Source organism: Pseudomonas putida (genome assembly GCF_028682475.1).
GTDB classification, from domain to species: domain Bacteria; phylum Pseudomonadota; class Gammaproteobacteria; order Pseudomonadales; family Pseudomonadaceae; genus Aquipseudomonas; species Aquipseudomonas putida_AG.
The window spans coordinates 1-57,671 of sequence record NZ_JANHLE010000031.1; the positions used below are offsets into that span (position 1 = coordinate 1).

At 61.8% G+C, this 57,671-nt stretch carries 48 protein-coding genes and 2 pseudogenes (1 of these 50 running past the window's edge); 28 read left to right on the forward strand and 22 right to left on the reverse strand.

Features of this window, described 5'->3' with window-relative positions; genetic code table 11:
- The first annotated feature begins 188 nt into the window (after positions 1-188).
- Positions 189-1,865, forward strand: a complete 1,677-nt coding sequence (locus NPS47_RS21120) for an MFS transporter (protein WP_274296715.1) — start codon at positions 189-191, stop codon at positions 1,863-1,865.
- A 69-nt stretch (positions 1,866-1,934) separates the two neighbouring features.
- Positions 1,935-2,366, forward strand: a complete 432-nt coding sequence (locus tag NPS47_RS21125; RefSeq protein ID WP_274296716.1) for an MAPEG family protein — start codon at positions 1,935-1,937, stop codon at positions 2,364-2,366.
- 863 nt (positions 2,367-3,229) lie between these two features.
- Here the strand turns inward: NPS47_RS21125 and NPS47_RS21130 are convergent.
- The 6 genes from NPS47_RS21130 to NPS47_RS21155 form a co-directional block, all read right to left on the reverse strand.
- Positions 3,230-4,465: a saccharopine dehydrogenase family protein gene (locus NPS47_RS21130; RefSeq protein ID WP_274296717.1), complete on the reverse strand. Its 1,236-nt coding sequence runs from the start codon at positions 4,463-4,465 to the stop codon at positions 3,230-3,232.
- A gap of 27 nt (positions 4,466-4,492) precedes the next feature.
- A complete protein-coding gene (gene nspC / locus NPS47_RS21135) occupies positions 4,493-5,590 on the reverse strand; it encodes a carboxynorspermidine decarboxylase (RefSeq protein ID WP_274296762.1) in 1,098 nt (365 codons plus the stop codon).
- A 162-nt stretch (positions 5,591-5,752) separates the two neighbouring features.
- Complete coding sequence (gene gltS / locus NPS47_RS21140; RefSeq protein ID WP_274296718.1) at positions 5,753-6,961, reverse strand: sodium/glutamate symporter; 1,209 nt, start codon at positions 6,959-6,961, stop codon at positions 5,753-5,755.
- 46 nt (positions 6,962-7,007) lie between these two features.
- The gene (gene hutG / locus NPS47_RS21145; protein ID WP_274296719.1) at positions 7,008-7,946 is read right to left on the reverse strand and encodes a formimidoylglutamase; all 939 of its coding nucleotides are present in this window, start codon (positions 7,944-7,946) and stop codon (positions 7,008-7,010) included.
- Positions 7,947-7,966: 20 nt separating this feature from the next.
- Positions 7,967-8,692 carry an IclR family transcriptional regulator gene (locus tag NPS47_RS21150; protein ID WP_274296720.1) on the reverse strand — a complete coding sequence of 242 codons (726 nt, stop codon included), beginning with the start codon at positions 8,690-8,692 and terminating at the stop codon, positions 7,967-7,969.
- A gap of 116 nt (positions 8,693-8,808) precedes the next feature.
- On the reverse strand, positions 8,809-9,372 hold the full coding sequence (locus NPS47_RS21155; protein ID WP_274296721.1) for a hypothetical protein: 564 nt from the start codon (positions 9,370-9,372) through the stop codon (positions 8,809-8,811).
- Positions 9,373-9,571: 199 nt separating this feature from the next.
- On the opposite strand from NPS47_RS21155, the gene NPS47_RS21160 reads away from it, so the two are divergent.
- Positions 9,572-10,579, forward strand: coding sequence for a GlxA family transcriptional regulator (locus tag NPS47_RS21160; protein ID WP_274296722.1), 1,008 nt, complete (start codon positions 9,572-9,574; stop codon positions 10,577-10,579).
- On the opposite strand, the gene rarD is transcribed toward NPS47_RS21160, so the two are convergent.
- Positions 10,543-11,481 carry an EamA family transporter RarD gene (gene rarD, locus NPS47_RS21165; RefSeq protein ID WP_274296723.1) on the reverse strand — a complete coding sequence of 313 codons (939 nt, stop codon included), beginning with the start codon at positions 11,479-11,481 and terminating at the stop codon, positions 10,543-10,545. The genes NPS47_RS21160 and rarD overlap by 37 nt on opposite strands.
- Before the next feature lie 99 nt (positions 11,482-11,580).
- Here rarD and NPS47_RS21170 point away from each other — a divergent pair, with 99 nt between their 5' ends.
- Positions 11,581-12,051: an Lrp/AsnC family transcriptional regulator gene (locus NPS47_RS21170; RefSeq protein ID WP_274296724.1), complete on the forward strand. Its 471-nt coding sequence runs from the start codon at positions 11,581-11,583 to the stop codon at positions 12,049-12,051.
- A 2-nt stretch (positions 12,052-12,053) separates the two neighbouring features.
- On the opposite strand, the gene NPS47_RS21175 is transcribed toward NPS47_RS21170, so the two are convergent.
- Positions 12,054-12,515 (reverse strand): FAD/FMN-containing dehydrogenase, encoded by a 462-nt coding sequence (locus NPS47_RS21175; RefSeq protein ID WP_274296725.1) that lies wholly within the window; start codon positions 12,513-12,515, stop codon positions 12,054-12,056.
- A 213-nt stretch (positions 12,516-12,728) separates the two neighbouring features.
- On the opposite strand from NPS47_RS21175, the gene NPS47_RS21180 reads away from it, so the two are divergent.
- The 3 genes from NPS47_RS21180 to NPS47_RS21190 all read left to right on the forward strand — a co-directional run bounded on the left by NPS47_RS21180 (position 12,729) and on the right by NPS47_RS21190 (position 15,480).
- A complete protein-coding gene (locus NPS47_RS21180; protein WP_274296726.1) occupies positions 12,729-13,709 on the forward strand; it encodes an aliphatic sulfonate ABC transporter substrate-binding protein in 981 nt (326 codons plus the stop codon).
- 183 nt (positions 13,710-13,892) lie between these two features.
- On the forward strand, positions 13,893-14,729 hold the full coding sequence (locus tag NPS47_RS21185) for a bifunctional allantoicase/(S)-ureidoglycine aminohydrolase (protein WP_028944847.1): 837 nt from the start codon (positions 13,893-13,895) through the stop codon (positions 14,727-14,729).
- Between the two features lie 112 nt (positions 14,730-14,841).
- Entirely contained in the window at positions 14,842-15,480 is a 639-nt protein-coding gene (locus NPS47_RS21190; protein ID WP_274296727.1) for an START domain-containing protein, read from the forward strand.
- On the opposite strand, the gene NPS47_RS21195 is transcribed toward NPS47_RS21190, so the two are convergent.
- Positions 15,481-16,362: a LysR substrate-binding domain-containing protein gene (locus NPS47_RS21195; protein WP_157192091.1), complete on the reverse strand. Its 882-nt coding sequence runs from the start codon at positions 16,360-16,362 to the stop codon at positions 15,481-15,483.
- Positions 16,363-16,440: 78 nt separating this feature from the next.
- On the opposite strand from NPS47_RS21195, the gene NPS47_RS21200 reads away from it, so the two are divergent.
- The gene (locus NPS47_RS21200; protein ID WP_425313538.1) at positions 16,441-17,115 is read left to right on the forward strand and encodes an ankyrin repeat domain-containing protein; all 675 of its coding nucleotides are present in this window, start codon (positions 16,441-16,443) and stop codon (positions 17,113-17,115) included.
- Between the two features lie 59 nt (positions 17,116-17,174).
- On the opposite strand, the gene tatA is transcribed toward NPS47_RS21200, so the two are convergent.
- Together tatA and pobA are read right to left on the reverse strand one after the other, a co-directional pair.
- On the reverse strand, positions 17,175-17,351 hold the full coding sequence (gene tatA / locus NPS47_RS21205; protein WP_425313539.1) for a twin-arginine translocase TatA/TatE family subunit: 177 nt from the start codon (positions 17,349-17,351) through the stop codon (positions 17,175-17,177).
- Positions 17,352-17,368: 17 nt separating this feature from the next.
- Complete coding sequence (gene pobA / locus NPS47_RS21210) at positions 17,369-18,556, reverse strand: 4-hydroxybenzoate 3-monooxygenase (RefSeq protein ID WP_274296728.1); 1,188 nt, start codon at positions 18,554-18,556, stop codon at positions 17,369-17,371.
- A 166-nt stretch (positions 18,557-18,722) separates the two neighbouring features.
- On the opposite strand from pobA, the gene NPS47_RS21215 reads away from it, so the two are divergent.
- On the forward strand, positions 18,723-19,601 hold the full coding sequence (locus NPS47_RS21215; RefSeq protein ID WP_274296729.1) for a helix-turn-helix domain-containing protein: 879 nt from the start codon (positions 18,723-18,725) through the stop codon (positions 19,599-19,601).
- Positions 19,602-19,785: 184 nt separating this feature from the next.
- Entirely contained in the window at positions 19,786-20,709 is a 924-nt protein-coding gene (locus NPS47_RS21220; RefSeq protein ID WP_274296730.1) for a SphA family protein, read from the forward strand.
- Between the two features lie 18 nt (positions 20,710-20,727).
- Here NPS47_RS21220 and NPS47_RS21225 read toward each other — a convergent pair whose 3' ends face one another.
- Both NPS47_RS21225 and NPS47_RS21230 read right to left on the reverse strand, forming a co-directional pair.
- Positions 20,728-22,566, reverse strand: a complete 1,839-nt coding sequence (locus tag NPS47_RS21225) for a sigma-54-dependent Fis family transcriptional regulator (protein WP_274296731.1) — start codon at positions 22,564-22,566, stop codon at positions 20,728-20,730.
- Entirely contained in the window at positions 22,526-22,864 is a 339-nt protein-coding gene (locus NPS47_RS21230) for a hypothetical protein (protein ID WP_274296732.1), read from the reverse strand. The genes NPS47_RS21225 and NPS47_RS21230 overlap by 41 nt, the downstream gene beginning before the upstream one ends.
- Before the next feature lie 33 nt (positions 22,865-22,897).
- Between NPS47_RS21230 and NPS47_RS21235 the strand changes: the two genes are divergently transcribed.
- The 5 genes from NPS47_RS21235 (at position 22,898) to NPS47_RS21255 (ending at position 28,830) form a co-directional block, all read left to right on the forward strand.
- A complete protein-coding gene (locus NPS47_RS21235) occupies positions 22,898-24,373 on the forward strand; it encodes an aldehyde dehydrogenase family protein (RefSeq protein ID WP_274296733.1) in 1,476 nt (491 codons plus the stop codon).
- Between the two features lie 36 nt (positions 24,374-24,409).
- Entirely contained in the window at positions 24,410-24,745 is a 336-nt protein-coding gene (locus NPS47_RS21240; protein ID WP_274296734.1) for a c-type cytochrome, read from the forward strand.
- A gap of 13 nt (positions 24,746-24,758) precedes the next feature.
- Positions 24,759-25,448 carry a hypothetical protein gene (locus NPS47_RS21245; protein ID WP_274296735.1) on the forward strand — a complete coding sequence of 230 codons (690 nt, stop codon included), beginning with the start codon at positions 24,759-24,761 and terminating at the stop codon, positions 25,446-25,448.
- 11 nt (positions 25,449-25,459) lie between these two features.
- On the forward strand, positions 25,460-27,028 hold the full coding sequence (locus NPS47_RS21250) for an FAD-binding oxidoreductase (protein ID WP_274296736.1): 1,569 nt from the start codon (positions 25,460-25,462) through the stop codon (positions 27,026-27,028).
- Between the two features lie 110 nt (positions 27,029-27,138).
- Positions 27,139-28,830: a diguanylate cyclase gene (locus tag NPS47_RS21255; protein ID WP_274296737.1), complete on the forward strand. Its 1,692-nt coding sequence runs from the start codon at positions 27,139-27,141 to the stop codon at positions 28,828-28,830.
- 87 nt (positions 28,831-28,917) lie between these two features.
- Here the strand turns inward: NPS47_RS21255 and NPS47_RS21260 are convergent, their stop codons facing one another.
- From NPS47_RS21260 to NPS47_RS21270, 3 genes are read right to left on the reverse strand one after another with little or no spacing between them, the layout of a single operon-like run.
- Positions 28,918-29,943: a histone deacetylase family protein gene (locus tag NPS47_RS21260; protein ID WP_274296738.1), complete on the reverse strand. Its 1,026-nt coding sequence runs from the start codon at positions 29,941-29,943 to the stop codon at positions 28,918-28,920.
- A 10-nt stretch (positions 29,944-29,953) separates the two neighbouring features.
- Positions 29,954-31,183 carry a Zn-dependent hydrolase gene (locus NPS47_RS21265; RefSeq protein WP_274296739.1) on the reverse strand — a complete coding sequence of 410 codons (1,230 nt, stop codon included), beginning with the start codon at positions 31,181-31,183 and terminating at the stop codon, positions 29,954-29,956.
- 28 nt (positions 31,184-31,211) lie between these two features.
- Positions 31,212-32,516, reverse strand: a complete 1,305-nt coding sequence (locus tag NPS47_RS21270) for an MFS transporter (RefSeq protein ID WP_274296740.1) — start codon at positions 32,514-32,516, stop codon at positions 31,212-31,214.
- 169 nt (positions 32,517-32,685) lie between these two features.
- Between NPS47_RS21270 and NPS47_RS21275 the strand changes: the two genes are divergently transcribed.
- The 4 genes and pseudogenes from NPS47_RS21275 (at position 32,686) to NPS47_RS25830 (ending at position 37,576) form a co-directional block, all read left to right on the forward strand.
- Positions 32,686-33,600, forward strand: coding sequence for a LysR family transcriptional regulator (locus tag NPS47_RS21275; protein WP_274296741.1), 915 nt, complete (start codon positions 32,686-32,688; stop codon positions 33,598-33,600).
- A gap of 420 nt (positions 33,601-34,020) precedes the next feature.
- Positions 34,021-35,373 carry an APC family permease gene (locus tag NPS47_RS21280; RefSeq protein ID WP_274296742.1) on the forward strand — a complete coding sequence of 451 codons (1,353 nt, stop codon included), beginning with the start codon at positions 34,021-34,023 and terminating at the stop codon, positions 35,371-35,373.
- Positions 35,374-35,710: 337 nt separating this feature from the next.
- A pseudogene (locus NPS47_RS25825) lies at positions 35,711-36,718 on the forward strand (HAMP domain-containing protein); the annotation flags it as partial.
- A gap of 102 nt (positions 36,719-36,820) precedes the next feature.
- Entirely contained in the window at positions 36,821-37,576 is a 756-nt protein-coding gene (locus tag NPS47_RS25830; protein WP_425313540.1) for a methyl-accepting chemotaxis protein, read from the forward strand.
- 19 nt (positions 37,577-37,595) lie between these two features.
- Here the strand turns inward: NPS47_RS25830 and NPS47_RS21290 are convergent, their stop codons facing one another.
- The 3 genes from NPS47_RS21290 to NPS47_RS21300 all read right to left on the reverse strand — a co-directional run bounded on the left by NPS47_RS21290 (position 37,596) and on the right by NPS47_RS21300 (position 45,785).
- Positions 37,596-43,412, reverse strand: a complete 5,817-nt coding sequence (locus NPS47_RS21290; RefSeq protein ID WP_274296744.1) for a CHAT domain-containing protein — start codon at positions 43,410-43,412, stop codon at positions 37,596-37,598.
- A gap of 207 nt (positions 43,413-43,619) precedes the next feature.
- A complete protein-coding gene (locus NPS47_RS21295) occupies positions 43,620-44,558 on the reverse strand; it encodes a p-hydroxyphenylacetate 3-hydroxylase reductase component (protein WP_274296745.1) in 939 nt (312 codons plus the stop codon).
- 57 nt (positions 44,559-44,615) lie between these two features.
- A complete protein-coding gene (locus NPS47_RS21300; RefSeq protein WP_274296746.1) occupies positions 44,616-45,785 on the reverse strand; it encodes a p-hydroxyphenylacetate 3-hydroxylase oxygenase component in 1,170 nt (389 codons plus the stop codon).
- Between the two features lie 244 nt (positions 45,786-46,029).
- Between NPS47_RS21300 and NPS47_RS21305 the strand changes: the two genes are divergently transcribed.
- On the forward strand, positions 46,030-47,238 hold the full coding sequence (locus tag NPS47_RS21305) for an MFS transporter (RefSeq protein ID WP_274296747.1): 1,209 nt from the start codon (positions 46,030-46,032) through the stop codon (positions 47,236-47,238).
- Positions 47,239-47,757: 519 nt separating this feature from the next.
- The gene (locus NPS47_RS21310) at positions 47,758-48,015 is read left to right on the forward strand and encodes a DUF3077 domain-containing protein (RefSeq protein ID WP_274296748.1); all 258 of its coding nucleotides are present in this window, start codon (positions 47,758-47,760) and stop codon (positions 48,013-48,015) included.
- A gap of 44 nt (positions 48,016-48,059) precedes the next feature.
- Here NPS47_RS21310 and NPS47_RS21315 read toward each other — a convergent pair whose 3' ends face one another.
- Positions 48,060-48,941: a LysR family transcriptional regulator gene (locus NPS47_RS21315; protein WP_274296749.1), complete on the reverse strand. Its 882-nt coding sequence runs from the start codon at positions 48,939-48,941 to the stop codon at positions 48,060-48,062.
- Positions 48,942-49,045: 104 nt separating this feature from the next.
- Between NPS47_RS21315 and NPS47_RS21320 the strand changes: the two genes are divergently transcribed.
- From NPS47_RS21320 to NPS47_RS21330, 3 genes are all read left to right on the forward strand, one after another.
- Positions 49,046-50,017 (forward strand): DMT family transporter, encoded by a 972-nt coding sequence (locus tag NPS47_RS21320; RefSeq protein WP_274296750.1) that lies wholly within the window; start codon positions 49,046-49,048, stop codon positions 50,015-50,017.
- Between the two features lie 106 nt (positions 50,018-50,123).
- Positions 50,124-50,876, forward strand: coding sequence for a carbonic anhydrase (locus tag NPS47_RS21325; protein ID WP_274296751.1), 753 nt, complete (start codon positions 50,124-50,126; stop codon positions 50,874-50,876).
- 78 nt (positions 50,877-50,954) lie between these two features.
- Positions 50,955-51,434, forward strand: a complete 480-nt coding sequence (locus NPS47_RS21330) for a VOC family protein (protein WP_274296752.1) — start codon at positions 50,955-50,957, stop codon at positions 51,432-51,434.
- 74 nt (positions 51,435-51,508) lie between these two features.
- Here the strand turns inward: NPS47_RS21330 and NPS47_RS21335 are convergent, their stop codons facing one another.
- Entirely contained in the window at positions 51,509-53,449 is a 1,941-nt protein-coding gene (locus NPS47_RS21335) for an amidohydrolase (RefSeq protein ID WP_274296753.1), read from the reverse strand.
- 140 nt (positions 53,450-53,589) lie between these two features.
- Between NPS47_RS21335 and NPS47_RS21340 the strand changes: the two genes are divergently transcribed.
- Together NPS47_RS21340 and NPS47_RS21345 are read left to right on the forward strand one after the other, a co-directional pair.
- A complete protein-coding gene (locus NPS47_RS21340) occupies positions 53,590-54,237 on the forward strand; it encodes a TetR/AcrR family transcriptional regulator (RefSeq protein ID WP_274296754.1) in 648 nt (215 codons plus the stop codon).
- Positions 54,238-54,267: 30 nt separating this feature from the next.
- Positions 54,268-54,629: pseudogene (locus NPS47_RS21345) on the forward strand (nucleotidyltransferase family protein).
- Between the two features lie 162 nt (positions 54,630-54,791).
- Here the strand turns inward: NPS47_RS21345 and NPS47_RS21350 are convergent.
- On the reverse strand, positions 54,792-55,709 hold the full coding sequence (locus tag NPS47_RS21350; protein WP_274296755.1) for a LysR substrate-binding domain-containing protein: 918 nt from the start codon (positions 55,707-55,709) through the stop codon (positions 54,792-54,794).
- Positions 55,710-55,809: 100 nt separating this feature from the next.
- On the opposite strand from NPS47_RS21350, the gene NPS47_RS21355 reads away from it, so the two are divergent.
- Positions 55,810-56,901: a tartrate dehydrogenase gene (locus NPS47_RS21355; RefSeq protein WP_274296756.1), complete on the forward strand. Its 1,092-nt coding sequence runs from the start codon at positions 55,810-55,812 to the stop codon at positions 56,899-56,901.
- Between the two features lie 196 nt (positions 56,902-57,097).
- Positions 57,098-57,671, forward strand: partial view of a BCCT family transporter gene (locus NPS47_RS21360; protein ID WP_274296757.1) — the 5' portion only. The gene runs 1,025 nt beyond the window's last position; only the first 574 of its 1,599 coding nucleotides appear in the window; its start codon is at positions 57,098-57,100; the stop codon falls past the right edge of the window.

Consider the following 57,671-nt stretch of genomic DNA (forward strand, 5'->3'; position numbering starts at 1 on the left):
TGCGGTTGTTCAGTCACATTGCATCGCGGGGCAAGCCCGCTCCCACCGAAACCCGCCAAGTGGATATCCGGAAAAACAGGATTATGCTTCAAGAAGCCTTGCAGCAGTGCCAGACCGCCACCCCCAGGGCCAGGGTGCGGTAGCGCGCGTGGGTACTCCGGCCTACAAGAACAACTCGGAGAACACTCATGGCGGCAATCGACACGACCTCCACTGGTAGCCAGCCCAATCGCGGGATCACCAAGGAGGAGCGCAAGGTTATCTTCGCCTCGTCCCTGGGCACCGTTTTCGAATGGTACGACTTCTACCTCTACGGCTCACTCGCGGCGATCATCGCCAAACACTTCTTCGCCGGTGTCAACGAAACCACCTCGTTCATCTTCGCCCTCCTCGCCTTTGCCGCAGGCTTTGCCGTACGCCCCTTCGGCGCCATTGTGTTCGGACGCCTGGGCGACATGATCGGGCGCAAGTACACCTTCCTGATCACCATTGTGATCATGGGCGTGTCCACCGCTATCGTCGGTTTGCTCCCCAGTTACAGCACCATTGGTGTGGCCGCGCCGATCATCCTGATCAGCCTGCGTCTGTTACAGGGCCTGGCCCTGGGCGGTGAGTACGGCGGCGCCGCGACCTACGTGGCCGAGCATGCGCCGAAAGGCAAACGCGGCTATTTCACCTCATGGATCCAGACCACCGCGACCCTGGGCCTGTTCCTGTCGTTACTGGTGATCCTCGCCTGCCGCACGGTTCTCGGCACCGAAGCCTTCGAGGCCTGGGGCTGGCGGATTCCGTTCCTGCTGTCGATCCTGCTGCTGATCATATCGGTGTACATCCGTCTGCAGCTCAGCGAGTCGCCGGTATTCTTGAAGATGAAGGCCGAAGGCAAAGCCTCCAAGGCGCCACTGACCGAATCCTTCGCCCGCTGGGACAACCTCAAGATCGTGATCATGGCCCTGCTCGGCGGCACCGCCGGCCAGGCCGTGGTTTGGTACACCGGACAGTTCTACGCGCTGTTCTTCCTGCTGCAGACCCTCAAGATCGACCCACAAACCGCCAACCTGCTGATTGCCGGCTCGCTGCTGATCGGCACGCCGTTCTTCGTCCTGTTCGGCAGCCTGTCCGACCGCATCGGACGTAAAGGCATCATCATGGCCGGCTGCATCATCGCAGCGCTGACCTACTTCCCGATCTTCAAGGCGTTGACCGAATACGGCAACCCCGACGTGTTCCTCGCCCAGGAGAAAAACCCGGTGACGGTGATCGCCGATCCCGACCAGTGCTCGTTCCAGTTCGACCCGGTGGGCAAGGCCAAATTCACCAGCTCCTGCGACCTGGCCAAGAGCGTGCTGGCCAAACGGGCGATTCCCTATGAAAACGTGAAGACCGAGCCTGGTGCTGTGGCGCAGATTCGCATCGGTGACAAAGTACTGCAGAGCTTCGAGGGCACCGGCATGCCGGCTGCCGACTTCAAGGTCCAGAACGATGTCTTCGTCGCCACCCTGACGGGCGCACTGAAGGACGCGGGATACCCCGAAAAAGCCGACCCGGCCAAGACCAACTACCCGATGGTATTGCTCCTGCTGACCATCCTGGTGATCTACGTGACCATGGTCTACGGGCCGATTGCCGCCTGGCTGGTGGAACTGTTCCCGGCGCGCATCCGCTACACCTCGATGTCGCTGCCCTACCACATCGGCAACGGCTGGTTCGGCGGATTTCTACCGACGGTGGCATTCGCTATGGTCGCCGCTACCGGGGATATCTACTACGGGCTGTGGTACCCAATCGTGATCGCAGTGATGACCGCCATCCTCGGTATATGCTTCCTGCCGGAAACCAAGGACCGGGAAATTCATCACACCTGAAGCCGACGCTGTACGCAGCCCTGCGGGTTGGGCGATGATCGCGCCCCACCCGCTTTCAATGGAATGAACATGCACGATGTTTTGAGCGTCTTTGCTTTGTGTGTCGTCGTACTCTTCGTGAAGATGCTGGCGATTTCCTGCTACCAGGGTTTCTATCGCATCAGCCGTATGACCTTCAAGAATGCCGAGGACGCCGGCTTTGTCGGGCGCCAGGCCAGCCCGGAGGAATTGCCGCAAGTCAGCCGCGCGGCGCAGGCCTGGGCCAATGACCTTGAGAACATACCGTTGTTCTTTGTCCTCGGCGCCCTGTGCCTGGTGTTCAATCCTCCTGCGGCGCTGACTGTCGGGCTGATGGTCGTATTCACCGCCGCACGGGTGGTGCATACGGTGACCTACCTGGCACGCTGGCAACCGTGGCGCACGATTGCCTACGCGGTGGCGGTTGTCTGTCTGTTGGGGCTGGCGGCTATGGTGGCGATAGGTGCCGTGCGCCACCTTTGAGCGTCCCGCCAAAAGGGTTCTTCACGGAATCCCGGGGGAGCATGATCTTGGGGCTGGGCTGGGCTTCGAATGCGAGCTTATCCATTCAATGCGGCGCCGCTGCCGGCCCCTTCCGCCTTTACGGCGGCCTACTTTCCTCTTGGGGAAAGTAGGCAAAGCCGCCTGCTCCTGCATACGGCCCTACGCTGCGCTCCGGGTCCCCTCGCTTCGGTGCCCTCCAGGGGCATCGCGGCCTACGACTTGCTTCGCCAAGTCTACGGCTCGCGAACTTCGGCTTTGGCCGAAGGGTGCTGCGCACCAGCCCCCTCCAGACACCTACACTCAGCCTCCTGAAGTCGCAAAGTTACGGGCGGCGTCTGCACTGGCGTATCTTCGAAATCAAACTTTGGCGGAGCCAGGCTGATGCCATCGCGGGGCAAGCCCGCTTCAAGGTGTTGCTCTTGACCTTCATGCACACAAGTTCAGGCGCCGCGGAGTGCGACTTCAGGAGGCTGAGCGGAGGTGCCTGTAGGGGCCAGTGCGTAGCACCTTCGGCGTAGCCGAAGAGCGCGAGCCGTAGACTTGGCGAAGCAAGTCGTAGGCCGCGTGGCCCCGGAAGGTGCCGTAGCGAAGGGACCCGGAGCGCAGCGTAGGGCCGGATGCAGGAGCGAGCGGTTTTGGTTCCTTTTGCCAAGACAAAAGGGACCCGCCGTAAGGGCGGAAGGGGCCGGCAGCGGCGCCACACAAAATGGATAAGCTCACAACCACAGCAACCCAGCCCAACTCAAGAATCATAGGCCCCGGGGCGCCATGAAGACCCCAAAAAAAACGGGATTGGCACTGTGCCAATCCCGCTCGGTTGCAACCTGAGAGCTAAAACTCAATCAGCTCCAGGGACGATCACCGTTCTCGTCCTTGATACGCGTCGGCAGACCCATCACGTCCAGCGCCTTGAGGAACGGCTCAGCCGGCAGCTCCTCGACGTTGGCCATGCGCTGCACATCCCACTCGCCACGGGCGACCAGCAGGGCTGCTGCCACCGGCGGCACACCTGCGGTGTAGGAGATACCCTGGCTGTCGGTCTCGGCATAGGCCTCTTCATGGTCGGCCACGTTGTAGATGAAGATCTCACGTGGCTGGCCATCCTTGCTGCCCTTGACCAGATCGCCGATGCAGGTCTTGCCGGTGTAGCCCGGCGCCAGCGACGACGGATCAGGCAGTACTGCCTTGACCACTTTGAGCGGCACCACTTCCAGGCCTTCAGCGGTCTTGACCGGCTGCTCGGAGAGCAGGCCAAGGTTCCTCAACACGGTGAAGACGTTGATGTAGTGCTCGCCAAAGCTCATCCAGAAACGCACGTTGGGCACGTCGAGGTTCTTCGACAGCGAGTGCACTTCATCGTGACCGGTCAGGTACAGGTTCTGCGAACCTACCACCGGCAGGTCGTCGGTACGCTTGACTTCGAACATGGTGTTGCTGGTCCACTGGCTGTTCTGCCAGCTCCACACCTGCCCGGTAAATTCGCGGAAGTTGATTTCCGGGTCGAAGTTGGTGGCGAAGTACTTGCCATGTGAGCCGGCATTGACGTCGAGAATGTCGATCGAATCAATGCGGTCGAAATACTGTTGTTGCGCCAGCGCTGCATAAGCGTTGACCACACCCGGGTCGAAGCCTACGCCGAGAATGGCGGTAATGTTCTTCTGCTGGCACTCTTCAAGGTGTTTCCACTCGTAGTTGCCATACCAGGGCGGGGTTTCGCAGATTTTGCCCGGTTCTTCGTGGATCGCGGTGTCCAGGTAAGCCACGCCGGTATCGATGCAGGCACGCAGCACCGACATGTTGAGGAAGGCGGAGCCGACGTTGATGACGATCTGTGATTCGGTTTCGCGAATCAGTGCTTTGGTCGCTTCGACGTCCAGAGCGTTCAGCGCGAATGCCTTGATTTCAGCAGGCTGCTTGAGGCTGCCCTTGGCAATGACGCTGTCGATGATGGCCTGGCATTTGGAGATGTTGCGCGACGCGATGGCAATACGACCGAGTTCGTCGTTGTGCTGCGCGCACTTGTGGGCCACCACCTTGGCGACACCTCCTGCACCAATGATAAGAACGTTCTTCTTCAATTTATCTATCTCTCCTTTACTGCCAGCTTACGACAGGCTGGACAAGTAGTCTTCGAAACCAAACTCGCGAACCACCTCGACTGTACCGTCGAGTTGTTTCACTACGATGGACGGCATTTTCAGGCCGTTGAACCAGTTTTTCTTGACCATGGTGTAACCCGCTGCGTCAACAAACGACAGCCGATCGCCGATGGCCAGCGGACGATCAAATTGGTATTCGCCGAAGATGTCGCCGGCCAGGCAGGACTTGCCGCACACCATGTAGGTGTGATCGCCGCTGCTGGGCGCAAGTTTGGCGTTGAGGCGGTAGATCAGCAGGTCGAGCATGTGCGCTTCGATCGAGCTGTCGACCACGGCCAGGTGCTTGCCGTTGTACAGGGTGTCGAGCACGGTCACTTCCAGCGAGGCGCTCTGGGTGATCGCCGCTTCGCCCGGTTCCAGGTAGACCTGTACGCCGTACTTCTCGGAGAAGGCCTTCAGGCGCGCGCAGAAGGCGTCCAGCGCGTAGTCTTCACCCGTGAAGTGGATACCGCCACCGAGGCTGACCCACTCGACCTTGTGCAGCAGGTGGCCGAAGCGTTCTTCAATGGTGCTGAGCATCTGGTCGAACAGGCCGAAGTCGTCGTTCTCGCAGTTGTTGTGGAACATGAAGCCGGAGATCTGCTCGATGACCGCTTCGACTTTTACCGGGTCCCATTCGCCCAGGCGGCTGAACGGACGCGCCGGGTCGGCCAGCAGGTAGTCGGAGCTGCTCACCTGCGGGTTGACGCGCAGGCCACGCACGGTGCCTTCGGTCTGCTCGGCGAAGCGTTGCAGCTGGCCGATGGAGTTGAAGATGATCTTGTCGCAGTTCTCGACCATCTCGCCGATCTCGTCGTCGGCCCAGGCCACGCTGTAGGCGTGCGCTTCGCCGGCGAACTTCTGACGGCCCAGCTTGAGCTCGTAGAGCGACGACGAGGTGGTGCCGTCCATGTACTGTTCCATCAGGTCGAACACCGACCAGGTGGCGAAGCACTTGAGTGCCAGCAGCGCCTTGGCGCCGGAGTTTTCACGCACGTAGGCGATCTTCTCCAGGTTGCGCAGCAGCTTGGTTTTGTCGATGAGGTAATACGGCGTTTTGATCATTTCGAGGCCCCCGGCAAGGCCGGCCAAAAAAAGGACACGCATTGTGCCCTCCCTTGACGGAACTCGAAAGGGAGAAAAGCGATTTTCGCCAAGTCAGTGGTCGTGCGGGCCGTGTTTCGGGCCTGTTGCAGGTGGCATTTCAGCCACCTGTGGGGCTTTCGATCAGGCGAAGGCGTTGATGAACCAGGTAATCAACGGCAAGGCCACGATGTCGATCAGCACCGCGCCACACAGCGGCACGATGATGAAGGCTTTGTACGAGAACACCTTGTAGTGGTCACAGATAGCGCCCATGTTGGCCACCGCATTCGGTGTAGCGCCCAGACCATGGCCCATGTAACCGGCACACAGCACTGCAGCATCATAGTTGCCGCCAAACAGGCGGAACAGCACGAAAACGCACAGCAACACCATGATCAGCACCTGTACCACCAGAATCACCAGCAATGGCAGGCCCAGTTGTTCCAGCTCCCAGAACTTCAGGCTCATCATCGCCATGGTCAGGAACATGCCCAGGCTGATGTCGCCTACCGTGCTGACGGCGTTGTCCGGCATCTCGATCACCCGTGCGCGGTCGTTGAGGTTACGCAGGATGATGGCGACGAACATCGCACCGACGTAAACCGGCAGGACAATACCCAGGTGTTCTTTCAGCGCGTCGCCAATCCAGAAGCCGAGCACCATGATCACCAGCATGCAGGTCAGCAGACGCAGGAGCACGGCGGCATCCAACGGCACGCTCGGGGCTTCGTTGGCTTTTTCCAGGGCCTGCAGAGTGTCGACCCGATCGGCCTGGACCGCCAGCTTTTTACGGTCAATCAGGTAACGTGCCACCGGGCTGCCGAGCAAGCCGCCGGCAACCATGCCGAAGGTCGCCGAGGCCAGCGCTGCGGTAGTCGCACCACTGGTGCCGAGGCTCTCGGCAATCGGTCCGAAGGCCGCCGCAGCACCAAAACCGCCTTCCAGCGACACCGCACCGGCCATGATCCCCAGTAAAGGATCGATGCCGAGCAGTTCGGCCATACCGACACCCACTACGTTCTGCAGCAAGGCCAGGCCCCAGCAGGCGCCGAGGTAGACGAAGAGGATCTTGCCGCCCTGACGCAGCAGGCCAAGGCTGCCGCCCAGACCGACGGTGGTGAAGAACGCCACCATCAGCGGGGTTTGCATCGTGGTGTCGAGCTTGATGTCCAGCCATTGCTGGTTACGCAGCAGCCACACCACCAAAGCAAAGCCAAAGCCGCCGATCACCGGGGCCGGTACACAGAGTTGGCGCAGCCAGTAGCTGTGCTTTTTCAGTTGCGCGCCCAGCGCCAGCAGCACAAGCGCCAGGGCGACGGTGGTCAATGCATCGAGTTGCAGGGTCAGCATGGGTGAATACTCTTGTTTTTATACTTGGATTAATGGGGTGAAGGGCTCAGTCGACCAGACTGGCCAGCAGCCGCGCGCCGATGCGTGCGGTGCGCTGGTCCTGGTCGAGACCCGGGTTGAGTTCGGCCACATCAGCCATGCGCAACTTGCCGCTGGCCTTGGCCCGGCGCACCAGGTGCTCGACCACCATCAGGTCGACGCCATGGGCCGACGGCGCACTCACGCCGGGTGCCTGGCTGGCGGGCAGTACGTCGAGGCAGACAGTCATGTACAGGTGATCGATGCCACTCAAAAACTCATCGACAAAGGCCTCGATGGCCGGGACATTCCACGGCTGCATCTGGCGGTCGAGGCGATAGCGCACATTCAGGCGCTGGGCCTGGTCGAACAGCGCCTGGGTGTTGTTCAGCTCGCTCACGCCCAAACAGCAGTAATCGAAGGCCAGACCCGCCTGCTGGCAGTACTCGGCGATCTGCCGGAACGGCGTGCCGGAGCTGCTTTGCGCGGCGTGGCGCAGGTCGAAGTGAGCGTCGAAGTTGAGAATGCCGATACGCGGGCGCTCCTCGCGCTGACGCAGGTGTTCGGCCAGGCCCAGAAAGCTGGCGTAGGCGATTTCGTGACCGCCGCCAAGACCCAGAGGCAGATGGCCCTGCTCGAGCAGCTCGCTGACACGCTCGGCGTAGGCCTGCTGCGCGCCTTCCAGGTCAGTGCCGACACAGGCGATATCGCCGCTGTCATACAGTCCACGCTGGCCACGCCAGGCCAGGTTGGCCAGGGCTTTGCGCAAGGCCTCTGGCCCCTGGCGGGCACCGCTGCGACCCTGGTTGCGGCTGACCCCTTCGTCGCACGCCAGGCCCACCAGGGCGGTGCCGGGTGCTTGCGCGTTGCGGTAGGGCTGCACCCACTGGTGCCAGCGCAGTGCCGACGAGCCTTCGTCAGCGTCAATACGGCCTTGCCACACGGGCATGGCGAGATGTGCGGTCATGCGGGGTACTCCAGGTTGATTCAGTCCAGCCGCGCACCTACGCGCAGGGCGACCTCGCGGGTCCAGCGGGTCAGGCGTTCGCTGTTCTGCTGGGCGCGAATGGCCGGGGCCATCAGGCTGATTGCGCCGTGCAAACGGTTGCGGCTATCGAGCACCGGGGCACTGACACCCCAGATACCGTCGTCGATTTCGCCAAGGCTGACGGCGTAGCCCTGGTCGCGAATGGGGATGAAGCTGTGCAGATAGGCCTCGATGCCGTCAGCATCGACGCCCTGTTCGTGGAGGATGGCCTCGCTGCGCTCCGGCGCCATATGCGCCAGCAACACCCGCGCCGAGGCCCCCACCAGCAGCGGCTGGGCCAGGCCCTTCTGATAGCAGCAACGCAGCGGTTGCGGGCTGTCGATCAGCTCGATGCAGATCGCCTGGCCATTGCTCGGCACCATCAGCGCTACGCTTTCCCGGCTCAACTCGGCCAGGCGCTTGAGCTCAGGCAAGGCTTGCGATACCAGCAGCGCTTCCCGGTCGAACTTGTTCGCCAGTTGCAGGCAGGCCGGCCCCGGCAGGTAGCGGCCGTGACCGTTGTCTTCCGCCAGCCCCCAGCGCAGCAGGGTTTTCAGGTGCCGATAGGTGCTGCTCAGGGGCTGTGCCAGTTGCAGGCTCAGTTCCTTGGCCGACAGCGCCTCATTGGCCTGGCCCAGGGCGACGAGGATCTGCAGCAAGCGATCGGTGGGGGTGGTGTAGTTCATGTGTGCTCCTTGCGAACATGGTGCACAGGGTTTTCCCAAAGGGTGAAACAGGATTCCCACTAAGTGGGAAATTTCGCAATTAAAAGCGATGAGGGGTGTGTAAACCGCAGACAGGATCAGGCCGACAATGACTTGCCGCAGCGCCCGTAGACCACTATCTCGCCAGCGGTGGCGATTACCAGGCTCAAGCCGGTGTAGGAAAACCCGAACGCCCTGACCTCCAGCTCGACCCCGAGCTTGTGGAACAGCGCTGGCCGGTGGTAGCGCGCACCGTGCAACCACGAGCCCGGTTCGACCAGCAGCAGGTGCTGCTCGGGCCAGGCCAGAACGATGTCCTCGACCATCCAGCCATCGGCAGTGGCCAGCGGCAGGCCGCCGCCATTGATACCGGCCATGCGGATCACCCGCTCGTGCAACGGGCCGATGCCGCGGGTTTCCAGGTGGCGGTCGCTGCCGAGGTTGTCAGTGCGGTCGCGGGCGACTTTCTCCCCGCTCTGGCAGTCGATCACGCTACGCCCGGAGCTGGAAGCGACCAGCAGCAGTTCGCTGTCACGGTCAAAGCCGATTTCCAGCAAGCCAGCGATGGTCGTTCGCGTCTTCAGCTGCCACGGCTCCGGCGCAGGCGCGACCTGAAGCTGTTCGATCACCCGGCGCAGCGGGTCAAGATGAGATGAGGGCATGTCGCGACTCTGCTGTTAGGGGTATTTGCATCAAGTCTTGCCGCACTGATGCATGGATCCTACAACGACCAGGCGCCCGCCCGTTACCCCAAGAGGCTCTGGCGCACAAAGATGAGCCTGCGGTGTATTCGCATCCCCAAGGATGTCAGGCATGATCATCAGCGCACGCTGTACCCATCCATGCCCTGCGGAGCCGAAATTGCCCACCCCTCGCCACTTCAGCCAGAAATCCAGTACAACAAACATGCTGAACCTCAAACACCCGGGGGCGGCGGCCTCGCCGGCCTACCATGTCGGCTTCCTGCTGCTGGAAAACTTCTCCATGGCCAGCTTCACCGTGGCCATGGATGTGCTGGTCACCGCCAACCTGCTGCAGAACAACCTGTTCGTCAGCACACCGCTATCACTGGGCAGTGAGCGGGTGGTCAGCGACCTGGGCCTGGAAATCTATGCCGCCAACTGTGAGCGCAGCGTCCTCGACACGCTGGACATGCTGGTGGTTTGCGGGGGACTGCGCACGCCACTCAAATACCCGGAGCTGGACCGCCTGCTGAGCGAGGCGGCAAGCCATGGACTGGCTCTGGGCGGGCTGTGGAACGGTGCCTACTTTCTCGGCCGTGCCGGGGTGCTGACGGACTACAGTTGCACCATTCACCCCGAGCAACGGGCGAGCCTGGCCGAGCTCAGTGCGCAAAGCACGATTACCCCGGCAAGCTTTGTCCTCGACCGCGACCGTTTGACCGCAGCCAGCCCCAATGGCGCGCTGGAAATGATGCTGGCACTGCTCAAGCTGCAACAGGGCGAAGCGCTGGCGGCCGGGGTCGAGGAGATTCTGGCGTTCTCCGGGGCGCGCTTCCGGCGGGTCGACAGCAGTTCGAAAAAATCCATGAGCGCACCGCTACGGACCATCGTCGAACTGATGGAAAACAACCTGGAAGAAACCTTGAGCCTGGATCAGCTGGCCACCTACAGCGGTCGCTCGCGCCGCCAGATCGACCGGCTGTTCCAGGCGCAACTGGGCACCTCCCCCAGCCGCTACTACATGGAACTGCGCATTACCAAGAGCCGGCGCTTGCTGCAGTATTCCGACCTGCCGTTGATGGATGTGGCGATTGCCTGTGGCTTTGTCTCGGTTTCGCATTTCAGCAAGTGCTACAGCGCCTACTTCGGCTACCCGCCTTCGCGTGAACAGCGGCTGGGCGAGTAGCCGCGGCGACTGCTGTTCAGGCTCAGGCCGCCTTCCACCACCAGCACCAGCACCGCCAGCCAGATAGCGATGTAAGTGGGCCATTGCGCCGGGGCGATGCTTTCCCCCAGCAGGATCGCGGCCAGCACCAGCAGAACTGGCTCAACGTAGATCAACAAGCCGAACAGCGTCAGGTTCAAGCGTGGCCCCGACAGCGCTTGCAGGGCCAGCGCAGACGCACTGATCGCCCCGAGCCCGGCGACCAGCCACGGCAGGTTTGAGCCACTGGCGGCGACGTCCAGCACGACCCCGCCCTTGAGCACGAAAAACAGGCTGACCGGCAGGCTCAGGCTCATGTCGAACCACAGGCCGCCCATGTTGTTGCTGTCGCTGACCCGCCGCAGCCAGAAGTACAGCGGATACCCCAGTGCCACAGCCAGCACCGGCCAGGTGATGGCCTTGGCAATGGCAATCTGGTTGATGATGCCCAGCGCCGCCAGCGCGCAGGCCAGCAGTTGCAGGCGGCTGATGTTGTCATTGAAGGCCAGACGGCCGACGATCACCATGGTCAGTGGCATGAGGAAATAGCCAAGCGACACATCAAGGCCATAGCCATTGATCGGCGCCCACATGAACAACCACAACTGCACCCCGAGCAGCGCCGCCGACAACAGGCGCACAGCCCAGAACCCGCGCTCTTGCAGCAACCGCTGAAACAAACGGCGCACCTCGTGCCAGTGGCCGCTGGCGATCACCATCAGGGTCAGGCACGGCACGGTCAGGAGAATCCGCCAGCCGTAGATTTCGTCGCCGGCCAAGGGTTCAAGCAAATGGGTATAGGCGTACATCACGGCAAACAGCACCGACGCCAGTACGTTGAGCAGCACGCCCAGGGCGGCATTAGGGGTAGCGGGCGGGTGCATGGTGGTGTCCTTCACGAGGGGAGCGGTCGGTGATAATTTATTGCGTCGCGCCTGATAAGTGCCCTCGTTTTTCACCCTCAAGATGAGAAAATTTTGCACATGAAAGCCGCACTGGATGATTTCGACCTGGCCCTGCTCAACCTCCTGCAGCAAGACAACAGCCTGCCGCTGCGGGAGCTGGCCGAGCGCGTGCACTTGTCGTCAGCCTCCGTGCAGCGGCGCATCCAGCGGCTGAAGACAGCCGGCTTTATCCAGGCCAACGCAGCAGTGGTCGATCCGGAAAAAGTCGGTCAGGTGATTACCTTGATGGTCGAGGTGCATGCCGACCGCACCCAGTCGGCAGACCTTGAGCTGATGAAGCAGGCCTTTTCCGGGCCCGAGATCCAGCAGTGCTACTACGTTACCGGCGATGCCGACTTCATGCTGGTGCTGACGGTGGCGAGCATGAGCGAGTTTCAGGCCCTCACTCAACGGCTGTTTCACGACAACCCGAACGTGAAGTGGTTTCGCACCATTGTCGTGCTGGAGCGGGTGAAATCGACCTTGCATGTGCCGATTGCTCCGCAATGAAATCAGTTCTGCTCTAACGCCTGGCGCAACTCTTCGGCCGTGGCGAATTCGCGCTGACTGACCACCTGCCCCTTGTCCAGCTGCAACCACAACACCTTGTCTTCAGCACCGGCATAACGCGTGGCGACGCTGCCCTCACGGTCCAGCAGCACGCGGTAGCTGTAGTCGCGCATCGCCGGGATGGCGAAGAGCCTGGAAATCAACGCCGGCATGCGTTGAATGTCAGCGACGAACACAGTTTGGCGGGCTTCCAGGTAACCCTTGGGACGGTCGGCCAAGGCCGCCTTGACCAGCTTGGCACCGTCCATGTTGCGTGCTACCAGCAAGGTGCGGGTCTGGTCGTTGAGGCTGTAGGCCTGGTCATACTGGTCAAGCAGGGTCCAGGGCGCCAGGCGCTCGCCGACTTCGACCGCCTGGGCCAGCAGCGGGGACAGGCTCAAGAGTAGGGCTATGACGTATTTCACAAGTGACCTCGGTGGGTGTAGGGGAATGCAGCGCTCATGGTAGGCCGTTGCCGCCGAGCCAGTCCACGCATGGGCAAACCCTGAAACAAATAAAACAAAAGGATATAAAAATAACAAAACAATCTAACTAAACAGAATAAACAAATTGAAGCACATTCTCGGGCTGCTTATATTTTTGGACACCAACCGTCCTTGAGTCTCTGGAGTCCGCCCATGCCGCAACAGCCCCACTCTCCCCTGCGCCGCTTGCTCACTGGCGGCTTGATTGCCGTCTTCGCCGCCCTGCTGCTACCCGGCCAAAGCGCCGTGGCCGAGCCCACCAAAACCCTGCGCATCGGCTATCAGAAATTCAACAGCATCAACATCCTCAAAGGCAGCGGCGCCCTGGAAAAAGCCCTGGCGCCACAAGGCGTGAGCGTCAGCTGGTACGAGTTCGCCGCAGGCCCGCAACTGCTCGAAGCGTTGAGCACCGGCGCCATCGACCTCGGCCATGCCGCCGATGCACCGTCGGTGTTCGCCCAGGCGGCAGGCAAGCCGGTGGTGTACCTGGCCGCCGAGCAACCCTACCCACGCGGCATCGGCCTGGTGGTCCGTGAGCAGGACAAGATCGCCAATGTCCAGGCCCTCAAGGGTCAGCGCGTGGCCACCGGCCGCGGCTGGAACGCCCAGTACCTGCTGGCCGTGGCCCTGCAGGATGCCGGCCTGAGCTACAAGGACATCACCCCGGCCTACGTCAACAACGCCGCCGACGCGGTGGCAGCACTGCAGTCGGGCAGTGTCCAGGCCGTGACCCTGTGGGACCCGTTCCTGGCTGCTGCGGAGAAACAACCGGGGCTGAAGAATCTGCGTGACGGCAGCGGCCTGTCCAACAACCGCACCTTCTACCTGTCGTCTGCCACCTTCGCCGACAACAACCGCGCGCTGCTCAAGACCTTCTTCAGCGAACTGGCCAAGGTCAGCGACTGGGCCAACCACAAACCCGATGAAGTGGCCGCCCTGCTCGCCCCGCAACTGGGCATCGGCGCCGATGTACTGCAGGTGGCCAGCGAGCGACGCAACTACAATGCCGTGCCGATCGACAGCAAAATCACCGCCGAACAACAGAAACTGGCCGACACTTTCCAGGGCCTGGGCCTGATTCCCAAGGCCCTGCGGGTGGCCGATGCGGTGTACCCGGTCTCGGTGCTGCCCTGAGCTGAACAGCCTGTAATGCCGACACGCGGATCAGCCCGGTCGGCATTCAGTAATCAAATACCGGGTATTTCAACATTTAATTTGTGGATAGCACGACCTTGTCTATATCGTGTCAATGCATCCCCACGCAGCGCCGGCCGGCGCTGCCAGGCACGGGGACACAACAACAAGTCGAGACTGTCCATGTCGAAATCTTCTTACTACGCCCCTCACGGTGGGCACCCGGCTCAAACCGAGCTGCTGACAGACCGTGCCATGTTTACCGAAGCCTATGCCGTGATCCCCAAGGGCGTGATGCGTGACATCGTCACCAGCCACCTGCCGTTCTGGGACAAGATGCGCATGTGGGTCATCGCCCGTCCGCTGACCGGCTTCTCCGAGACCTTCTCGCAATACATCGTGGAACTGGCGCCAGAAGGCGGCAGCGAGCGTCCTGAGCTGGACAAGAACGCCGAAGCGGTGCTGTTCGTCGTCGAAGGCGAAGTCGACATCACCCTGCAAGGCAAGCCGTACACCCTGAAAGAAGGCGGCTACGCCTTCATTCCGCCGGCAGCCGACTGGAGCCTGCGCAACACCAGCGGCAAGAACGTCACCTTCCACTGGATCCGCAAGCACTACCAGGTGGTTGAAGGCCTGGCCCTGCCGGAAGCCTTCGTCACCAACGAGAAGGACATCGAGCCGATCCCGATGCCGGGCACCGACGGCGCCTGGGTCACCACGCGCTTCGTCGACATGGCCGACATGCGCCACGACATGCACGTCAACATCGTGACCTTCCAGCCGGGCGGCGTCATTCCATTCGCTGAAACTCACGTCATGGAACACGGCCTGTACGTTCTGGAAGGTAAAGCGGTGTACCGCCTGAACCAGGACTGGGTCGAGGTTGAAGCCGGTGATTTCATGTGGCTGCGTGCCTTCTGCCCGCAAGCCTGCTACTCCGGCGGCCCAGGCCCGTTCCGCTACCTGCTGTACAAGGATGTGAACCGTCATATGAACCTGGTGCTGAACCCTCAGCGCTAAGCCCAGCGTCACTGCAACGAAAAAGCCCGCCGTCATTGGCGGGCTTTTTCGTTGCAGTGACGCTGGCCTATGCTAGATAGACCTGACGCCTGCCCGCCTGGAGCCTGTGCCCATGAACCTCAGATCCCTCTGCGGCGCAATCCTGGCCCTGTTGCTGTGCAGCCTTGTCCAGGCGGCAGATGACTGGCAGCTGGCCAAGGACGAAGACGGCATTCAGGTGTATCTGGATGATGTCACCGGTTCAAAGTACCAGCGCTTTCGCGGCGTAACCCTGATCAAAGCCGATGTGCGCACCCTCAGTGACCTGCAGGAAAATCTGCGGGTGGCGTGTAAATGGCTGTATGGGTGCAAGACCCTGCGCCTGCTGGATGTCGAAGGCGACAGCACCTGGGTGTACCTGACCACTGAACTGCCCTGGCCGGCCAGCCCCCGCGACATCGTGATCAAGGTGCAGACCGAGCGCACCGACGAGGGCGGGCTGATCCGCCACCTCAGCGCCGTTGCCGGCAAGGTCGAACGGCAACCGGGACTGATCCGCGTCCGCCAGCTCAAGGGCCTGTGGACCCTGATCCCCAAAGGCGAGCAACTCACCGAAGTCACCTATCAACTGGAAGCCGAACCGGCCGGGGACATTCCCTCATGGCTGGCCAATCAGTTCGTCATCGATGCGCCGATGGTATCGCTGCGCACCTTGCGTGCGGTGGCCGAGCGTCAAGGCCTGCGCCCGGAGCCGGAAACACCCGAAGAATGACTACACCTCATGGGCTTCGAGCAGACTTGCCAACACCCCCGCCAGCTCCTTGACCATCGGGTCGGCGGTCGGCCGGTGGACGATGACGATCTCGTAACTGTCGATCACCGGCAGGCCATTCTGCTCACCCAGCACCGCATGCTCGCGGGTCGCCGCGCGCGGCGGCAGCAGGCTGATGCCCATGCCATCGGCCACTGCGGCCTGGATGCCACTGAGGCTCGAGCTGGTGAAGCTGATGCGCCAGCGCCGACCCATGCTTTCGATGGCGTTGATCATGTCGTCGCGGTACAGGCCGCGTGGCGGAAAGGTCACCAGGGGAATCGGGTCAAGGTCGATCGAAGGCGTGCTGGCACTGTCGATCCACTGCAACTCTTCCGGCCAGCAGGCCACCCCTTCGCGGCTGTTGCGCCGCTGCTTGAGCAGGACCAGGTCGAGTTCACCGTTGTCGTAGCTCTGGCTCAGGTCCCGGCATAGGCCGCTGGTGACCTCCAGCTTGACCTGCTGGTACTTGCGATTGAACGCCGACAAGGCATTGGTGGTGCGCCCCCCGACAAAATCCTCCGGCACTCCGAGGCGCACGGTCACGCCCACGGTGGCGCCGGCCAGGGCTTCGAGCATCTGGTCATTGAGGGCGAGCATATGCCGGGCGTAGCCGAGCAACGTCTGGCCGGCATCGGTCGGCAGCACATCACGATTGCCACGCACCAGCAGGCGGTGGCCGACCATGTCTTCCAGGCGCCGCACTTTCTGGCTGACCGTCGACTGAGTGGAATGCAGGCGCGCGGCGGCGGTGGTAAAGCTGCCGCAGTCAGCCACCACGACAATGGCCCGAAGCAGGTCAAGATCGAATAACGACCTATTCGGTTTTACACTGATGTCCATGCGAATATTTAACTTCTAAATGACGAGCACGATTTCTATCATGACCCCCTTCACAGAACAACACACGGAGACAAGCGGATGCGCCTGGAACACCTCAACGTTTTTTTCGCATTCCTGTTGGCCATGATGACCTCGATCACTGCCAGCGCCGAAGGCGGCGTGCTGGAAAGCCAGCTGCGCGAAGCCGCCGACAATGGCGACGCCGCGCGCGTACGCAGCCTGCTTGAACAAGGCGCCAACTGCGAAGCCCGCGACAAGCTGGGCCGCACGCCCCTGCTACTGGCGACCCAGCGCAACCAGGTTGAAGCGGCACGGGTGTTGATCGAGGCCGGGGCCGACGTCAACGCCAAGGACAACATTGATGACAGTCCTTACCTGTACGCCGGTGCGCGTGGTTTCAACCAGATCCTGCGCCTGACCCTGACCCACGGCGCCGACCTCAAGAGCACCAACCGCTATGGCGGTACGGCGCTGATTCCGGCGGCCGAGCGTGGTCATGTCGACAACGTGCGCACCCTGATTGACGCCGGTGTCGACGTGAATCACCTCAATCGCTTGCACTGGACGGCCTTGATCGAAGCCATCGTGCTCAGCGACGGCGGGCCGCGTCATGTGGAGATTGTCGAGATGCTGGTCAAGGCCGGGGCCGATGTGAACATTGCCGACAAGGATGGCGTGACGCCGTTGGCGCATGCGCGCGAACGTGGCTATACGGCGATGGTGAAGATTCTGGAGGCAGCATCGCGGGGCTAGCCCGCTCCCACCGGAGCACTATAACCCCCTGTGGAAGCGGGCTTGCCCCGCGATGAACTTCATACCTTATCGATCGTGGCGGGAGGTGTTGGCTCTTCGTCAGCATTCACCGAACGACGAAAGCCCTTGATCGACTCCCCCAGATCGCTGCCCAGGGTCTTGAGCCGCTTACTGCCGAACACCAGTACCACCACGACCAGCAGTACTCCCCAGTGTTTCCAGTCGAACACACCCATGTTCCACCCTCCTTCGCTTATTCGATGTCTTCGAACGGCAGGCCCACGTAGTTCTCGGCGATGTTGACCAGGCCGGCGTGAGAGCTGAAGAAGTACTCACGGTCAGCCTGCTGCATCTTCTGATCCCAGGCGTCCTTGTGCTCGCCGAAATCATGCAGCAGGTTGGTCATGAACCAGCTGAAGCGCTCGCCTTTCCAGACCCGCCGCAACGCCAGTTCCGAGTAGGTATCCAGCAGGTCGGTACGGCCCTCGCGATAGACTTTCAGCAGAATCCGGTACAGGTAGCAGACATCCGAGGCTGCCAGGTTCAGGCCTTTGGCGCCGGTAGGCGGAACGATGTGAGCAGCGTCGCCGACCAGGAACAGTTTGCCGTACTGCATCGGCTCGACCACATAGCTGCGCAGCGGAGCGATGCTCTTTTCCAGCGCCGGCCCGGTGACCAGGCGCTCACCCACCTCCTCGGGCAGACGCGCCTTGAGCTCGTTCCAGAAGCGTTCGTCCGTCCAGTCATCGACGTGATCGGTCAGCGGCACCTGCAGGTAATAACGGCTACGGGTCAATGAACGCTGGCTGCACAGCACAAAGCCACGATCGTGATGGGCGTAGATCAGTTCATGGTTGACCGGCGGGGTGTCGGACAGCAGTCCCAGCCAGCCGAACGGATAGACACGCTCATAGTGGGTCAGCACCGCTTCGGGAATGCTCTTGCGCGCCACCCCGTGGAAGCCGTCGCAACCAGCGATGTAATCGCAATCGATGCGATGGGTCTGGCCGTCTTTCTCGTAGGTGATGTAGGGCTGCTCGCCTTTCATCTCGTGCGGTTGCACATTGTCGGCGGCATAAATAATCGGCGCACCACTGACTGCACGAGCGTGCATCAGGTCGCGAGTGACCTCGGTCTGGCCGTATACCATCACCGTCTTGCCGCCAGTCAGCGCCTTGAGGTCGACGCGAATGCGCTTGCCGCCCACCAGCAGTTCGACGCCATCGTGCACCAGGCCTTCAGCGTCCATGCGTTCGGACACACCGGCTTCGCGCAGCAGATCGACGGTGCCTTGTTCGAGCACGCCGGCACGGATGCGCCCGAGTACATACTCCGGGGTCTGACGTTCGACGATCACCGTGTCGATACCAGCCTTGTGCAGCAGCTGGCCCAGCAGAAGGCCCGAGGGGCCGGCGCCGATAATGGCTACCTGAGTTCTCATTATTCTTGTCTCGCTTTGGGGCTCCAGGCGTAGGAACGCGAGCGCCTGGAAGCTATTGTTGTTGTGTGCCCCTGCATTTTTGCTGACAAAAACCGGATAAAAAGGTGATATTCCTCCTGCGAATTGCACTTTTACAAATACAGTTCGATTATCGGACAGGCGCAAAATGACAAGATCCAGCCTCCCCAGAATCCCCGTGTTCAAGCTGTATGGCGAAAGCCAGGCCTGGCCGACGCCCGACCTGCTGCACTGTGAATCGATCCCCAAACGCAGCAGCCTGCACCATTGGGAGATCAAAGCGCATCGCCATGCCGACCTGTTTCAGCTGTTGTACGTGCGCCGCGGCCAGGCCGTGATCGAGCTTGAAGGCCGACGCAGTACTGTGCGCGAAGCGGCGATACAGGTGATCCCGCCGATGACCGTCCACGGCTTTCAGTTTTCCGAAGACATCGATGGCTACGTGCTGACCCTTGGCGCGCCGCTGGTGGCGCAACTGGAAGCGCAGCTGGGTGCCCCGCTCACGGTGTTGGCCTCGGCCGGCTGTTACCGGCTGGGGGCGGACCGGCGCGCGTTGCACACCCTGATCAAGGTGTTGCACCAGGAATACGAAGGCAGCGCCCCGGCACGCGAACTGCTGCTGCATTCGCTGGTGACCTCACTGATGGTCTGGATCAGCCGCCGCAGCCAGCAGAACACCCTGTCGAGCAACCGTGACGAGCGTAACCAGCAATTGCTGGCGCGCTTTATCAAGCTGGTCGAACAGCACTACCGCGAACACCTGTCAGTCGAGTTGTTCGCCCATCGCCTGGGTGTCTCCAGCGTGCACCTGAACACCCTCTGCCGCGAACTTGCCGGGCAGACCGCACTGCAGATCATCCACCAGCGCTTGCTGCTCGAAGCCCGGCGCAACCTGATTTACACCAACATGAGCATCAGTCAGCTGTCGGACAGTCTGGGCTTCAGTGACCCGACTTACTTTTCGCGCTTTTTCCGTCGTCTCTGCGGACAGACACCGAATGCGTTTCGTCAGGCCGGGGTGTCCTGATTGCAACTTTTACGCAAGTCGCTGAAATTTCTTAACAAACGCCGACATCACAGCACCAAAACAGCCGAGCAAATCCACTAACTCTTTGATAAATAACAACTAAAAATATGGCACAGAACTTGAGAGGGCCCGTGCAGGCGTCGCCAGACGACGCCACACCCATAACAATAAGGTTGACCCTCTCATGTTCAAACGCGCCCCACTGCACCTCGCCGCCAGCCTGCTGCTGGCTACCTCCACCTGGCAGGTCCAGGCCACCGAAGGCGGTATCTCTTCGTGGCCCATGGGCATCGAAATCTACGGCATGGGTATCCTGCCGCCACCGGGCACCTACGGCCAGCTGTTCGTCGGCAATTACCTGGCCGACAGCCTGCGCGACAACAGCGGGGCCAAGGCCGCCGATATCGACCTGCGCGTTACCACGCTGGTACCGCGTTTCGTCTGGGTCACGGAACAGAAAGTGTTTGGCGGCGACCTGGGCTTTCACGCCCTGCTGCCCCTCAATGACATGCGCCTGAACGTCAAGGGTGGCCCGCACGACCACAAGCGCGGCATCGGCGACGCCCATCTGGGGCCGGTGATCGGCTTTCACCTCAGTGACAAGCTGCACATCGCCACGGGCGTCGACTTCGTCCTGCCCACGGCCAGCGAGTACGACAAGGACGATCTGATCAACCTCGGCAATCACTACTACACCGTGCAAGGCGTGCTGGCGATGACCTACCTCGACCCCAACGGACTGAATGCCGATGTGCGCCTGATGTACGACTACAACTTCGAGAACAAGGCCACCGACTATCAGTCGGGCCGCGAACTGCACGCCGATTACACCCTCGGCTGGGGCCTGGGCAACGGTTGGGTACTGGGGGTTGGCGGGCATGCCTACCAACAGGTCAGCGACGACAAGTGCAGCGCTGGCGATTGCGCGGCCGCCGCCCTGGTCGAGGCCAGTGACGGCAACCGCGGCCGTTCGTTCTCCATCGGCCCCGCCGTGCAATACAGCAGCAAACAAGGCTGGATGTTCAGCGCCAAATGGCAGGACGAATCCGGTGTACGCAACCGCGCCGAGGGCCAGACTTACTGGTTCAAGTTCACCACACCGCTGTGACCCTCAGCCGTTTTCAGGTCAGCTGCCCTTGAGCCGGTAGCTGACCTGGGCACGGCTCATACCGAGCATCTGCGCCGCCGCTGTCACGTTGCCGCCCGAGCGGTCCAGCGCCAGCCGCACCAGGCGTCGTTCGATTTCCTCCAGCGAGGTGCCCAGCACCCGCTCCTGTCCGGCGAAAAACGCCTGCAGGCTGGCGAGTTCCGGGGCCTCGGCTGCGCTCTGGCCTTGCTCTGTTTCAGTGTCCTTGGCAGTGACCCGAGGTGCGGCGCTGTCCAGCGCCAGGCGTCCCTCGGCGGTCAGGCCGATGGCCGAGTCAATCAACGGTGCGCCGGCCTCGGCCAGGTGCACCACATCAATCACCTCACCATCGCTGGCGGCAATCACCCCGCGCTCCACCAGGTTCTGCAGCTCGCGGATATTGCCGGGGAAACGATAGGTCAACAGCGCGTTGACCAGGCGCATGCTGAAGCCCGCCAACTGCCGGCCATGGCGTTGGCTGAAGCGCCGCAGGAAATAGCTCATCAGCAACGGTATGTCTTCGCGCCGCTCGCGCAGCGGTGGCAAGTGAATGGGGAAGACGTTCAAGCGATAGAACAGGTCCTCACGAAAACGCCCGGCTTCGACCTCCTTGCGCAGGTCGAGATTGGTTGCAGCGATCACCCGCACATCGACCTGGATCGACGAGGTGCCGCCGACCCGCTCGATCTCGCCTTCCTGCAAGGCGCGCAGAATCTTGCTCTGGGCATGCAGGCTCAAGGTGCCGATTTCATCGAGGAACAGCGTGCCGCCATTGGCCCGCTCGAAACGTCCGAGCCGCGAACGTTCGGCACCGGTGAAGGCGCCGCGCTCGACACCGAAGAGCTCGGCCTCGACCAGGTTTTCCGGCAAGGTCGCGCAGTTCAACGCCACCATCGGTGTGTGCTGGCGGCTGCTGGCCTGGTGCAGGGTGTGGGCGAACAGCTCCTTGCCCACCCCGGACTCACCGGTCAACAGCACCGTCGCCTGGGTGAGTGCCACGCGCTGCAACAACTGGCTGGCGGCGACGAAACTGGCAGAGATGCCGACCAGTTGCTTGCCATCGGCGGGCACGTCGAGCTCGGCGACACGGGTGTCGACTGCCGAGGTATACGTGCTGCGGCTGAGAAAGTCGCCAGGGTCCAGATACGCCAGATCGACATCGATGTCTTCCCACTGCTCTGCCGGTTTGCCGACGATGCGGCAGGCCGGATGGCCCATGGCCCGGCATTGCATTTCGCGAAACACCACCAGGCGCCCGAGCAGTGACGAGGCGTAGCCACTGGCATAACCGATCTCCATCCAGCACGCCGGCTCCCCGCCCAGGCCGTAGGCGGCAATGTGCTCATCGACCTCCAGGGAGTTGTGCCAGAGAAACTCCGAATAGAAATGACCGATGCCCGAATCGATCTCGAAACGCACGACTTCGACATTGACCATGCCTTCGAGCATGTGCAGGCGCGGACCGGCGCTGTAGAGGCTGGCGTGATCGCCCTCGGGCCACTGCTCGCTGACCTGGGCCGCGTCGCGCGCGCCCGCCTGCCAGCCAATGCGGGTGAGCAGGCCGCGAGCCTTGTCCAGGCCCAGGGCGTCGATCAGTTCGCGGCGGATAGCGCCAAAGGCCGAGCCTTGCAGCAGCATCATGCGCTGGCCACACAGCCAGATACTGCCGTCCTGCGGCGCAAACGCCACGGACTGCGCCAGCTGTTCGGCCGAAGGCAGACCCGTGGCGCCGAACTGGTTGGTGCGGTCGACGATCAGGCTTTTGTGGCGGCCCAGTACCTGTCGGAAAAAGTCTTCATCAACGGTACGGCCAGGCTTGCCAGGTGTTGTAAGTGTCATAGGCAATACCAAAGGCAAAAGGTAAGGCTTGCAGTATGCCCCCCACCTCAGCCCGGTCAATTGGCCAGTAGGCCAAGAGTAGCGTCGGGGTGCGCAAATGACCGATTACCGCCCGGATTTTGCCTTGCAGGCACCCACGTCGAGCTTTCTGCAGATCGGCGACTTCTCTGCATAAATTTTCGCACCTGCGGCTGCCAGCGTTTTCCAACCCTTCATCAGAAAATACATAACTATTTGTTTTATATGAATTTTTAACCACAAGAACGACATGGCACGATAGTTGTTTTGGGCTGTTCATCGAAACCTTTTCGACACAATAAGAGAGCATCCGATGACCCCTACCCGCCCTGCCTACCAAAACCTTCACCTGCAGCCGTTGGCCGGACACTGGCGTGCTGGCAGCGCCGAGCGCGCGCTGACGGTAGTCGACCCGTTCAACCAGCAAACCCTGCTGCAGATTCCCATGGCCACCCGCGACGACCTCGATGCGGCGTACCGCAGCGCGCGCCAGATCCAGCCTGACTGGGCCGCCCAGTCCCCGGCCGCGCGCAGCCAGGTCATGCTCCAGGCCGTGCGCATCTTCGATGAGCGTCGTGAAGAAATCATCGACTGGATCATCCGCGAGTCCGGCAGCACCCGGATCAAGGCCCAGATCGAATGGGGCGCCGCCCGCGCCATCACCCTGGAATCGGCGAGTCTGCCGAGCCGCGTCCACGGGCGCATCGTCAGCTCCAACATTCCCGGCAAGGAAAGCCGGGTGTACCGCAAGCCGCTTGGGGTGATCGGGGTGATCAGCCCGTGGAACTTCCCTCTGCACCTCACTGCCCGTTCCCTTGCTCCAGCTTTGGCCCTGGGCAACACCGTGGTGGTCAAGCCGGCCAGCGACACCCCGGTCAGCGGCGGCCTGCTGCTGGCACGCATCTTCGAAGAAGCCGGCTTGCCCGCCGGTGCGCTGAGTGTGGTGGTGGGCGCCGGCGCCGAGATCGGTGACGCCTTTGTCGAGCACCCGGTGCCGGCGTTCATCTCGTTCACCGGCTCGACCCAGGTCGGGCGCAACATCGGCCGCATCGCCAGCGGCGGTGAACACCTCAAGCACCTGGCGCTGGAGCTGGGTGGCAACAGCCCGTTCGTGGTCCTCGCCGATGCCGACCTGGAACAGGCCGTCCACGCCGCAGTGGTGGGCAAGTTCCTGCACCAGGGCCAGATCTGCATGGCGGTCAACCGCATCATCGTCGAACAGCCGCTGCTCGAAGCGTTCACCCAACGCTTTGTCGAGCGGGTCAAGGCCCTGCCCTGCGGCGACCCCAGCCTGCCCGGCACGGTGATCGGCCCGGTGATCAACGCCCGACAGCTTGAAGGCCTCCAAGACAAGATTGCCACCGCTCAAGCCGAAGGGGCCCGACTGCTGCTCGGTGGCCAGGCCCAGGGCAACGTGCTGCCGCCGCATGTGTTCGGCAACGTCAGTGCCGAAATGAACATCGCCCACGACGAGATCTTCGGCCCGCTGGTAGGCATCCAGGCCGCACGCGATGCCGAGCATGCCCTGGAGCTGGCCAACCGCAGCGAATACGGACTGTCCAGCGCAGTGTTCAGCGCCAGCCTGGAGCGTGCGGTGCAGTTCGCCCAGCGTCTGCAGGCGGGCATGACCCACATCAACGACATCCCGGTCAACGACGAGCCCAACGCCCCGTTCGGCGGCGAGAAAAACTCCGGGCTGGGCCGCTTCAACGGCGACTGGGCGATCGAAGAGTTCACCACCGACCACTGGATCACCGTGCAGCACCAGCCGCGCCACTACCCGTTCTGATTGCCTGACCTACCCCATAACAATAAGGAGTCCGCAATGTCCCTACTGCCCAACCGCCAGGCTGCGCGACGGACCGTCACCACCTGCCTTGCCCTGCCCTTGATCCTGCTGGCCGGCACTGCCGCCGCCGATGGCGACGGGGTGTGGAAAGGCGGCGAGAATATCTATGCGAAAGTCTGCGGCCACTGCCATGAAGGCCAGGTCGGCCCGCAGCTAAAAGGCCGCCAGTTGCCCGCCGCCTACATCAGCGCCATCGTGCGCAACGGCTTCCGTGCCATGCCTGCCTTCCCCGCCTCGTTCATCGACGACAACGCCCTGCAACAGGTCGGCGACTACATCTCCAAATCCCCCGCGCCAGCGGCCAAGCCTTGAGGGTGCTGTGATGATGAATGTCGAACGTCGCTCGCTGCTCAAGGGCATGGCCCTGGGCGGCCTGGCCGGTGTTGCCCTGAGCAGCTCCAGCCTGAGCCTGGCCAACAGCGTGCTGGGCCGTCCTGCTCACGCACAGGCCGCGAGCCTGGCGCTGGTCAGCCCAGAAGTCGCCCGCTCCGCCTTTGTCCAGGGCCTGCAGGCAAGCCCGGCGGCCCCACAACTGCAGACAATGCCCGCAGGCCTCGACCTTGCGTTGCTCCTCGACCTGCAGCAACGCCTTGCCAGCGGCCAACCCCAGCGCCTGATCGGCCTGCTCGACGATGCCAGTGCCGCGCTGATCGTCGACCTCGCGCGCAGCGCCGGAGCGCGCGTGCAGTGGCTGGGCCAGCACAACGCCAGCGCCGGGCACTCCCGCCACCGCCTGCTCAGCGCGCAGGCCGCGCACGGTTGCGCCCTGCAACTGGGCCAGCACCTGCACGCCTGCGGCCAGGGCTTCAGCCTGCATGAGCAGCGCCTGCACAGCGCTGCACCGACCTTGCAACTGGCCAGCGCCCACCGCGCGCTGGAAGGCGATCAATGGGCGGCCACCCTCGGTTACGCCCTGGCCGTTCTCGGCAGCACCGACACCGGCCAGGCGCCCCTGATTGCCAACCGCCGCGCGGCACTGACCGGCACCTACGTGTCGTTCTCGATCGAAGTCTGAAGGATTCCCACATGAGCCAAGCAACCGCCAATACCCTGCTGCCCCGCGGCGTCGATGCTGCCCGTTTCGAGCAAGCCCTGGCGCAGTTTCGCGCCCTGCTGGGCGACGACAACGTACTGGTCAAGGACGATCAGCTGATTCCCTACAACAAGATCATGATGGCCGTGGACAACGCCGAACATGCGCCCGCCGCTGCCGTCACCGCCACCACGGTGGAACAGGTGCAGGGCGTGGTGAAGATCTGCAACCAGTTCAAGATTCCGGTCTGGACCATCTCCACCGGCCGTAACTTCGGCTACGGCTCGGCGGCGCCCGGCCAGCGTGGCCAGGTGATTCTCGACCTGAAGAAAATGAACAAGATCCTTCACGTCGACCCTGAGCTGTGTACCGCCCTGGTCGAACCCGGGGTGACTTACCAGCAGCTCTACGACTACATCCAGGAGCACAACCTGCCGCTGATGCTGTCGTTTTCCGCACCCTCGGCGATTGCCGGGCCACTGGGCAACACCATGGACCGCGGCGTCGGCTACACCCCGTACGGCGAGCACTTCCTGATGCAATGCGGCATGGAAGTGGTACTGGCCAATGGCGACGTCTATCGCACCGGCATGGGTGGGGTCAAAGGCGACAACGCCTGGCAGGTGTTCAAGTGGGGTTACGGCCCTACCCTCGATGGCATGTTCACCCAGGCCAACTACGGCATCTGCACCAAGATGGGTTTCTGGCTGATGCCCAAGCCGCCGGTCTTCAAGCCGTTTGAAATCAAGTTCGAGAACGAGTCGGACATCGCCGAGATCGTCGAATTCATCCGCCCGTTGCGCATCGCCCAGGTCATCCCCAACTCGGTAGTGATCGCCGGCGTGCTGTGGGAAGCCTCGACCTGCAACACCCGGCGCAGCGACTACACCACCGAGCCCGGCGCCACGTCCGACGCCATTCTCAAACAGATCCAGAAAGACAAGAACCTCGGCGCCTGGAACGTCTACGCCGCCCTCTATGGCACCCAGGAACAGGTCGATGTGAACTGGCAGATTGTCACCGGTGCGCTCAAGCAACTGGGCAAGGGCCGTATCGTCACCGAGGACGAGGCAGGCGACACGCAGCCGTTCAAGTACCGCGCGCAGTTGATGTCCGGGGTGCCCAACCTGCAGGAGTTCGGCCTGTACAACTGGCGTGGCGGTGGTGGCTCGATGTGGTTCGCGCCGGTCAGTCAGGCACGCGGCAGCGAGTGCGACAAACAGCAGGCCCTGGCGAAAAAGATCCTCAACAAACACGGCCTGGACTATGTCGGTGAATTCATCGTCGGTTGGCGCGACATGCACCATGTCATCGACGTGCTGTACGACCGCAGCAACCCCGAGGAAACCTTGCGCGCCAATGCCTGCTTCGCCGAGTTGCTGGATGTCTTCGAGCAGCACGGTTACGCCGTCTACCGGGTCAATACCGCGTTCCAGGAGCGCGTCGCGCAAAGCTACGGGCCGGTCAAGCGCAAGCTCGAACACGCGCTCAAACGCGCCCTCGACCCGAACAACATCCTCGCCCCGGGCAAGTCCGGCATCGACCTGAACAACCCGTTCTAAACCCTTGCGTCCCCGCCAGGCCGGAGCTGGCGGGGGCTCATGTCCAGCGGCAACGGCGACGTTATCGCCAGCATCTATAATCACGGCTCAATTCCCAGTGGAAAGCCTTGATGCCGCAACCCCGACGATTTTTGCCCATGGCCTGCGCGCACCCGCGGCGCACGGTGATCCTGTGTTTTCTCGCCGCTTTCGCCATCAGCCTGGTACTCGCCGGTCGCCAGTATTACCAGCTGCTGCAACGCGAACTGCAAGAGCGCGAGCACAGTCTGCACCTGCAGGCGCTGGCCATCGAGGCCGTGGTGATCAATGGCAAAAGCCAGTTGCAGTTCATGCGCAATATCGCCGAACGGCTGCTGATCGAAGCGCACATGCAACCGGCCATGCGCCGCAATGAAGCGATTGGCGCAGCGATGCGCAACAGCCAGCAGCCGCTCTGGGAGCTGCCGGTGCCGAAATCCGATGCACCGGTGCGGGCCATCGGCGATGCCCAGGTAGCGAACATTCCGGGCCTGAGCCGCGAGCCCCAGCAATTGATAGAAGACCTGCACCTGGCGCACGCGATGAGCCAGGTGTTGCCCGCGCAGTTTCAAGGTGAGAGCAATCTGTCCCGCATCCTGTTCCTGACCACCTCCGGCATCGTCATCGCCTACCCGGCGGTGAGGGACGAGCAGCTGGAACCGATCCTGCGCAAATTCACCAGCTCGCCGTTGATGCACCTGAACCGCGCCAACGCCGAAGACCTCGACATCGCCTTCTATCCGCCGCCCGGCAGCAATCTAGGCAGCATGCCGCACGTTCTGCTGAGCACCCCGGTGTACCTCAATGCGGTGATGCGCGGCGCGCTGATCTACGACGTGCCGCAGACCAAACTGCAGAACTACCTCTACCAGACCACTGCAAGCGATGAGCAGCATGCGCTGATCGATGACGAGGGCAGCCTGGTCGCCTCCAGTGAGCAGCTGCTCAAACCGCTGCCGGGCAGCTGGCTGAGCAGCTTGCCGGCCTCGGGCATGCGCTTGTCGGTCCCGATGCTGTTCCAGCGCGACCACGGTACGCTGAAGCTTGACGAGGGCTACCTGCAATTTCGTGAGCTGCAGGGCATCGACCTGATGCTGACCAACTACATCAGCGCCGCCGACCTGCGTGCGGCGGTGAATGCACAGATCGACATCCTGTTCCTCGGTGTCTGGGCGCTGCTGGGGGCATTGATGTTCCTGACCCTGTACGTTGTCGATCGGCTGTTCAAGGGACAACTGCGCCTGAACCGACAACTGCGTGAGATGGGCCTGGTCGACGGCCTGACCCAACTGGCCAACCGCCGCCGTCTGCAGTCGGACTTTGGCGGCTTGCTCCAGCGCCTGCACGAGGATCAGCCACTGGCCTTGTGGATGCTCGACATCGACCGCTTCAAGCACATCAACGACAACTGGGGCCACAGCGCCGGCGACGAGGTGATCAAACACCTGGCCACCCTGTGCCGGGCGCTGGTGCGGCCACAGGATCTGGTGGTGCGCTATGGCGGTGAAGAGTTCTGCGTGCTGCTGCCTGATACGTCGCTGACCCAGGCCACGCAGATGGCCGAACAGCTGCGCGCCGCCACCGCGCAGTCGGTGTGCGTGCCCGAAGCCGGGACCCTGCTGGCCGGCGCACCGTCGCTGGAAATTCGCCTGACGGTGTCAGTGGGCGTGGCGGAACTGCGCGTCGATGGCTGCCAAGGCCTGGAGGACCTGGTGGCCACTGCTGACCGGCGCTTGTATGCGGGGAAAAAAGGTGGCCGGAACCAGGTGGTCAGCAGCGATTGAACCGGTGGGAGCGGGCTTGCCCCGCGATTGCGGTGTGTCAGTCATATCGCATCGCGGGGCAAGCCCGCTCCCACAGACAGTAATCTCCTACAGGTGCCAGTCTTGTTTGTCGGCAAAAAACGCCCGCGCATTGTCCTCAAGGCTTTCCAGGTGATAACCGCCTTCCTGCACAATCAGGCACGGCACGCCCAGGCTGCGAATACGTTCGCCCAAGGCGGCGAAACCTTCGCGAGTGACAGCCACTTTGCTCTGCGGGTCGAGCGCGTAGATATCGAAGCCCAGCGACAACACCACTACCTCGGCATCGAAGTGACGCACCGCTGCCAGCGCCACCTCCAGCTGGCCGAGGAAGTCCGCCTCACTGGCACCATGGGCCATCGGCAAGTTGAGGTTATAGCCCTGCCCCGCACCGCTGCCGCACTCGTCGGCAAAGCCGGCAACCGCCGGGTAAAAGTTGGTCGGGTCGCCGTGCACCGAGACGTACAGCACATCGTCACGCTCGTAGAAGATTTCCTGGATGCCCTGGCCGTGGTGCATGTCGGTGTCGAGCACCGCCACGCGGCTGAAGCGCTCGCGCAACACCTGGGCGGCAATCGCGGCGTTGTTCAGGTAGCAGAAGCCGCCTGCCGCTTCGGCGCGCGCATGGTGCCCCGGTGGACGGCACAAGGCGTAAGCCGCAGGCGCGCCGTCGAGTAACGCCCTGGCGCCCGCCACTGCGCTTTGCGCCGACCAGTAGGCCGAACGCCAGGTCAGCTCACCCACCGGGCAACTGCCGTCCGCCAGGTAGCTGGCCGCCTGGGCGAGAATGCCACGCATGGCATTGGACTCACGTACGAAGATATTCGACATCACCTCATCGCCCCAGTCTTCGGGGATGTCCTTCCAGCGCGGGTGAGCGTCCTGAAGAAAGTTCACGTAGCCCTCACCGTGAACCGCCAGTAGCGGCTGCAAGCCGGCATCGTCCGGCTGTACGATGTCGAAGCCGAGATTCTGCGCCGCCTGCAACAGATTGCGGGCACGTTCGGGCACTTCCTGCGGCGTGCGCAGCTGCCCACGGGAGAAGTAACTGCGCGGATGGTGCAGGAGCTGTTCGGGGTGAAAGTAGCAACGCATGAGCTTCTCCTTATTCGACCCGGCCAGCCCGGGCCAGCACGGCATTGAGCAATACATCGGCGCCCCGGCGTACATCCTCGGGCAGTACGTCTTCCGCCTCGTTGTGGCTCAGGCCGCCGACACAGGGAATGAATACCATAGCGGTCGGACAATAGCGCGCCAGCAGAATCGCATCGTGACCGGCACCGCTGACAATCGATTGCTGGGCATAGCCCAGACCGTCCACGGCAGCCTGCACCGCAGCCACACAGTCAGGGTTAAACGGCGTAGCCGGGCTGACCCAGTGGCGGCTGATGCTGACCTGCAGGCCACGTTGTGCGGCAATCGCGTGCAGGCGTTTACTGACCTGCTGTTCCATGTCGTCGATGGCGCTGTCGAGGTGATGGCGCAGATCGACGGTGAACTGCACCAAGCCGGGAATGGTGTTGCGCGAAGACTTGCTGATGCTCAACTCACCGACCGTGGTCAGGCCCTCGGGGGCGAAGTCGCAGGCCAGCTGTTCAATCGCCTGGATCATCGGCGCGGCGGCGTAAAGGGCGTCCTTGCGCAGCGGCATCGGCGTGGTCCCGGCGTGCGCGGCCATGCCTTCGACCCGCACGTCGAGCCAGCGAATGGCCTGGCCGCCACTGACCACACCGATGCTCTTGGCGTTGTCTTCAAGGATCGGGCCCTGCTCGATATGCGCTTCGAAATAGGCATCCACCGCACCACCCAGTGGGCGCTTGCCGGCATACCCGGTGCGCTGCAGCGCCTCGGCGACGCTGACACCATCGGCATCGCGCACCGCCAGGGCATCCTCCAGCTGCATGCTGCCGGTGAACACCGCCGAGCCGAACATCGCCGGGGTGAAGCGCGCGCCTTCTTCATTGGTCCACACCGCCACTTCCAGCGGCTTGCGGGTCTGGATCTGCAGGTCGTTGAGACGGCGCACCACCTCAAGCCCGGCCAGCACGCCATACACACCATCGAAACGCCCGCCTTCGGGCTGGGTGTCGAGGTGGCTGCCGATCATCACCGGGGCAGCCTCAGGCTCGGTACCGGGGCGCCGGGCAAACAGGTTGCCGATCGGGTCAACGCTCAGGGCCAAGCCCGCTTCGCGGCACCAGTGCGCGAACAGTTCGCGTCCGGCTTTGTCTTCTTCGCTCAGGGCCAGACGGCAACTGCCACCACGGGCCGTCGCACCGATTTCAGCCATGGCCATCAGGCTCGCCCACAGGCGTTCGCCGTTGCTTTTCAGCATCGCAACTACTCCAGTATTCATAAACAGATCAGGCCATTTCCAGACGATGGGCAGCGGCATGGCGGCGTGCCAGGGCCAGCACGCAGAGCAGCGAGATCGCCGCAATCACGCTATAGAACAACGCCATCGGCCACCACTGACCGACAAACTTGTGCGCCAGCCAGGTGCCCACCAGCGGCGTCAGGCCACCGGCGATTGCGCCGCACACCTGATAGGCCATGGAGATCGCCGTGTAGCGCACGCGGGTCTCGAACATGCCGCTGACGTAACCGGCGATCACCGCGTAGAACGACGCCATGCACACCACTGCCAGGGCGATACCGACAATGATCAGCGGCGCCTGGCCGGAACTGACCAGCACAAACATCGGGTACGGCGAGGCCATGGCCAGCAGCGACACCAGGCAGAGGAAACGTGTGGCGCCGATCTTCTCGGCGACCCAAGCCGCCAGGGGCTGGATGCAGAATTGAATGATCGCCACCACAAACAGGCATTCGAGGATCAGTGAACGCGGCAGGGCCAGTTGCTGGGTGCTGTAGGCAATCATGAAAGTGTTGGTGAAATACACCCCGGCGATACCCAGGGTATTGGCGCCAATGCACAACAGCAGCGGCCGCCAGGCGGTGCGCAGCACCTCCATCACCGGTGCCTGTTCCTTGCGCTTGGCCTTGCTGGCCTGCTCGCGGCTGGCGAGAAATTCCGGCGACTCGTTAACCCCCAGGCGAATCGCCAGGCCGACCAGCAACAACAGCGCACTGGCCAGGAACGGCAAGCGCCAGCCCCAGCTCATCAAGTCTTCTTCCGGCAAACGGGTGACCGCGCTGAAGGCCAGCAGCGAGAGGATCAAACCGGCCGGGCTGCCCAGCTGGGCAAAAGACGCAAAGAAATTCCGCCGCCCCTTGGGCGCGTGCTCTCCAGCCATCAGCACTGCACCGCCCCACTCCCCGCCCACGGCGATGCCCTGGACGATGCGCAGCAGAATCAGCAACACCGGCGCGGTGGCGCCGATCTGCGCATAGGTGGGCAACAAGCCGATGCACACGGTGACCACACCCATCATCAGCAGGGTGATCACCAGCGATTTCTTGCGCCCGATACGGTCGCCAATATGACCAAAGACAATGCCGCCCAGGGGCCGGGCGAAAAAGCCCACGGCGAAGGTGCCGAAGGCGGCCATGGTGCTGAACAGCTTGTCGTCGGAAGGAAAGAACAAGGCCCCGAACACCAGCGCCGCAGCCGTGGCGTAGATGTAAAAGTCGTACCACTCGATCATGGTGCCGATAAAGGCGGCAGCCGCAGCCCGGCGCGGCTGGGGCGAAGCGGATGGCTTCATGGGTCAGGCTCCTTTGATTATTTTTCTGGCAGGAGGGAACGGTGCGTTCGCGGCGCTCTGGCGACGCCTGTGTGAGTACGATTTTTCGTCCCGGGGCTATGATTAGTCAATTTTCTATTTATTATTCAGATTATTAACCACCCTTATACTTACACCACAGGGCCCTGCCATGCCTGATCGCCTGCTCAACGACCGCCTGGACTGGAACCTGCTGCGCACCTTCCGGGTGATCGGCCAGGAGCTCAGCATCAGCCGTGCCGCTGCGCGCCTGCACCTGACGCAACCGGCGGTGAGCCAGGCGCTCAAGCGCCTGGAAGAACAGCTCGGGCGCCAGCTCATCGCCCGCCGCGGCCCGCGCTTTGCCCTGACCGAGGTGGGTGAACAGATCTTCCACCTGGCCGGGGAGATCTACGGGCAGATGTCCCAGGTCAGCAGCGTGCTGGAGCAGCCGGCCGATGAGGTGATTGGCAAAGTGCGCCTGCTGATGATCAGCCGCATCGTCTGCGAGCGCTTCGACAGTTTTCTCGCTGATTTTCATCGCCAGCACCCGCGGGTCGATCTGGAAATCGACGTGATGCGCAGTTCCGACATTGTCAGCGCCCTGCAGGAAAAGACCGCGACCCTGGGCCTGAGCCTCAACCGCCGCCCGCAGCCACGCCTGGAGCAGCGCCTGTTCCTGAGCCAGCGTTACGGGTTCTTCTGTGGCAAGCACCATGGGCTATACGGCAAAAAAGACGTCGCCGAGGGCGACCTGCAGCGTGAGAATTTCGTCAGCTTCGCCAGCGACCAGATCGGCGGCATGCTCTCGCCGCTGACCATCTTTCGCGACCAGCAAGGCTTCAGCGGGCGCATCGTCGCCTCGTCACCGAGCCTGGAAGAAGTGCGACGCCTGGTGATTGCCGGGTTTGGCGTGGGCTGTCTGCCGGCGCATGTGGTGGCCGCAGATGTCGAAGCGGGACTGCTCTGGCCATTGCCGCCGCTGGAGGGGATCGCCGATGTCGATATCCATCTGCTGTGGAACCGCGAACAGCGCATGAGCCGGGCGGAGTCGGTGTTCATCGAGGCGCTGCAAGCGAACCTGTAGATGCACAAGCGGTGGGAGCGGGCTTGCCCCGCGATTGCGGTGGGTCAGACAGAGAGCCTCGCGGGGCAAGCCCGCTCCCACCGTCACCGATAAAAGTCGACAACCGTGTCTATTTTTATAGACACCTGATTCAGCCGCAAAAACGCTACAAGCCGCGCAATAGAGCTATAGATCAGTAACCCTCTGCGAGAAGAAGACACAGAGCGGTAACAATTTGTCAGAATTTAATTGACACACCACTCCAACTCTTCTTATTTTCCCCCTGCCTCACCACACCCAAAAGAATAATTCCAAACATATACGGGCAAGTGCCATCCATGATGCCAGTCTCTTCACGCGCACCTGAAAAGCAGAACAAAGGACCCGTTCTCACCGCTTCACCCCGCCGCCGCTCCCCACTGACTCAGGAGCGCAGCGCGCATGCACAGTAACAACGCCGCAGCCTCCAGCGCGCAATTCAAGAAGACCCTGAAACTCTGGCAGGTGGTCATCATCGGCCTGGCCTACATCGCGCCGATGACCGTGTTCGACACCTTCGGCATCGTCTCCGGCATTACCGACGGGCATGTGCCCAGTGCCTATGTACTGGCGTTGCTGGGTATCCTCTTCACCGCCGTCAGCTACGGCACGCTGGTACGCCGCTTCCCCGAATCCGGCTCGGCCTACACCTACACGCGCCGGGCGATCAACCCGCATGTCGGCTTTCTGGTCGGCTGGTCGTCACTGCTCGATTACCTGCTGCTGCCGATGGTCAACGCCCTGCTGGCCAAGCTCTACCTGTCGGTGATGTTCCCGGAAGTCCCGGCCTGGGCCTGGGTGGTCGGCTTTGTCACCATCATGAGCCTGATCAACATCCGCAGCATCAACCTGGTGGCCAACTTCAACACCCTGTTCGTGGCGATCCAGGCGGTCATCATCGGTGTGTTCATCTACCTGACCATCCGCGGCCTGCACAGCGGCGAAGGCCTGGGCACGACCTGGAGCCTGCTGCCGTTTGCCGGTGAAGACACCCACCTCAACGCCCTGGTCGCCGGCGCCACCATCCTGTGCTTCTCGTTCCTGGGCTTCGATGCGGTCACCACCCTGTCGGAAGAAACCGAGAACGCCGAGAAGGTCATCCCGCGGGCGATCTTCCTGATTGCGCTGATCGGCGGCCTGGTGTTCATCATCGTGTCGTTCTACATCCAGTCGTTCTTCCCGACCATGGACCGCTTCCAGGATCACGAAGCGGCCCTGCCGGAAATCGCCCTGTATGTCGGCGGCAAGCTGTTCCAGTCGATCTTCATCTGCTGCACCTTCATCAACACCCTGGCCTCGGGCCTGGCTTCGCAAGCCAGCGTGTCGCGCCTGCTGTACGTGATGGGCCGCGACAATGTGATCCCGAAACGCTACTTCGGCCGCCTGCATGACAAGTGGAAAACCCCGGCCATCAACATCGTCATCGTCGGTTTCATCTCGTTGTCGGCAATCTTCTTCGACCTGGTGACGGCCACTTCGGTGATCAACTTCGGCGCCCTGGTCGCCTTCAGCTTCGTCAACCTCTCGGTGATCGTGCACTGCTACCTGCGTGAAGGCCGCAGCAAGACCCTGGCCGACAAGCTCAAGTATCTGGTGGTGCCGACGATAGGCTTTTGTATCATCGCCATTTTGTGGCTGGACCTGGATGAACACTCGCTGTTGTTCGGCGGCGTCTGGGCGGCGCTGGGTGTGCTGTACCTGGCGTACCTGACCAAAGCCTTCAAGGTGGCGCCACCGAGTTTCATTGCCGAGTAAAGCGCTATAGAAAAATGGCCCGTCGTTATCGACGGGCTTTTGCTGTTCACTTACCTGAACCTACAAGGACGTCACCATGCTGCTGCGCCGCCTGCTCATCCAATGGAAGATCACCCTGCTCGCCGGCCTCTGCCTGCTGGTCATCGTGGTACTGCTGATGACCGCAGCGCTGTTTCAATCGAGCCGCAGCGCAGCACTGGTCAACACCGCCAACACGCAGATGCTCGACCAGAACGCCCGCCTGCGCCTGCAGACCTATGCCCAGTTGCAGGCGGTGCGTATCCAACGCTATTTCAAGGACGCCTACCTGTACGGCAATGGTGTCTCGCACCTGACGATGGTGCTCAAGGCCCAGGGCCTCGACAACCTGCGCCAGGCGCTCACCCAGCAAGCCAAGACGGCACTGGCCGACAACCCTGAGCTGCTTGGCCTGTACCTGGTGTTCCTGCCCGATGCCCTCGATGGCAAGGACGCCGCGTTCATCGATCAAGCCGATGTCGGCAGCAATGAAACCGGACGCTACTCCCTCTATTGGTCGCAACCGCAACCCGGCCAGCTGGAGTCCGAGGCGATGCCCGAATCGATGCTCGCCGACACCAGCCTCGGCGCCAACGGCTTTGCCTACAACCGCTGGCTGACCTGCCCGCTGGAGACCGGCGAAACCTGCGTGATCGACCCCTACTTCGACACCGTCGGCGACCGTACGCCGCTGATGACCAGCATTGCCATTCCGCTCAAGCAGGACGGCAAGGTCATCGGCGTCATGGGCCTGGATATCAGCCTCGACAACCTGCAACAGCTGAGCCTCGACGGGCGCCAGGAATTGTTCGACGGCAACGGTCAGATCAGCATCGTCAGCCCCGCCGGCCTGCTGGCCGGGCACAGCCGCGACGGCAGTCAGCTGAGCAAGAAAATCGAAGACGTGTTCGGTCAGCAGGCCAGCGCCCTGGCAGCGCAGATGCGCGCGGGCAAGGCGGCAGAATTCACCGTCGACGGCATGCTCCAGGTCAGCCAGTCGTTCGCCCCGGTGCCCGGTGCACAGCCGTGGAGCGTGTTGCTGGAGGTGCCCGAGCAGGTCCTGCAGGCGCCGGCCCTTGCGCTCAATGCCCGTCTGGACGCCCACAACAACAGCGCCAACCTCACCAGCCTGCTGATGGCTCTCGGCGCCGCCGTGCTGGGCCTGCTTGTGATCTGGATGACCGCCCGCGGCGTGACCCGGCCGATCCTCAAGGTCGCGGCAATGCTCAAAGACATCGCCAGCGGCGAAGGCGACCTGACCCGCCGCCTGGACTACGCCCGCGAGGATGAACTGGGTGAACTGGCGGGCTGGTTCAACCGCTTCCTCGACAAGCTGCAACCGGTGATCGCCGACGTCAAAGCTTCGGTCCAGGATGCCCGTGGCACCGCCGACCAGTCGGCGGCGATTGCCAGCCAGACCAGCGCCGGCATGCAGCAGCAGTACCGCGAAGTCGACCAGGTCGCCACCGCCTCGCAGGAAATGAGCGCCACCGCCCAGGACGTTGCGCGCAACGCCGCACAGGCCGCCGAGGCGGCCCGCGGTGCCGACCTTGCCACCCGCGAAGGCCTGGAGCTGATCCGCACCACGACCCGCGCGATCGAACAACTGGCCTGCGAAATGACCGCCGGCATGGAAGAAGTACAGCAGCTCGCCAACCGTAGCGAACAGATCGGCTCGGTGCTTGAGGTAATCCGCTCGATTGCCGAACAGACCAACCTGCTGGCCTTGAACGCTGCCATCGAAGCGGCGCGCGCCGGAGAGGCCGGGCGCGGTTTCGCCGTGGTCGCCGATGAAGTGCGCAACCTGGCGCGCCGCACCCAGGACTCGGTGGATGAGATCCGCGTGGTCATCGAAGGCCTGCAGCAAGGCACGCGCGAAGTGGTCGGCTCGATGCACAGCAGCCATCGCCAGGCCCAGGGCAGCGTCGCCCAGGCCGAACAGGCGGTACCGGCGCTGCAACGAATCGGCGATGCGGTGGCGGTGATCACCGACATGAACCTGCAGATCGCCTCGGCGGCCGAAGAGCAGAGCGCTGTGGCTGAGGAAGTGAACCGCAACGTCGCCAGCATTCGCGATGTGACCGAATCGCTGTCCGGGCAGGCACAAGAGTCGGCGCAGATCAGCCAGGCGCTGAACCGCCTGGCCAATCATCAGCAGGGGCTGATGGCGACGTTCAAGGTGTAGCGGTACTCGTTCGCACAGGTTAGCCGCGGCGCTGCAGAATCTCGGCAATCTTGCCGGGAACTGTGGCGTCGCCAGTGCTTTGCGACCACTGCATCCAGCTTGAGATCAGCTGCAACTGGCGCACCACCGAATCGAACTGACGCGCCGAAATGCGCTGGCCTGCCAGCGCATCATCGTAGCTATCAATGAGCTCGCGTTCGGTGAGGGCCACCTGCCCTGAGCCCCTGCCGGTGATAACAATCAACCAGCGGGTCAGTTGCACATCGGCCTTCATCAGCGCATCAAACACACCGAAGTAGCGTTTGTAGCGGGCCTGCGCCTCAGCCAGGCAGCGATCCAGCTCGGCAAACGACAGAGGCCCGGGACGGCACATCACTTCGAGTTGCAGCCGGTTGAGCGTGGCGTAGGGGTTCCAGTCGGATGCTGTTACGTCTTCGCCCTCGGCATAGGCCAGCCTGGCGGCGTCAAGGTGCTTTGCGATCAGCACATCCAGCTTCGCAGCCCTGGGCCCGGAGGTGCGCGGGTCGCTACGTTCCAGTAGTGCAATATGCAGCTGATGCTTGAGCACCCGCCCACGCATTACCTGACGACGCGCAAGCACTAGATCCGGCTTACCCACACACAGATCTCTCAAGCCATCTGCCCGCGCCTTGGCCATCTTGATCAATTTCTCGGCGCGCGCAAAATCGGCAGCGCCAGCACCAAAGCCCGGGGCCGCGGCCAGACAGGCCTGACGAATTTCCACGTCGATCAGCTTCTCCACCGCGGTCATCGGCACGCAGCCCCGGCCATTGAAGCGGGCTACCGCCTTGAGCAACGCCTCCCGGGCGCGCGCCAAGGCATCAGCTTCCCGCCACTCGCTATACAGCAGCCCCAACCCGTACTGGACTTCGGCCTGGCTGACCCAGCTCTCCGACAACCCCTTCAGCCGCTTGTCCACCAGTTCCCGTAGCTGTTTAAAGCCCATTACCGTTGCGGTGGGATTCGGGTTGGCAGCGATCAGCCTCTGCCCTTCAAGCCAGTCGAGCAGTTCTGGAGATCCACGCAGATCGGCGTTGCTACCATCACCAGAAGGCAACAACCTGAGCTGGAACAACGGGTCACCATAGGCCTGGTAAGCGCCCCAGGTATTGCACGCGGGAAACTGCGCGAGCGTCTCCCGGCGCGCGCAGGTGATAGCTTCGGCAAAAGGGTCGCCGTGAAGGGCCAGGCGACTGAAAAAAGTCTCGGAAAAGCAGCAGGCCGCGTTGTCTTCGACTTCCCACCCCGCCGCCACTACGCAACGTACACCCATACTGATCAGCTCTTGCGCCAGGCTCGCCGCCAGGCGGTTACCTCCAGGCTCGAAGCCGGTCACTTTGCCGAGGTGGCAGCAACTGAGAAACACCAGGTCCGGCACGGTCTCCATCCGGTCAATCTCGGCAGCTGTCAGGAGCAAGCCGTCGGATAACACCACCCCGCTGCGCAACTGCCCATTGCTGTCTTTGCTTTGAAACACACCATGGGCACAGATCACCAGGACCCGATACGGCCTGGCAAACAGTTGATCGAAGACCTCAACGGCACTGGCCCTCTCGAACAGACTCCAGGTAGCGTAGCCCGCCCCCTCCAGCACCCGGCTGACCGCCTGGCTTTCGCGCGTGGCCCCCGGCAGGTCCGCCAGGCAATCCGACAGGGGTTCCTGTCCCCTGACCCCGAACTGCTTGAAATAGCCCCGAGTATCCGGGTTGCCGACCACACAGGCATTCATGATGTCGGTGCGCAGCACTTCCCGACGGTACTGCTGAGTAATGAACTGACGCACCAGACGGGTCCGTTTGATTAACGGAACGCCGTCGCTTTCAAGCATTTCCCAGGGCAGGTTGGCGCTGCTGTCATCCAGCACCAGGATCAGATTGTCGGATTTGCGCACGGCGCTTTTGAAGCCGAGCGGGAGCATCAGCTGGAACAGGCTGTTACCGAAGAACGCCGTAGCGTCGTATCGCGTGCTGTGCCCGCGCAGGGCACTGTCGACCATTTTTTCCAGCAGCCCCGGCTGACGCTGATCGACCAGCGCCTCTACCCTCGCACGCTGCCCCATGTACAGGTAATTGAAGCGTTGCGCGGGTTTGCTGGCACCGTCGTCCAGGCGAACTTCAGCAACACCGTAACGTTGTCCGCCGTCGGCGTTGCTGACCTGCAAACGTGGCCAGTAATCACCTGGGGGGGTGACACTCAGGCGTGGCCTTGCCCCTTCGCCGAACTGCACCGCTTGCGCCAGCTCCAACCGGCTGTTGAGGCGCTGAAGTTCACCTGCCAGTTCATGGTCGAGGGTGGCCACCGCATGGCCGGCACAGATCGCCGCATCGACAAACATCTCGACAATATCCAGGCGCGTCACCGCCGCTGCACGCCCCTTGGGCCCTGCGCACACCGCGTCATATTCACGGTTGGCCTGCAATACACCCAGCGTAATGGCACGAATCGACTCATCAACCGTCAACTGAGCACTGGAGTTGGTCCCGAGCAGCAAGCTGGCGATATGCAGCGCCAGCGGCGAGTCGGGCTTGTCAGGATCGTCCAGGCGTTTTACCTGAGCGTACTGATCCACCGCGTTCAACAAGTAGCGCAACACGCCGCTGCGTACCGCCTGGGTGACTACTTCGGCCGTCAGCTCGCCCATGTCCCCAAGGCCTATCATCACCGCGCCACGACCGGTTTCACGACTCACTTCCTCGGCCGTGCGTGGGACCAACACCACCGTCGCGTTACCGAGTTCACCTGAGTACAAACCCAGGCGCTGGCGCTGGGACAACGCACCGTTGACCAGGGTCTGATCGATGGCGGCTTCGGCACCGGAAATCGGGTCGCCCCGGTAGTGCCCGCAGATCAACGGAACCTGGATGCAGCTCAGGTTCATCGCCAGCACATTGATCTGCAGGGTGATCAGTTCAGGTTTCGGCTCCAGGCTGTTGCTGCAACCGAGCACCTGGCCGAGAAGTTGGGCATCGGCCGGATAGGCCGGAGGCCCACCACGGAAACTCACCAGAGCACTCGCACGTTCAGCCCCGCGGCCGCTCGGCAGACGCTCCAGGCGTTTGGGCGTGCGATTGAGCAACAAGCTTTCGATCTCGGGAAAATAGCGCTCGGTGGATGCCAGTTCACCGTGCACCACCGGCATGTACCAATAACGATCTTCAGGCAGTTTTGCCAGTTGCCCTGAGCGCCAGGTCACGGTGCCGTCGCCCTGCGCCGTGCCGCGCAACATCAGTTGCTCGCCACTGATATCCAGCCCGCAGGGGGTGTTCCTGCCTTGACCGTAGATATAGCTGACCCGCTCGGGCTTTTCGTCGAGCCATTGGTTGGCTTCAAGTGTCTGCCAAAATTGCTTCACCTGCTCCAGCGTTGCAGCATCGGGACGTGCTCCCAGTTCGGCACCAAACCAGAAGTCATCGTTCTGCATGGCCAACTGACTCCAGCTGGCAGCCCCGAAGAAGTCCACCGGGCTGCGCCCGCCGACGTCCTCGAAACCGGGTGCGGGCAATAAGTGCAAAGCACCAGGAAATTTGCCCACGATCTGCAGAATATCCCGCAACGTATTGCGCATATCTACACGAGCCAGCATGCGCACGGTGTCGGACTGTCCGAGCAAGGTTTCAACCATGGAATAGGCGCCGTGGTTTGGTGTGCCCAACATCACCAGCAGGCCATCGGCATCCTTTACCAGCCTCGGCCATAGCGTTGCGTCGTGCGCGAACGCCGCGCGCACGACCAGGCCACCCATACTGTGAGCCAGTAAACGGATGTTTTTCTTCGGCTGGCTATTAAGCTGGTCGTTCAACACCCGGGCGAGGTTGCTGCCAAGTTGTTGCAATGGCTGGCGCCAGTCATAGTGATGGTCAATGACCTTATAGTGGGTGGCTTCAAGGTAGGTATGCAGATGCTTGTAAGCCAACTCAATCAGGCCTTGGCTCGTGACGTTTGGCACCTGTATGGCAACAGACCCCAAACCTTCCAAAGCAAGCTCCAACGGGTCGAGCCAGAGCGTATTGCCGTCAATGCCCAAGCGGCTGCCCATAATCCCGGGCACTATGTAGACGATCGCATCAGTCTCTTGCTGACGCTTGACCAGCAACGCTTCGCCAGCATCGCGAGAGGTTTCAGCCTTGCTGTCCCTGGAGACCAGGACCCTGTCCAGCAGCCAGTCGCTCAGGCTGCTGGGGAGTGGTCGATTACGGTACCTGACTGCATCGCGGAAATAATGGAAGTGGTTGACCTGCGGCCCTTCGACCGCCATGGCATGGGTTTCCTTGGCATGGCCGTAGACGCCGCCGTACATGGATTCGGTGTTGACCACCAGGTCATTGCGCGCCCGGTCGAACAGCGCCCAGTCGACGAACATATAGCCAATACGCTGAAGAATGCCGCTGGCTGATTCTTCGGAATCGCCAGCAACCACAGCCATTTTCAGATTCGGTAGCGGTGCGGCCCGCGCCAGCAGCATACCCATGGGGGCCTCCGGCAGCATCGCCTCGATACCGGGAACCACCTGCGGCTGCAGACGCTTGTCGGCGATCTCCAGAACCACCCGCTCAAGCAGCTTCAGGCTGCGGTCTGCCACTTTAGCCGTCGCACTTCCCGCGACCGGTGTAGCGACGGCACTCACCGCCGCACCAATACCCCAGGTGGCAAACTTGCGCACCAGACTCAGCAAACAGGACAGGAATACATCGAGGTTATCGGACAGCAGCGCGGTACCGCGGGCCGGAGCGGCCACGCGCACATAGTGGGTAACTTTAATGTTTTTACTTTTGAGAAGGCCTACAAGCTTATCGAGTTTGCGCTGCTCTTCCTTGGCAAAATCCTCGCGCTGCCTGACCAACGCCGGATCATGTTTTTCCCGCTCGACTTCATCGGGCCTGGGATCACGGCGATAGTTCTCGATCCAGGTCGACAAGTTAGGGCCGTCGGGGTCGATACAGAGCAAATCGGCAACCAGCCCGCCGCGCGAATGACTCACCAACTGCAATACGGCATTTTTCGGTAGCTGTTCGACAACCTCCAGGGCATTGTCGATCGGGCTTTGCGAGAAGGTGCGATGTTCAAACGCGGCAATCTGATTACCGAACTTCAGTTGCAAGTCTTTCCAGGCAGCGGTGCTGGGCAATTCACCGAAACTGCCAAGGGTGTGCGAACCCGTCCCATGGATGAACAACAACATGGGTTTATCGGCGTCCAGTATTGTGTTGCTTGAAATCATATCCTGCGGGCTTAACGCACCACCGTTCCAGCGATACAGCCCGGGCGGGCCAGCCAGCTGATTCTCGATGGCCTTCATCAGTGCTGTGGCGCCCTGTTGCGCCGCCCAGTCGACTGCCACACCGGCGACCTTGTCGGTGATCAATGCCTTGGCCGCCTCCGTGATGTCGTCATCTTCCAATGCCAATTGGCGGATCTGCCGCCAGATCCAGTCCGGCACACCCCGGCTCTTGCCCTGGATGTCGGTGAAACGGGCAAAATCCACCGCGCCCTCTCTATCCAGTACATCCGGGCGGGTGCGGCGCAGCTGCTCGACCAGCGCGTCGGCGCGAATGAAAATGGTCGAACCATCGTTGGCGTCCAGCGCCAGCAGCGCATGGGGATCGCTCAGGGTTTCACTGTGGGGGGCATCGCTGGAACGTGCCGCCGCTGTCAGCTGCCAGGTTTTCAACACCCGTACGTTATCCAGGGTGCTGGCTGGCACGCCGCTGGCGCTGCGGCTTGTCGATGCGGCGAATGTCTGAGGCGGCATGGCCGCAGCATCGGCGGAGTGCTCAAGAGGGAGTTTGATCAGCGGCGGGGCGTCAGTCGGTTTCATGAGGTATTCCCTCGGCATCCACCTCCTCACTACAGTTCATGCTTAGTTATATTTCAAGATCACCTTTATATTTAGCAGCCGCACAAAAAAACAAGTGTTTCAAAAACTTAACAAGCCATGCTTAGTTAATCGCGAAAACCATTAACCAGGCATGACTATTATCGCGCTTACTCCTGAGTAGTTTATAACCCGGGCAAAAAAAACTACTTAACAACTGCCAATAACTTGTTTAAGCATGCGCTTGAAGGTTTCGATCTGTTCCGGCGAAAAGTCCGCAAAGACCCTGCCCTGCTGCTCGGAGGCAATCGTCCACAGCGCTTCGGTTTGCTCGACGCCCTCAGCCGTCAGCGCGAAATAACCGCTGCTTCGATCCTCCACCAGCCCCTTGCGTTTGAGGATGTCCAGCGACTGTTCGATCTCACGCATGGGCATCGCCACCTCACGCTGCAAACCGTGCATGTCGAGGTCGCAATCATTCTCCAGGACCATGAGCATGCGCGCTTCGCTGGTGCGCAGGCCGCTGGCCAGCTGCCGTGGTTGATAGTCGGCCTGGTAACTGCGTACGGCCTGGGTCATCAGGTAATAGAGGTTATGGCTCAGGCGCCCCTGGAAGGCACTCTTGCGCGTACCTTCAGGGCGCGACGCCAGACGCGGATGCGGCAGCACCGAAGAGTAGGCACCCTGGTGATAAAGCAGCGGTGAACGGCCAAAGTCATCGAAGGCTATTACCTTGCCGATCAGAATCCAGTGATCGCCACCGTCGACCTGCTGGTGCATTTCACATTGAAAACGTGCCGCGCAGTCACTGAACAGCGGCGCGCCACCGGCGCCCTCCTCGCATTCGATGCCGGCGAACTTGTCGTCCTTGGGCCGGGCGAACTGGTTAGACAGGTCGATCTGATCAGCCGCCAGAATGTTCACGGCAAAGTGGCTGGCGTCGTTGAACACCTCATAGCTGGTCGAGCGTTTGTCGATGCTCCAGAGAATCAGCGCAGGGTCGAGTGAAACCGAGTTGAAGCTATTGGCGGTGACGCCGACTTTGCGAGTGCCGACAGCGGCGGTCATGATCGTCACACCGGTAGCGAAATTACCCAAGGCACGGCGAAAAGCGCGCGGGTCGAAGCCCGCATCTTGTTGGTCGGTCATGATGTCCTCAGTGCCGGGCGAACCCGGCAGGTCGATTCGGGAAAAAGAGTGAGGCCCTCAGACCATGCTCGGATCGGGCTCAAGGCCCATCAGCTCACGTCCCAGAATCTGGGTGCAGACGTCGTAGTCGGTGTAGGCATGGGCAGCGGTCATGTGCGAATCGCGCCACAAGCGCTGCAGCTCGTTGCTCTCCATCCAGGCAGTGCCGCCAGCGGCTTCGAACAGGCGATCGACAGCCTGCACGCACATTTTCACCGCATAGCCCTGGTTGGTGCGCCAGAACGCCAGGGTTTCACGGCTGGGGTACTCGTGGCGCTCGCCATGTTCGGCGTGGTCGCGCCAGGTTTTCTCCAGAAAGGCACGGGCGGCAGCGACCTGATGGGTCGATTCGGCCAGGCGCATCAGCGCTGGCGTCGCGGCCCCGACATTGACCCCGGTGTAGGCGCGAACGCGGTTGCGGGTTTTGTCCTTGAAGGCGTCGAGCATGCGTTCGGCAATACCCAGGCTGACGGTCGCAAAGCCGCTGGCGAAGTACGGCCGGTATGGGGTGTAGAAGATCTTGCTGTCCGGGTACAGACCGAAGCCGGCGGACTTGCCTTCCATCATGTCCTTGGCTTTCTGAATGCGGTGCTCGGGGACGAAGACATTGTCGATGGACAGGGTTTTGGTACCGCTGCCTTTCATGCCGACGGCGTACCAGTCATCGAGGATTGTGTAGTCGCTGCGCGGCAGCACGGCGAAGCAGTAATCCTGCGCGCCCTCGGCATTCACCCGGCGGCAACCGACGATGGCCCACTCGGCATGATCGCTGCCGCTACTCCAGCCCATCTGGCCGCTGAACCTGACGCCGCCCTCGACCTCCTCGACCTTGCCGAACGGCGCAATCGAACTGCTGGCCGTGGCGTCCGGGTTGGCACCCCAGATTTCATCCTGCAACTGTTTGGAGAACATCGCCAGTTGATGGCTGTGGGTGCACAGCAGACTCATGGCCCAGGCGGTGCTGGCGCAGGCACCAGCGAGCAAGGCGATGCAGTCGCAGAAGTCCGGCAGGGACATTTCCACGCCGCCATAGGCCTTGGGCAGGAACGCACGGTGCAGGCCGATGCCTTTGAGCATGGCGATGTTCTCGGCCGGGACCATGCGGTCTTTCTCGGCCTGAGCGGCATTGGCGGCAATGACAGGGAGAATCTCCTTGAGTGCTTCAAGGAGCGGGATTGGCTTTTTCATTGTTAGCGACCTTGTTGTTAGAAATTCGCTGGGCTGACCGGACCTGTGTGCAGTCAGACGCTGGAACGGATTATGCGCAGCCCGGGCACTGGCAAAAATGGACATTTCGAACTCTGCATTGCACTTTCCATGGCCATTGTGCCCCGCGAGGCGTTAACGCCTGCGGGGCCTCGAAAAAATTGTTAACAAGACAACGAAACCAGTACCATGACGCCCCCATCCGGCACCGGAGCCGTATTCAGTCATGCGTCACTGGCCCAGTTCCCTGCGCGCCCTGCGCCACCGCAATTTCCGCCTGTATTTCATTGGCCACGCGATTTCCACGTTGGGTACCTGGATCCAGCAGGTGGCGTTGTCCTGGCTGATCTACCGGCTGACCGACTCGGTCGCCCTGCTCGGCCTGACCACCTTCGCCGCGCTGATTCCGCAATTGCTGGTGGGGCCGTTTGCCGGTGCCTGGATCGACCGGCATGACAAGCGCCGCCTGCTGATCATGGTCGAAACGGCGCTCGCCCTGCAGGCGCTGATCCTCGCGGGGCTGACCGCCAGCGAACAGATAGGGCCAGCGCTGATCGTGACCATGGCTGCCCTGCTCGGTGTCCTCAATGCGGTGGACACGCCGTTACGTCAGTCCCTGCTCAGTCAGTTCGTCGACGACCGCCAGGACCTGCCCAACGCCCTGGCGCTCAATGCGCTGCTGTTCACCCTGTCGCGCTTCATCGGCCCGCCGCTGGCCGGGCTGCTGTTGGCGGTGGTCAGCGAGGCGGTGTGTTTCAGCCTCAACGCGGTGTCGTACCTGGCGTTGGTGATCGGCCTGGTTTGCGTGCGTCAGCTGCCCTCGACACGGGCCAGCGGTTCATTTCGCAATGTGTTCCGCGAAGGCCTGCGCTATGCGCTGGACAGCCAGCAGGTGAAGCAGCTGATGCTCAGCGTGATGGTGATCAACCTCACCGCTTCCAGCTATGTGGTGCTGTTACCGGTATTCGCCCGCGATATCTTTGCCGGTGACGCTCGCACGCTCGGCTGGCTGTGGGGGGCCGCCGGGCTGGGGTCGCTGATTGCCAGTGTGGTGCTGGCCGGTAATCGCAACACGGCGCCACTGGGCCGATTGATTCTTGCCAGTGCGGCGAGCAGTGCGCTGGCGATGTTGCTGTTCGCTGTCAGTACGCAGTTGTGGCTGTCACTGTTTGCCATGGCGGTGCTCGGTTTCGCTATCACTCTGTGCAACGTCGGCACCAACATCGTGCTGCAGAGTGAGGCACCCGAGGCGCTGCGGGGCCGGGTCGTGGCCTTGTATACCTCGACGCGCTTCGGTTTCGATGCCATTGGTGGCCTGCTTGCCGGCCTGCTCGCTGCGCATCTGGGCGCGCCTGCGGTGCTACTGGGTGCCGGTGCGTTGTTGCTCGTCTACTGCGGCTGGGCTGCGCACCGCCAGCGGGTTAAACACGCGTAAGGCGAAAAAAGGCCAGGAAGGCACAGATCTTTGGACTGGGGTTGGGATGCCGCGGTGGTGGGCTTATCCATTTGCTGTGGCGCCGCTGCCAAGGGACAGAACCAGCTTTACAAAGCACTCCAACGACGCTGATGTCGTGAAGAGAAGGTAGGAGCTGGCTTTGCCTGCGATGCAAGGCAAAGCCTTGCCAAACCCAGCCACCCCATAGTCGATCTGTAACATCGTTTGGCAGCCCTGCTCCAACGCTTGAATCCCACCCCCAACCCCGTTACCCTCCTCTACGTCGCTGTAAATCCAGCGACCAGGTTTGGTCACCTGCAAGAAATCAAGGCGCACAAGCGCCCCATCCGATTCAGCTGGCGCTTTTTTTGTGTCTGCTGTTTCGTGTTATGGCGGCTGTGCGCGGGGCGCCTTCGTGCGCGCCGGGTTCCTTGATTCCCGGTTGACCAACCTGCGTACAGTCGCCACCCATCGTTTGGTCACGGTTCGTGGCGGCTCCACCAATCAAGGAGCTCCACAATGACAAAAATAGTCCCCGATCCCCCACCCACCACGCAAACCAGCACCACCTTCGGCTCCTGCAATGGCAGCCACGATCCGCTCTTCTCTGTCCGTGCCGGTGTATCTTCCGAAGACGCCCTGGTCCACGCCTCCGTCCTGCTCAAAAGCGCCTACCAGACCAACGCCCACGCCTGTGGCATGGTCGAAGCACGCTCGGCAACCGCGGCAGTGCTGCGCCGCTCGCAGCAGGCGGATTCAGCCTCGGTGAAGGCATAACTGCAGGTTGCTTCAGGGCCGCCGATGCGGCCCACCCACACAGGCTATTGCGACAGAAAGCTGACCAGCTGACGACCATGGGTACTGAGCGACTCCCAGCCCTTGATGCACAGTCGCAATTCAAGCGTCGCCCAGCACTCTTCAAGCAGCACCACACGCACCGGCAGTTCTTGCTCCATGCGCCGCGCAGTGGTCTCCGGCAGCATGGCGATCCCGGCCCGCTGAGCGACCAATTGGGCGATGGCTTCAAAGCTGGGCGCACGCACGCGGATCTGCAGGGGCATGGCCAGTTTCATCGCCCGCTCTTCGACAAAACGTTGCATGGCCCGCTCGGCTGGCATGCCGATGAAGGGGTAACCCAGAGCATCGCGCAGGCGCGTCTGTTCGCGCTCGGCCAAGGGGTGCCCGGTAGGCACCAGTATCACCAGCCGCTCGCTGCGAAACGGCAACGACAGCACCCCATCGCTGATCACGCTGCCGTCATACACGCCGATTTCGCAATCGCCAGTGAGCACGGCACGCATGACATCAGCACTGCGGTATTCAGTCAGTTGCAGATCGACTTCCGGGTAGTCCGCCAGAAACGAGCCGAGCACGGCGGGCAACAGGCTGCTGGTAGTCACAGTGGTGGCGGCCAGCCGCAAGGTGATGCGGCGTTGGCCAGCGAGCTCCTTTAGCGTGTCCTGAAGCTTTTGCGCCTCGCCAAGTACGCTGCTGGCTGCCTCAAGCACCAAGCGACCGGTCGGAGTCAGTTGCATACCGCCAGCCGTGCGGGTGAATACGCTGACGCCGCAGCGCTCCTCGAACAGACGCAAGCGGGTGCTGGCGGCCGAGACGGCAACCGGGATGCTGGCTGCGGCCTTGCTCAGGCTGCCGGAGGCGGCAATGGCGCTCAGCAAGCGCAAATCGGAGAGGTCAAAGTGCACTGGGTTTCTCTTTTGGCGAAGGCTTCGTTCTGGAAAATGCGATTCTGCGCAGGTTGCCTTCACCTTAGAATAACGCCTGTACCTTCTCCTCTGTCGGGCTGCTGATGAATAAATTACGTGGGTTTTGCCAGCGTTGCGTCGTAAACGGCAGCCTGTTTGCGGTGCTTTCGGCACTCGGCTTCAGCCTCAAGGCGATTTTCGTCAAGCTGTCATATGCGGCCAGTGAGGTGGATGCGATCACCCTGCTGGCGATGCGCATGGGCTTGTCGTTGCCGCTGTTTGCCTGGCTGGTGTGGGCCAGCCGCGGCCCGGCCAATGCGCCCATGACCCTGGCTGACGGTGTGCGGGTGATGCTGCTGGGCTTGTTCGGCTATTACCTGGCGAGCCTGTTCGATTTCTACGGGTTGCAGTACATCAGCGCCGGGCTCGAGCGCCTGATTCTGTTCACTTACCCGACCCTGGTGCTGGTGTTCCAGGCCATCGCCCTGCGCGAACGCCCTACCCTGCGCACCCTGGTGGCGATGGGCCTGTGCTACCTGGGCCTGGGTGTCGCCTTCGTGCATGACGTCAGTGCCAGCGCAATGGGCGGCCAGGTGATGCTCGGCGCGGCGTGGGTGTTTGCCAGTGCAGTGACCTACGCGCTGTATTACTCAGGCACCGGCATGATGCTCAAGCGCATGAGCTCCATGCGTCTGGCCGGGCTGGCGGGCAGCGCGTCGGCGCTGATGGTGCTGGCGCACTATCTGCTGAGCACCGATACCCACCTGCTGTGGCAGCTGCCTTCTTCGGTATGGGTGTACGCAGCATTGATGGCAGTGGTATCCACGGTGTTGCCGATCTATTGGGTGGCACTGGCGATTCAGCGCATGGGGGCTACCTATACCGCGGCGGTCGGCAATCTGGGGCCGGTGCTGACGGTGCTGGCGTCATGGGCGGTGCTCCACGAGGACGTGTCGCTGTATCAGATGATCGGGCTGGCCTTGGTGTTGTTCGGGGTTTCGCGGCTCAAACCGGTGCGGGCCAAGGGCGAGACACAGGTGTCTGGACAGGCCAGCACGGCAGCGCAAAAAACATAGGTGGGCAGATCAACTAGACTGCAAGGTTCGGGTGCTGAATTTTCCTTGATGCACCCGTTCCCCAACAGTAGTTATTTCCACCGAGTTGACCTGAGTACACACCATCATGTGTAAATCATGTGATTCAACTTCCTCTTCAAACACCACTGATCGCCGTCGTTTTCTTCGCATTGCCGGACTTGGAGCAGGCGCCCTGCTGCTGGCCGGCGCGCTGCCCGACAAGCTTGTCACGGCCGTCGAAAAAACCGCTGCGCCCCCTAAACCACAAAACGCAATCAACCCCGACCAGGCGCTACAACGGCTGATTGCCGGCAATGAACGCTACGTCAGCGGAAATTCGGACACACACGATTTCAAGGACGAACGTGAAGCCTTGGTGTCCGGTCAGAACCCGTTCGTGGCGGTGCTCAGTTGCTCCGACTCGCGGATCGCCCCCGAATATGCGTTCGACACTGCACGCGGTGACCTTTTCGCGATTCGCGTGGCGGGCAACTTCGTCACCGGCGAAGGCCTGGCCAGCCTTGAATACGCCGTCGCAGTGCTCGGTGCGCCGTTGATTCTGGTGCTCGGCCATGAAAGCTGTGGCGCCATCGATGCCGGGATCAAAGCGCTGAAAGATCAAACCGTGTTCCCCGGGCACATTCCGAAACTGACGGAGGCGCTCAAGCCCTCTATCGAGAAGGTGCTCAAACAACCCGGCAACCTGATGGAAAATGCCACCGCGCAAAACGTTAAAGACTCGGTCCAGAGTCTTAAGGGCGCCACGCCCTTGATCACCGATGCGCTTGCCAAGGGCAAGTTGAAAATCGTCGGCGGCGTCTATCGCCTGGCCACCGGTAAGGTCGAGCTGATCGCCTGAGCGCAAGTACGGGCAAGGAAGCCCGGCTGACGAGGCGTCTACACTGTTTGTCCCCAGTCCCGGATTCGGAGACCCAAGATGACCAGCAAGAATACGATTTGCCTGTGGTTTGACGGCACGGCGCTGGACGCTGCGACGTTCTATGCCAAGACCTTCCCGGACAGCGCCGTGGTGGCCGTCCATCACGCGCCGGGCGATTACCCTTCGGGCAAAGAAGGCGATGTGCTGACGGTGGAGTTCACGGTGATGGGCATCCCCTGCCTGGGCCTTAACGGTGGTCCGATGTTCCAGCACAGCGAGGCGTTTTCGTTTCAGGTTGCCACCGATGACCAGGCCGAAACGGACCGGTTGTGGAAGGCAATCGTCGGCAATGGCGGTCGGGAAAGTGCCTGTGGCTGGTGCAAGGACAAGTGGGGGCTTTCCTGGCAGATCACCCCGCGCATCTTGACCGCGGCGATCAGCAACCCTGATCGGGCGGCGGCCAAGCGTGCGTTCGAGGCGATGATGGAAATGCGCAAGATTGATGTGGCGGCGATTGAGGCCGCGCTGAAGGGTTGAACGCTATCGCGGGGCAAGCCCGCTCCCACAGCGGCCCTACACAGGGGCCGTGTAAGGCCCCTGTGTAGGGATGATTACTGGCTGTAGACCGTTTTTCCGCGGAACACTGTCTGCAACACCTTGGTATCGGCAATCTGCTCGGGCTTGCCCTGCGCCACCAGGTCGAACAGGTTGCGGTCAAGGACGATGAAATCCGCCGACTTGCCCGCTTCGATCGAGCCGATCAGCTTGTCCTGGCGAACCGCGCGAGCGCCGTTGATGGTGTAGGCATCGAGCATCTGTTCCAGCGTCGCCGACTGTTCGGCGTTGTACGCCGGCTCCCCTGGAATCGCGCGGGTAATGCCAGCGGCAATGTTCATGAAGGGCCGTGGATCGCGGGAGTCGACCGGTGCGTCACTGCCGGCGACCAGAACTGCACCGGCCTTGTAAGAGCTTTGCACCGGGTAGGTGGCACTCCAGGTGTAGTTGTTTTTGTTGTAGAGCAGGTCGTTGATGTCCTGGCCCTTTTTGCTCTTCTCCAGGAACGGGGTGATCAGCACATCGTAGTCGGGCTGCTGGTTGATCCAGGCGTAGGTGTAGGTGAGGTACAAACCAAGCTCGCCAATGCGGCGCTGGTCGTCCGGGTGAATGACTTGCAGGTGGGCAATGGTGTGCGGAATGTGGCTGTCGCCATTGCGCTGGCGGGCAGCCTCCAGGGCATCGAGTGCGACACGCGTGGCGCGGTCACCAACGCTGTGGACGTGGATGCTGAAGCCATCGGCATCGAGCGCGCTGGCGTAGTTCTTGAAGTCTTCCGCCTTGTAATTGACGATGCCGTTCTTCTTCGAGTCCTCGCTGTCCTTGGTGACGGTGACAGCCCCGGTGTCGGCATTGAGCTTGAGGTGAGGCGTCTGATAGTTGTGCAACATGCCGGCATTGGGTGAGAACGGCGGCGTGCTGAAAGCGTCCCCTTCAAGCACACCGTCGGCGAAAATCTTCACCGCATCAGCCTTGATCAACGGGTTGTCAGCGAACGCGGCACGGACCTCCTGGGCTTTTTTCAGGTGCCCGGCAATATCCACCTTGCCCTTGTAATCGTCGTCAATGAAGCAGGTAGCGGCGGTGACACGCATGTTCAGCAGATCCTGCTTCTGCATCTTCACCAGCTGTTCGCGGATGAAATCATTGCTGCACGCATCCTGAATGCTGGTGATGCCGCTTTGCGCCATGACTTTGGCGACATCCGGCAGAATGTCGCCATAAACCTTCTCGCCGCGCGGGTCGCCGGGCTTTTGCGCAAACATGTCGAAGTTGCCTACAGGGATTTTCTCTTTGGCCGCGTCGCGCACGACGCCGGTGTCGAGGCTGACGTAGGGCGCCAGCTCGGCGAACACGCCCCCTTTGGCCAGGGTCTTGGCGTTGAAGCCAACAGGGTTGCCGTGCTGGTCCTCCGCCATGCTCAAGGCTTTGGAGTTGTAGGCGCTGGCATGGCCATCGACCCCGGACAAGATGATCGGGTGACCATCGGCAGCCGCATCGAGCGCCTGGCGTATGGTTTTGTAGTTGGCCGTCGGCTCATTGCCTTCATAGGGAACCCACTGATCGATCTTCAGCCAAGCGCCAGGTTCGCTGGCGTAGCGCGGCAAGCACTCCTTCACTTTGCTGGCCAGCTGATCGAGGTTTACCGCCTTGCCTTCAAGGTCACAGACATCCAGGGCGACGGTGCCCAGTACGTGGATATGGTTGTCGTGCAGGCCAGGCAACACCATCTTGCCGCCCAGATCGACCACCTTGAATCCCTCGCTGATGAAGCGCTCCGCGCCCTCACGGTTGCCGGTATAGACGAACCTGTCGTTGGCGACGGCGATGGCTTCGACCTTCCGGTGCTGGCCATCCTGGGTGTAGATCTCGCCGTTGAGGTACACCGTGTTGTTGCTGTTGTCGACGGTAGGGACAGGCGTCTGGCTGCAGCCAGTGATCCCGACGAGCAAGGCAATGGAGGAAAGCGTTAGGTGTTGTTTTTGTTTTAAGCGCATACGGGCTCCGGTTAAATTACAGTAATTACTGTAATTTGATCTTCTACCAGCGTTGCCTATTGGCGTCAATCGGTGAGATTGACGCCAATAGGCAAGACCATGTGAAATGCGGGCCAACCCACAACAAGGCTGAGCGTTCGATGACTTCGCTAGATTTGAAGATGCGCCGCGAGCCGCGCCAGCAACGCACCTTGGCGATCATCCAGAAGATTGAACAGGCGACGCTGGCACTGCTCAAGGAAGGCGGCATTACCCTGCTCAATACCAATGCCATCGCCGAACGCTGCGACATCGACATCAAGTCGCTGTACCGTTTTTTCCCGAACAAGGAAGCCATCGTTTACCGCCTGGCCGAGCAGTGGCTGGAGGAAATACGCCAGCGGGAACAGGCGATTTATCAAAGCGATCTGGGCCTGGTTGAAATCTGGGACGCGCTCGATGACATGATCGACGGGATCGAGCAGCAGTTTTCCGGCTATGGCGCACTCTGGCAGGCCATGGATGTCATTCCCGCTTTGCACGAGCTGGAGCAAGCCCATGAGGCGGTTCAGATAGACAACATGGTGGCGCTGCTGAGAAAGCATGGCTGCTGTTGGCCAGAGAAAGACGTCACCGAGCTGGCCAGGTATTTGTACCGGACCTGGGATGTGGTCAAGCAAGGCAGCATCGAGCAGGGCGAAGCCCGCGGACTGATGTGGCGTGCGCATAAGAAGTGGCAGCATCGGCTGCTGCTGTCGGCGGTTAAATGCCGGGACAGCGCCGAGTTTGAACTGGGGCTGTCCGATTAAGTGGCCACCGATGTACTCAAGGAGATGCACATGACATTGGCTGTCGACGGCTTGGTCAGCGTCACCATGACCCACCCCATAAACGCCGCAATCGCTTCACGCCTGCCAGCGTTAGGCTTGAATCAGTTAGCTGACGGCCGGCTGTCTTTTTCAGGCGGTGTGGAATCATCAGGCGAACCAGCCAACGGCGTGGGGCATCAAGGATTACGACGTTTTCTACTATCGGGCTGGATGTCGCAACCTGTGAGGTTTATGCCCCCTATGGTTTGACCGACATTGAACATGGGCTACTGCGGATCAATCCGAAAAACGCGCAGCCTGATCTGTTCGAAGAAAAGGCGAAAAGCTACCAGGCGCGCTGGCCCTGGCTGAAGATCCTGCCCCCTGCATAACCCTGTAGGAGCTGGCGACAGCCTGCGATCGAGCGCGTAGCGCTCGCAAATGCTGAGTCCCGAATTTAACTGACGCTCCGCATTCGCAGGTTTGCTGCCGCTTTGCGGCAGATCGCGGGCAAGGCCCGCTCCCACAGAAGGCCCGCGCCCAAAGAAACCCCGTCAGCCGAGCTCCGGCAGGCTATAGCGCTCGGCAAAGTACTGGCGGAAAAACTCCACCGCCACCCGCACCTTGGCCGAGCTGGCCAAGGGCGAGGTATACACCGCCCAGATATCCGCCGGCTGGTGATAGTCCCCCAATACCTGAACCAGACGCCCGTCCGCCAGGCTGTCATGTACATCCCACCACGAACGCAGCAAGATCCCACGCCCATCCAGGCACCACTGGTGCGCCACTTCGCCGTGGTTGCTCGACAGGCTGCCGGTCACCCGCACGCTCTCCTCGCCATTGGGCCCTTCCAGTTGCCAGATGCCGAAGGGATGGTCGCGCTCTTTGATCACCAGGCAATCATGGCTACCCAGCTCGGCCAGCACTTTCGGCGTTCCGCGCCGCGCCAGGTAGGCCGGTGAGGCGCACAACACCCGACGGTTCCTGGCCAGCGGCTTGGCAATCAGGTTGGGCGCAATCGTGTTGCCGACCCGGATATCCAGGTCGACGCCCTCTTCGATCAGGTCGACCAGACGATCGTGAACATCCAGACGAACGTCCAGGCGCGGATAACGCTCGGCCAGCTCCGACAACGCCGGTGCCACGAATCGCCGCCCCAGGCCCAGGCTGCTGGCAATACGCAGTTGCCCGGTCGGCTCCCGGTGCTGGGCGCTGATGTCGTCACCCATGCGCTGCACCGCATCGAAGATCTGCTGCGCCCACTGGTAAACCCGCTCGCCCTCCTCGCTCACGGTCACCCGTCGGGTGGTGCGATGCAACAGGCGCACCTCCAGGGTCTGTTCGAGCACACGGATACGTTTGCTGATGAACGCAGCCGACATGCCCAGTTCGTCGGCCACGGCCGCGAAGCTGGCGCGTTTGGCCACCTGGAGAAAGATATTGAGGTCGTCAAGGCTCGGTAGATTATTCACGTTTCGTGTTCTAAGAATCTATGAATGGCGAGATTATCTCTGAATGAAGCCCTTATAGCATGGTCCGCACCTGTTCCCTAGACAACGAGTGCGCCCCCCCATGAGCAAGACTTTCAGAATCGCCGCGATCCCTGGCGACGGCATCGGTATCGAAGTTCTCCCCGAAGGTATCCGCGTGGTCGAGGCCGCTGCGCGCAAGCATGGCCTGGACATCAGCTTCGAATTCTTCGAGTGGGCCAGCTGCGATTACTACCTGGCACACGGCAAAATGATGCCGGATGACTGGTTCGAACAACTGAAGGACTTCGACGCCCTGTACTTCGGTGCGGTCGGCTGGCCAGACAAGGTCCCGGACCACATCTCGCTGTGGGGTTCGCTGCTCAAGTTCCGCCGCGACTTCGACCAGTACGTCAACATCCGTCCCGTGCGCCTGTTCCCTGGCGTGCCCTGCCCGCTGGCCGGCCGCGAGCCGGGCGATATCGACTTCGTGGTGATCCGCGAGAACACCGAAGGCGAATACTCGTCCCTGGGCGGACGCATGTTCGAAGGCACCGAAAACGAGTTCGTCCTGCAGGAGTCGGTGTTCACCCGCCGTGGTGTCGACCGCATCCTCAAGTACGCCTTCGACGTGGCCCAGACCCGCGAGCGCAAACACGTCACCTCGGCGACCAAGTCCAACGGCATGGCCGTGAGCATGCCTTACTGGGACGAACGCACCGCCGCCATGGCTGCCAATTATCCGGAAATCAGCTGGGACAAGCAGCACATTGATATCCTCTGCGCCCGCTTCGTGCTGCAACCGGATCGCTTCGACGTGGTGGTGGCTTCGAACCTGTTCGGCGACATCCTCTCCGACCTCGGTCCGGCCTGCGCCGGCACCATCGGTATCGCACCATCGGCCAACCTCAACCCGGAGCGCAAGTTCCCGTCGCTGTTCGAGCCGGTACACGGCTCGGCCCCGGACATCTTCGGCAAGAACATCGCCAACCCGATCGCGATGATCTGGTCCGGCGCGCTGATGCTCGAGTTCCTCGGCAACGACGGCGCCGACCCACGTTACCGCGCCGCCCACGATGACATCCTCAAGGCTATCGAGCAGGTCATCGCTGCCGGTGACACCACCCGCGACATGGGCGGGCAGAAGTCCACCCAGGACGTGGGCCGGGCGATCACCGCACTGATCGAAGGTTGATGGGATGGGGCCGATTGTCTGAATTGTCAGACAAGACGGCCCTTTTCCTCTTGCGAGCGGCGCAGATTGTATGCAGAATCTGTTAACCGAAAGATTCACGTTAACTTTTAGTTAACAACCAAGGAAGGAGCGTTACCGCAACACCCCGGAATGCCTGCCGGGTATAGATAAGTACGCCAACGTCCAGGAGACGATGATGTCGCACAAAAATAAAAAGATAGATGTGTTCCTGATCACCGTGAGTCTGATTGCCGTGCTGCTCACGGTGATAGGCCTTGCAGCCTTCCCCGCCGAAGCGGAAAGCGCAGCCAACCAGTTGTTCGAACTGTCCACCCGAACCTTCGGCACCAGTGTTCAGGTGTTGGTGTTCGGTAGCTCCCTGGCCGTGCTGTACCTGGCCTTCAGCAAATACGGCAATATCCGCCTGGGCAGTGGCAAACCCGAGTACGCCACGGCGACCTGGGTGTTCATGTTCATCTGCGCCGGTATGGGCTCCTCGACCCTCTACTGGGGCGTCATGGAGTGGGCCTACTACTACCAGACCCCAGGTCTGAACATCGCCGCCGCCAGCCCGCAAGCCCTTGAGTACAGCGTCAGCTACTCGTTCTTCCACTGGGGCGTCAGCGCCTGGTCGATCTACGCCCTGGCTTCGCTGGCCATGGCCTATCACTTCCATGTGCGCAAGAAGAGCGGCCTGAATCTGGCCTCGATCGTCGAAGCGGTCACCGGTTTCAAGGCCACCGGCCCTGTCGGCCGTACTGTCGACCTGA

Excerpts from the sequence above, each read along its gene's own strand:
- gltS (WP_274296718.1), bottom strand. The coding sequence starts at position 6,961 with ATGCTGACCCTGCAACTCGATGCATTGACCACCGTCGCCCTGGCGCTT.
- NPS47_RS21195 (WP_157192091.1), bottom strand. The coding sequence starts at position 16,362 with ATGGACATCAGTGTAAAACCGAATAGGTCGTTATTCGATCTTGACCTG.
- NPS47_RS21150 (WP_274296720.1), bottom strand. The coding sequence starts at position 8,692 with ATGAACTACACCACCCCCACCGATCGCTTGCTGCAGATCCTCGTCGCC.
- NPS47_RS21180 (WP_274296726.1), top strand. The coding sequence starts at position 12,729 with ATGCCGCAACAGCCCCACTCTCCCCTGCGCCGCTTGCTCACTGGCGGC.
- NPS47_RS21310 (WP_274296748.1), top strand. The coding sequence starts at position 47,758 with ATGACAAAAATAGTCCCCGATCCCCCACCCACCACGCAAACCAGCACC.
- NPS47_RS21155 (WP_274296721.1), bottom strand. The coding sequence starts at position 9,372 with ATGCCCTCATCTCATCTTGACCCGCTGCGCCGGGTGATCGAACAGCTT.
- NPS47_RS21335 (WP_274296753.1), bottom strand. The coding sequence starts at position 53,449 with ATGCGCTTAAAACAAAAACAACACCTAACGCTTTCCTCCATTGCCTTG.
- NPS47_RS21250 (WP_274296736.1), top strand. The coding sequence starts at position 25,460 with ATGAGCCAAGCAACCGCCAATACCCTGCTGCCCCGCGGCGTCGATGCT.
- NPS47_RS21260 (WP_274296738.1), bottom strand. The coding sequence starts at position 29,943 with ATGCGTTGCTACTTTCACCCCGAACAGCTCCTGCACCATCCGCGCAGT.
- NPS47_RS21305 (WP_274296747.1), top strand. The coding sequence starts at position 46,030 with ATGCGTCACTGGCCCAGTTCCCTGCGCGCCCTGCGCCACCGCAATTTC.
- NPS47_RS21190 (WP_274296727.1), top strand. The coding sequence starts at position 14,842 with ATGAACCTCAGATCCCTCTGCGGCGCAATCCTGGCCCTGTTGCTGTGC.
- pobA (WP_274296728.1), bottom strand. The coding sequence starts at position 18,556 with ATGAGAACTCAGGTAGCCATTATCGGCGCCGGCCCCTCGGGCCTTCTG.
- NPS47_RS21320 (WP_274296750.1), top strand. The coding sequence starts at position 49,046 with ATGAATAAATTACGTGGGTTTTGCCAGCGTTGCGTCGTAAACGGCAGC.
- NPS47_RS25830 (WP_425313540.1), top strand. The coding sequence starts at position 36,821 with ATGCAGCAGCAGTACCGCGAAGTCGACCAGGTCGCCACCGCCTCGCAG.
- NPS47_RS21340 (WP_274296754.1), top strand. The coding sequence starts at position 53,590 with ATGACTTCGCTAGATTTGAAGATGCGCCGCGAGCCGCGCCAGCAACGC.
- NPS47_RS21255 (WP_274296737.1), top strand. The coding sequence starts at position 27,139 with ATGCCGCAACCCCGACGATTTTTGCCCATGGCCTGCGCGCACCCGCGG.
- NPS47_RS21235 (WP_274296733.1), top strand. The coding sequence starts at position 22,898 with ATGACCCCTACCCGCCCTGCCTACCAAAACCTTCACCTGCAGCCGTTG.
- hutG (WP_274296719.1), bottom strand. The coding sequence starts at position 7,946 with ATGACCGCACATCTCGCCATGCCCGTGTGGCAAGGCCGTATTGACGCT.
- NPS47_RS21120 (WP_274296715.1), top strand. The coding sequence starts at position 189 with ATGGCGGCAATCGACACGACCTCCACTGGTAGCCAGCCCAATCGCGGG.
- NPS47_RS21295 (WP_274296745.1), bottom strand. The coding sequence starts at position 44,558 with ATGACCGACCAACAAGATGCGGGCTTCGACCCGCGCGCTTTTCGCCGT.
- NPS47_RS21270 (WP_274296740.1), bottom strand. The coding sequence starts at position 32,516 with ATGAAGCCATCCGCTTCGCCCCAGCCGCGCCGGGCTGCGGCTGCCGCC.
- NPS47_RS21325 (WP_274296751.1), top strand. The coding sequence starts at position 50,124 with ATGTGTAAATCATGTGATTCAACTTCCTCTTCAAACACCACTGATCGC.
- NPS47_RS21220 (WP_274296730.1), top strand. The coding sequence starts at position 19,786 with ATGTTCAAACGCGCCCCACTGCACCTCGCCGCCAGCCTGCTGCTGGCT.
- NPS47_RS21280 (WP_274296742.1), top strand. The coding sequence starts at position 34,021 with ATGCACAGTAACAACGCCGCAGCCTCCAGCGCGCAATTCAAGAAGACC.
- NPS47_RS21185 (WP_028944847.1), top strand. The coding sequence starts at position 13,893 with ATGTCGAAATCTTCTTACTACGCCCCTCACGGTGGGCACCCGGCTCAA.
- NPS47_RS21330 (WP_274296752.1), top strand. The coding sequence starts at position 50,955 with ATGACCAGCAAGAATACGATTTGCCTGTGGTTTGACGGCACGGCGCTG.
- NPS47_RS21225 (WP_274296731.1), bottom strand. The coding sequence starts at position 22,566 with ATGACACTTACAACACCTGGCAAGCCTGGCCGTACCGTTGATGAAGAC.
- NPS47_RS21300 (WP_274296746.1), bottom strand. The coding sequence starts at position 45,785 with ATGAAAAAGCCAATCCCGCTCCTTGAAGCACTCAAGGAGATTCTCCCT.
- NPS47_RS21265 (WP_274296739.1), bottom strand. The coding sequence starts at position 31,183 with ATGCTGAAAAGCAACGGCGAACGCCTGTGGGCGAGCCTGATGGCCATG.
- NPS47_RS21290 (WP_274296744.1), bottom strand. The coding sequence starts at position 43,412 with ATGAAACCGACTGACGCCCCGCCGCTGATCAAACTCCCTCTTGAGCAC.
- tatA (WP_425313539.1), bottom strand. The coding sequence starts at position 17,351 with ATGGGTGTGTTCGACTGGAAACACTGGGGAGTACTGCTGGTCGTGGTG.
- NPS47_RS21240 (WP_274296734.1), top strand. The coding sequence starts at position 24,410 with ATGTCCCTACTGCCCAACCGCCAGGCTGCGCGACGGACCGTCACCACC.
- NPS47_RS21200 (WP_425313538.1), top strand. The coding sequence starts at position 16,441 with ATGCGCCTGGAACACCTCAACGTTTTTTTCGCATTCCTGTTGGCCATG.
- NPS47_RS21125 (WP_274296716.1), top strand. The coding sequence starts at position 1,935 with ATGCACGATGTTTTGAGCGTCTTTGCTTTGTGTGTCGTCGTACTCTTC.
- NPS47_RS21245 (WP_274296735.1), top strand. The coding sequence starts at position 24,759 with ATGAATGTCGAACGTCGCTCGCTGCTCAAGGGCATGGCCCTGGGCGGC.
- NPS47_RS21355 (WP_274296756.1), top strand. The coding sequence starts at position 55,810 with ATGAGCAAGACTTTCAGAATCGCCGCGATCCCTGGCGACGGCATCGGT.
- NPS47_RS21275 (WP_274296741.1), top strand. The coding sequence starts at position 32,686 with ATGCCTGATCGCCTGCTCAACGACCGCCTGGACTGGAACCTGCTGCGC.
- NPS47_RS21230 (WP_274296732.1), bottom strand. The coding sequence starts at position 22,864 with ATGAACAGCCCAAAACAACTATCGTGCCATGTCGTTCTTGTGGTTAAA.
- NPS47_RS21170 (WP_274296724.1), top strand. The coding sequence starts at position 11,581 with ATGAAAGCCGCACTGGATGATTTCGACCTGGCCCTGCTCAACCTCCTG.
- NPS47_RS21215 (WP_274296729.1), top strand. The coding sequence starts at position 18,723 with ATGACAAGATCCAGCCTCCCCAGAATCCCCGTGTTCAAGCTGTATGGC.
- rarD (WP_274296723.1), bottom strand. The coding sequence starts at position 11,481 with ATGCACCCGCCCGCTACCCCTAATGCCGCCCTGGGCGTGCTGCTCAAC.
- nspC (WP_274296762.1), bottom strand. The coding sequence starts at position 5,590 with ATGATCAAAACGCCGTATTACCTCATCGACAAAACCAAGCTGCTGCGC.